The organism is Chitinophaga sp. sic0106 (genome assembly GCF_019219075.1).
In the GTDB taxonomy this organism is placed as follows: domain Bacteria; phylum Bacteroidota; class Bacteroidia; order Chitinophagales; family Chitinophagaceae; genus Chitinophaga.
On sequence record NZ_JAHUWJ010000004.1, the window covers coordinates 115,343 to 173,013 of the forward strand.

The 57,671-nt window shown below is 47.7% G+C and carries 54 protein-coding genes (1 of these 54 cut by a window edge); 31 read left to right on the top strand and 23 right to left on the bottom strand.

The annotated features are described in order from the left end of the window. Positions 1–256 precede the first annotated feature (256 nt). Entirely contained in the window at positions 257–673 is a 417-nt protein-coding gene (locus tag KW844_RS07630; RefSeq protein ID WP_073080495.1) for a nucleoside-diphosphate kinase, read from the bottom strand. 154 nt (positions 674–827) lie between these two features. Between KW844_RS07630 and KW844_RS07635 the strand changes: the two genes are divergently transcribed. Both KW844_RS07635 and KW844_RS07640 read left to right on the top strand, forming a co-directional pair. Next, the gene (locus KW844_RS07635) at positions 828–1,832 is read left to right on the top strand and encodes a bifunctional oligoribonuclease/PAP phosphatase NrnA (RefSeq protein ID WP_218376123.1); all 1,005 of its coding nucleotides are present in this window, start codon (positions 828–830) and stop codon (positions 1,830–1,832) included. Between the two features lie 35 nt (positions 1,833–1,867). After that, positions 1,868–2,749 (top strand): FKBP-type peptidyl-prolyl cis-trans isomerase, encoded by an 882-nt coding sequence (locus KW844_RS07640; RefSeq protein WP_218376124.1) that lies wholly within the window; start codon positions 1,868–1,870, stop codon positions 2,747–2,749. 76 nt (positions 2,750–2,825) lie between these two features. On the opposite strand, the gene KW844_RS07645 is transcribed toward KW844_RS07640, so the two are convergent. Genes KW844_RS07645 through folP form a run of 3 tightly spaced genes read right to left on the bottom strand, consistent with a single transcriptional unit; the run spans position 2,826 to position 4,957 of the window. Next, complete coding sequence (locus KW844_RS07645; RefSeq protein WP_218376125.1) at positions 2,826–3,224, bottom strand: thiol-disulfide oxidoreductase DCC family protein; 399 nt, start codon at positions 3,222–3,224, stop codon at positions 2,826–2,828. Positions 3,225–3,251: 27 nt separating this feature from the next. Beyond that, positions 3,252–4,064: a diadenylate cyclase gene (locus KW844_RS07650; RefSeq protein WP_218376126.1), complete on the bottom strand. Its 813-nt coding sequence runs from the start codon at positions 4,062–4,064 to the stop codon at positions 3,252–3,254. 32 nt (positions 4,065–4,096) lie between these two features. Further along, the gene (gene folP, locus KW844_RS07655) at positions 4,097–4,957 is read right to left on the bottom strand and encodes a dihydropteroate synthase (RefSeq protein WP_218376127.1); all 861 of its coding nucleotides are present in this window, start codon (positions 4,955–4,957) and stop codon (positions 4,097–4,099) included. Between the two features lie 125 nt (positions 4,958–5,082). On the opposite strand from folP, the gene KW844_RS07660 reads away from it, so the two are divergent. The 7 genes from KW844_RS07660 to KW844_RS07690 all read left to right on the top strand — a co-directional run bounded on the left by KW844_RS07660 (position 5,083) and on the right by KW844_RS07690 (position 9,982). After that, the gene (locus KW844_RS07660; RefSeq protein ID WP_218376128.1) at positions 5,083–5,628 is read left to right on the top strand and encodes a DUF1599 domain-containing protein; all 546 of its coding nucleotides are present in this window, start codon (positions 5,083–5,085) and stop codon (positions 5,626–5,628) included. 20 nt (positions 5,629–5,648) lie between these two features. Further along, on the top strand, positions 5,649–6,731 hold the full coding sequence (locus KW844_RS07665) for a BT_3928 family protein (protein ID WP_218376129.1): 1,083 nt from the start codon (positions 5,649–5,651) through the stop codon (positions 6,729–6,731). An 18-nt stretch (positions 6,732–6,749) separates the two neighbouring features. Continuing rightward, positions 6,750–7,805, top strand: coding sequence for an ABC transporter permease (locus tag KW844_RS07670; protein WP_218376130.1), 1,056 nt, complete (start codon positions 6,750–6,752; stop codon positions 7,803–7,805). An 80-nt stretch (positions 7,806–7,885) separates the two neighbouring features. Beyond that, positions 7,886–8,401 carry an RNA polymerase sigma factor gene (locus tag KW844_RS07675; RefSeq protein ID WP_218376131.1) on the top strand — a complete coding sequence of 172 codons (516 nt, stop codon included), beginning with the start codon at positions 7,886–7,888 and terminating at the stop codon, positions 8,399–8,401. Further along, on the top strand, positions 8,391–8,888 hold the full coding sequence (locus tag KW844_RS07680) for a hypothetical protein (protein WP_218376132.1): 498 nt from the start codon (positions 8,391–8,393) through the stop codon (positions 8,886–8,888). Before KW844_RS07675 ends, KW844_RS07680 begins: the two co-directional genes overlap by 11 nt. A gap of 32 nt (positions 8,889–8,920) precedes the next feature. Next, complete coding sequence (locus KW844_RS07685; RefSeq protein ID WP_218376133.1) at positions 8,921–9,448, top strand: DUF4252 domain-containing protein; 528 nt, start codon at positions 8,921–8,923, stop codon at positions 9,446–9,448. 24 nt (positions 9,449–9,472) lie between these two features. Then, the gene (locus tag KW844_RS07690; RefSeq protein WP_218376134.1) at positions 9,473–9,982 is read left to right on the top strand and encodes a DUF4252 domain-containing protein; all 510 of its coding nucleotides are present in this window, start codon (positions 9,473–9,475) and stop codon (positions 9,980–9,982) included. Here KW844_RS07690 and KW844_RS07695 read toward each other — a convergent pair. Continuing rightward, positions 9,979–10,266 (bottom strand): DUF721 domain-containing protein, encoded by a 288-nt coding sequence (locus KW844_RS07695; protein WP_073080293.1) that lies wholly within the window; start codon positions 10,264–10,266, stop codon positions 9,979–9,981. The genes KW844_RS07690 and KW844_RS07695 overlap by 4 nt on opposite strands. Positions 10,267–10,300: 34 nt before the next feature. Continuing rightward, the gene (locus KW844_RS07700; RefSeq protein ID WP_218376135.1) at positions 10,301–11,380 is read right to left on the bottom strand and encodes a DNA replication/repair protein RecF; all 1,080 of its coding nucleotides are present in this window, start codon (positions 11,378–11,380) and stop codon (positions 10,301–10,303) included. Positions 11,381–11,608: 228 nt separating this feature from the next. On the opposite strand from KW844_RS07700, the gene pdhA reads away from it, so the two are divergent. The 6 genes from pdhA to KW844_RS07730 all read left to right on the top strand — a co-directional run bounded on the left by pdhA (position 11,609) and on the right by KW844_RS07730 (position 15,924). Next, positions 11,609–12,601 carry a pyruvate dehydrogenase (acetyl-transferring) E1 component subunit alpha gene (gene pdhA / locus KW844_RS07705; RefSeq protein WP_218376136.1) on the top strand — a complete coding sequence of 331 codons (993 nt, stop codon included), beginning with the start codon at positions 11,609–11,611 and terminating at the stop codon, positions 12,599–12,601. A gap of 102 nt (positions 12,602–12,703) precedes the next feature. Next, the gene (locus KW844_RS07710) at positions 12,704–13,405 is read left to right on the top strand and encodes a tol-pal system YbgF family protein (RefSeq protein WP_218376137.1); all 702 of its coding nucleotides are present in this window, start codon (positions 12,704–12,706) and stop codon (positions 13,403–13,405) included. Between the two features lie 92 nt (positions 13,406–13,497). Then, positions 13,498–13,998, top strand: a complete 501-nt coding sequence (gene ribH, locus KW844_RS07715) for a 6,7-dimethyl-8-ribityllumazine synthase (protein ID WP_218376138.1) — start codon at positions 13,498–13,500, stop codon at positions 13,996–13,998. 9 nt (positions 13,999–14,007) lie between these two features. Then, on the top strand, positions 14,008–14,727 hold the full coding sequence (locus KW844_RS07720; protein WP_218376139.1) for a (Fe-S)-binding protein: 720 nt from the start codon (positions 14,008–14,010) through the stop codon (positions 14,725–14,727). Between the two features lie 31 nt (positions 14,728–14,758). Continuing rightward, positions 14,759–15,169, top strand: a complete 411-nt coding sequence (locus KW844_RS07725; protein WP_218376140.1) for an EVE domain-containing protein — start codon at positions 14,759–14,761, stop codon at positions 15,167–15,169. Positions 15,170–15,216: 47 nt separating this feature from the next. After that, positions 15,217–15,924 (top strand): Sir2 family NAD-dependent protein deacetylase, encoded by a 708-nt coding sequence (locus KW844_RS07730; protein ID WP_218376141.1) that lies wholly within the window; start codon positions 15,217–15,219, stop codon positions 15,922–15,924. 95 nt (positions 15,925–16,019) lie between these two features. Here KW844_RS07730 and KW844_RS07735 read toward each other — a convergent pair whose 3' ends face one another. Continuing rightward, complete coding sequence (locus tag KW844_RS07735; RefSeq protein WP_218376142.1) at positions 16,020–17,348, bottom strand: saccharopine dehydrogenase C-terminal domain-containing protein; 1,329 nt, start codon at positions 17,346–17,348, stop codon at positions 16,020–16,022. Positions 17,349–17,777: 429 nt separating this feature from the next. Between KW844_RS07735 and gyrA the strand changes: the two genes are divergently transcribed. Both gyrA and KW844_RS07745 read left to right on the top strand, forming a co-directional pair. Further along, on the top strand, positions 17,778–20,360 hold the full coding sequence (gyrA, locus tag KW844_RS07740; RefSeq protein WP_218376143.1) for a DNA gyrase subunit A: 2,583 nt from the start codon (positions 17,778–17,780) through the stop codon (positions 20,358–20,360). Positions 20,361–20,568: 208 nt separating this feature from the next. Further along, the gene (locus KW844_RS07745; protein ID WP_218376144.1) at positions 20,569–21,822 is read left to right on the top strand and encodes a lipopolysaccharide assembly protein LapB; all 1,254 of its coding nucleotides are present in this window, start codon (positions 20,569–20,571) and stop codon (positions 21,820–21,822) included. Positions 21,823–21,952: 130 nt separating this feature from the next. Here KW844_RS07745 and KW844_RS07750 read toward each other — a convergent pair whose 3' ends face one another. From KW844_RS07750 to KW844_RS07765, 4 genes are all read right to left on the bottom strand, one after another. Next, the gene (locus KW844_RS07750; RefSeq protein WP_218376145.1) at positions 21,953–22,153 is read right to left on the bottom strand and encodes a hypothetical protein; all 201 of its coding nucleotides are present in this window, start codon (positions 22,151–22,153) and stop codon (positions 21,953–21,955) included. A 157-nt stretch (positions 22,154–22,310) separates the two neighbouring features. Further along, a complete protein-coding gene (locus tag KW844_RS07755; RefSeq protein ID WP_218376146.1) occupies positions 22,311–24,509 on the bottom strand; it encodes a response regulator in 2,199 nt (732 codons plus the stop codon). Positions 24,510–24,639: 130 nt separating this feature from the next. Continuing rightward, complete coding sequence (locus tag KW844_RS07760) at positions 24,640–24,834, bottom strand: hypothetical protein (protein WP_218376147.1); 195 nt, start codon at positions 24,832–24,834, stop codon at positions 24,640–24,642. A 134-nt stretch (positions 24,835–24,968) separates the two neighbouring features. Continuing rightward, entirely contained in the window at positions 24,969–25,664 is a 696-nt protein-coding gene (locus tag KW844_RS07765) for a LytTR family DNA-binding domain-containing protein (protein ID WP_218376148.1), read from the bottom strand. Between the two features lie 90 nt (positions 25,665–25,754). Between KW844_RS07765 and KW844_RS07770 the strand changes: the two genes are divergently transcribed. From KW844_RS07770 to KW844_RS07795, 6 genes are all read left to right on the top strand, one after another. Further along, positions 25,755–26,075, top strand: a complete 321-nt coding sequence (locus tag KW844_RS07770; protein ID WP_218376149.1) for a DUF6660 family protein — start codon at positions 25,755–25,757, stop codon at positions 26,073–26,075. 75 nt (positions 26,076–26,150) lie between these two features. Then, positions 26,151–29,303: an efflux RND transporter permease subunit gene (locus KW844_RS07775; RefSeq protein ID WP_255578276.1), complete on the top strand. Its 3,153-nt coding sequence runs from the start codon at positions 26,151–26,153 to the stop codon at positions 29,301–29,303. Then, complete coding sequence (locus tag KW844_RS07780) at positions 29,287–30,525, top strand: TolC family protein (RefSeq protein ID WP_218376151.1); 1,239 nt, start codon at positions 29,287–29,289, stop codon at positions 30,523–30,525. The genes KW844_RS07775 and KW844_RS07780 overlap by 17 nt, the downstream gene beginning before the upstream one ends. 12 nt (positions 30,526–30,537) lie before the next feature. Next, complete coding sequence (locus KW844_RS07785; RefSeq protein WP_255578277.1) at positions 30,538–31,713, top strand: efflux RND transporter periplasmic adaptor subunit; 1,176 nt, start codon at positions 30,538–30,540, stop codon at positions 31,711–31,713. Positions 31,714–31,731: 18 nt separating this feature from the next. Beyond that, positions 31,732–33,675, top strand: a complete 1,944-nt coding sequence (locus KW844_RS07790) for a heavy metal translocating P-type ATPase (protein ID WP_218376152.1) — start codon at positions 31,732–31,734, stop codon at positions 33,673–33,675. 36 nt (positions 33,676–33,711) lie between these two features. Next, a complete protein-coding gene (locus KW844_RS07795) occupies positions 33,712–35,340 on the top strand; it encodes a hypothetical protein (protein ID WP_218376153.1) in 1,629 nt (542 codons plus the stop codon). A gap of 3 nt (positions 35,341–35,343) precedes the next feature. Here the strand turns inward: KW844_RS07795 and nfi are convergent, their stop codons facing one another. Genes nfi through KW844_RS07810 form a run of 3 tightly spaced genes read right to left on the bottom strand, consistent with a single transcriptional unit; the run spans position 35,344 to position 38,002 of the window. Next, positions 35,344–36,039 carry a deoxyribonuclease V gene (nfi, locus tag KW844_RS07800; RefSeq protein ID WP_218376154.1) on the bottom strand — a complete coding sequence of 232 codons (696 nt, stop codon included), beginning with the start codon at positions 36,037–36,039 and terminating at the stop codon, positions 35,344–35,346. A 15-nt stretch (positions 36,040–36,054) separates the two neighbouring features. Continuing rightward, positions 36,055–37,254, bottom strand: coding sequence for a DUF763 domain-containing protein (locus KW844_RS07805; RefSeq protein WP_218376155.1), 1,200 nt, complete (start codon positions 37,252–37,254; stop codon positions 36,055–36,057). A 1-nt stretch (position 37,255) separates the two neighbouring features. Then, positions 37,256–38,002 carry an MgtC/SapB family protein gene (locus KW844_RS07810; protein WP_218376156.1) on the bottom strand — a complete coding sequence of 249 codons (747 nt, stop codon included), beginning with the start codon at positions 38,000–38,002 and terminating at the stop codon, positions 37,256–37,258. Positions 38,003–38,325: 323 nt separating this feature from the next. Here KW844_RS07810 and KW844_RS07815 point away from each other — a divergent pair, with 323 nt between their 5' ends. After that, positions 38,326–40,104, top strand: a complete 1,779-nt coding sequence (locus KW844_RS07815; protein WP_218376157.1) for an ABC transporter ATP-binding protein — start codon at positions 38,326–38,328, stop codon at positions 40,102–40,104. A gap of 112 nt (positions 40,105–40,216) precedes the next feature. On the opposite strand, the gene KW844_RS07820 is transcribed toward KW844_RS07815, so the two are convergent. Both KW844_RS07820 and KW844_RS07825 read right to left on the bottom strand, forming a co-directional pair. Further along, complete coding sequence (locus tag KW844_RS07820) at positions 40,217–40,690, bottom strand: acyl-CoA thioesterase (RefSeq protein WP_255578278.1); 474 nt, start codon at positions 40,688–40,690, stop codon at positions 40,217–40,219. 30 nt (positions 40,691–40,720) lie between these two features. Continuing rightward, positions 40,721–43,207 carry an outer membrane beta-barrel family protein gene (locus KW844_RS07825; protein WP_218376158.1) on the bottom strand — a complete coding sequence of 829 codons (2,487 nt, stop codon included), beginning with the start codon at positions 43,205–43,207 and terminating at the stop codon, positions 40,721–40,723. A 416-nt stretch (positions 43,208–43,623) separates the two neighbouring features. Here KW844_RS07825 and KW844_RS07830 point away from each other — a divergent pair, with 416 nt between their 5' ends. After that, positions 43,624–44,385, top strand: coding sequence for a DUF695 domain-containing protein (locus KW844_RS07830; protein ID WP_218376159.1), 762 nt, complete (start codon positions 43,624–43,626; stop codon positions 44,383–44,385). Positions 44,386–44,435: 50 nt separating this feature from the next. Here the strand turns inward: KW844_RS07830 and KW844_RS07835 are convergent, their stop codons facing one another. Further along, positions 44,436–44,597, bottom strand: a complete 162-nt coding sequence (locus tag KW844_RS07835; RefSeq protein WP_073080264.1) for a DUF1328 domain-containing protein — start codon at positions 44,595–44,597, stop codon at positions 44,436–44,438. Between the two features lie 172 nt (positions 44,598–44,769). Between KW844_RS07835 and KW844_RS07840 the strand changes: the two genes are divergently transcribed. Both KW844_RS07840 and KW844_RS07845 read left to right on the top strand, forming a co-directional pair. Further along, entirely contained in the window at positions 44,770–46,704 is a 1,935-nt protein-coding gene (locus KW844_RS07840) for a hypothetical protein (RefSeq protein ID WP_218376160.1), read from the top strand. 29 nt (positions 46,705–46,733) lie between these two features. Then, positions 46,734–47,816, top strand: a complete 1,083-nt coding sequence (locus KW844_RS07845) for a nitronate monooxygenase family protein (RefSeq protein WP_218376161.1) — start codon at positions 46,734–46,736, stop codon at positions 47,814–47,816. A 53-nt stretch (positions 47,817–47,869) separates the two neighbouring features. Here KW844_RS07845 and KW844_RS07850 read toward each other — a convergent pair whose 3' ends face one another. The 4 genes from KW844_RS07850 to KW844_RS07865 are packed head-to-tail and all read right to left on the bottom strand — an operon-like array spanning position 47,870 to position 52,606. Continuing rightward, the gene (locus KW844_RS07850; RefSeq protein ID WP_218376162.1) at positions 47,870–48,418 is read right to left on the bottom strand and encodes a putative glycolipid-binding domain-containing protein; all 549 of its coding nucleotides are present in this window, start codon (positions 48,416–48,418) and stop codon (positions 47,870–47,872) included. 1 nt (position 48,419) lies between these two features. Beyond that, entirely contained in the window at positions 48,420–50,714 is a 2,295-nt protein-coding gene (locus tag KW844_RS07855; RefSeq protein WP_218376163.1) for an FdhF/YdeP family oxidoreductase, read from the bottom strand. A 21-nt stretch (positions 50,715–50,735) separates the two neighbouring features. Then, entirely contained in the window at positions 50,736–51,560 is an 825-nt protein-coding gene (gene fdhD / locus KW844_RS07860) for a formate dehydrogenase accessory sulfurtransferase FdhD (RefSeq protein WP_218376164.1), read from the bottom strand. 35 nt (positions 51,561–51,595) lie between these two features. Further along, the gene (locus KW844_RS07865) at positions 51,596–52,606 is read right to left on the bottom strand and encodes an NADP-dependent oxidoreductase (protein ID WP_218376165.1); all 1,011 of its coding nucleotides are present in this window, start codon (positions 52,604–52,606) and stop codon (positions 51,596–51,598) included. A 117-nt stretch (positions 52,607–52,723) separates the two neighbouring features. Here KW844_RS07865 and KW844_RS07870 point away from each other — a divergent pair, with 117 nt between their 5' ends. Further along, entirely contained in the window at positions 52,724–53,590 is an 867-nt protein-coding gene (locus KW844_RS07870) for a neutral zinc metallopeptidase (RefSeq protein ID WP_218376166.1), read from the top strand. Here the strand turns inward: KW844_RS07870 and pncB are convergent. Together pncB and KW844_RS07880 are read right to left on the bottom strand one after the other, a co-directional pair. Then, a complete protein-coding gene (pncB, locus tag KW844_RS07875; protein ID WP_218376167.1) occupies positions 53,587–54,765 on the bottom strand; it encodes a nicotinate phosphoribosyltransferase in 1,179 nt (392 codons plus the stop codon). The genes KW844_RS07870 and pncB overlap by 4 nt on opposite strands. A gap of 21 nt (positions 54,766–54,786) precedes the next feature. Further along, positions 54,787–55,620 (bottom strand): ion transporter, encoded by an 834-nt coding sequence (locus KW844_RS07880; RefSeq protein ID WP_218376168.1) that lies wholly within the window; start codon positions 55,618–55,620, stop codon positions 54,787–54,789. 128 nt (positions 55,621–55,748) lie between these two features. On the opposite strand from KW844_RS07880, the gene KW844_RS07885 reads away from it, so the two are divergent. The 3 genes in view from KW844_RS07885 to KW844_RS07895 are tightly spaced (at most 60 nt apart) and all read left to right on the top strand, a layout consistent with a single transcriptional unit that may run on beyond the window. Then, positions 55,749–56,204 (top strand): MarR family winged helix-turn-helix transcriptional regulator, encoded by a 456-nt coding sequence (locus KW844_RS07885; protein ID WP_218376169.1) that lies wholly within the window; start codon positions 55,749–55,751, stop codon positions 56,202–56,204. Between the two features lie 60 nt (positions 56,205–56,264). Then, positions 56,265–56,708 carry a DinB family protein gene (locus KW844_RS07890; RefSeq protein ID WP_218376170.1) on the top strand — a complete coding sequence of 148 codons (444 nt, stop codon included), beginning with the start codon at positions 56,265–56,267 and terminating at the stop codon, positions 56,706–56,708. A gap of 4 nt (positions 56,709–56,712) precedes the next feature. Continuing rightward, positions 56,713–57,671, top strand: partial view of an MBL fold metallo-hydrolase gene (locus KW844_RS07895; RefSeq protein ID WP_370626487.1) — the 5' portion only. Its footprint extends 31 nt past the window's final position; 959 of the gene's 990 nt are visible here — the first part of the coding sequence; the start codon lies at positions 56,713–56,715; its stop codon lies off the right edge, out of view.

A 57,671-nucleotide genomic window follows, 5' to 3' on the forward strand; every position in this document is an offset into this window, starting at 1 on the left:
ATTCAGCCGTATGCTTCACGCTCATCTGGCGGTCGCAGATCAGGGAGCTGATAATTTAACCTTTTCATTCCAGGCGGCTTAATCATGCATTGTGCAAATGAGCTACCAGCAGCGTTGCAAATATTGCAATGCCTTTAAATTGCATACAGTTGCAGTGTGCTAACAATGGTATCTTTGCAATCGATCGAATTCCCCCAAAACCAAAAAGCCGGTGCTCCAGGAGCACCGGCCTATATCTTTACCTGTAATTACAGATTTAGAATTTCTCCAGACCGCTGAAGAAGAAGTCACCTTCGATCTGCGCATTCTCATCGGAGTCAGAACCGTGAACTGCATTGCGACCGATAGATTCCGCATATTTCTTACGGATAGTACCTTCTTCTGCGTTAGCAGGGTTAGTAGCACCAATCAGTTTACGGAAGTCTTCCACTGCATTATCCTTTTCCAGGATAGCTGCAACGATGTGACCGCTGCTCATGAACTCAACCAGCTCACCGTAGAAAGGTCTTTCCTTGTGTACTGCGTAAAATTCACCGGCTTTAGCAGCAGACAGCTGCGTCATTTTCATAGCTACAATACGGAAACCTGCTTCATTAATCATGTTCAGGATGCCGCCAATATGCCCGTTTGCAACCGCATCAGGCTTAATCATTGTAAATGTTCTGTTACCCATAGTTTTTTTATTCCGGATTACTGATTTGAGCCGCAAAAGTAATTACATTTTCTTTAGCGGTAAAAAATTTTGAAATTCTGGCCCAAATAAAGAACTTCGCACTTCATTTTCTGTTAACAACAGTACCTTATAAATTAACATTATTACAGTTTGAATGAAGTCGATCGAGGAAATTAAGCCTTTGCTGGAAAGCCCGAAGAAAGTGGTTATCACCATGCATCAGAAGCCAGATGCAGACGCCATGGGCAGCTCCCTGGCAATGTACCACTACCTGATTCAGAAAGGCCATGCGGTTACTGTAATCTCTCCAACTAATTTCCCGGACTTCCTTAAATGGATGCCGGCAGCTGAGCTGGTACTGGATTTTGAGTCATCCAACGACAAGTCCATGGCAGCCCTGGAAGGAATCGATCTGCTCTTCTGCCTCGATTTCAACGCTTTATACCGCACCAAGAACATGGCGCCCTTCCTGGAGAAAATGGATTGTGTCAAAATTCTGATCGACCATCATCTGGAGCCGCAACCTAACTTCGACTACGGCGTAAGCGATACCTCCGCCAGTTCCACCGCACAGCTGGTATATGAAACCATTTACAAGCTGGGGGACGACAAGCTGATCAACCTCGATATCGCTGCCTGCATCTACGCCGGCACCGTTACCGATACCGGCTCCTTCCGGTTCGCTTCCACCAGCGCCAGGGTACACCGTATGGTGGCCGACCTGATGGACCGCGGCCTCAAACACGAAATTATTCACCAGAATATTTACGATAACTTCCTGGAAAACAGACTCCGCTTCCTCGGTCATAGTCTGCTCAACCGCATGGAAGTATTCTACGAATTCAATACCGCCATGCTCGCCATCCCGTATTCGGACCTCAAAAGGTTCGATCTCATGACCGGCGATACCGAAGGACTGGTTAATTTCCTACTTTCAATCCAGGGTATTAAATTAGCAGCGCTGATAATAGACCGGAATGTAGAAGTGAAGCTCTCTTTCCGCTCAAAAGGAGACTTTGATGTTAACACTTTCGCCCGCAAATATTTCGACGGCGGAGGCCACTTCAACGCCTCCGGCGGCAGAAGCTCCGATTCGCTGGAAAAAACTGTTGAGAGATTTTTAAAGGCGATTGAAGAAAATGAAGAACAATTACAATAACTTGCTATAGTACTAGAACCTACTAATACAGTCAAATGAAAAAAAACAATTATTTATTAGCTGCAGCAGCTTTAGGCCTTTTCCTGGCCAGCTGTGGCGGCGGTGTGAAGAAAACACCCAGCGGTATTGAATATATCGTGCACAAATCAGGTAACGGTGCTCAGCTGAAAATCGGCGATACCGCACTGATGAACGTTACCCAGAAAATCAACGACTCCCTGCTGGGTTCTTCCCGCCAGATCGTTGGTGCGCCGATTCCGGTGCTGGTGTCTAAACCAATGGATAAGTTCGACCTCATGGAAGGTATCGCACTCCTCCACGAAGGTGATAGTGCTACGTTCTTTATTCCTTGGGATTCTTTGCCTCCAATGCAACGCCCTCAGTTCGGTAAAAAAGGTGATAAACTGAAAATTACCTTCGTAGTGGACAGCAAATTCTCTGCTGCTGCTCAGAAAGAAAAAGATGAGAAGCTGATCAAAGAATACCTGGAGAAAAACAAAATCAACGCTACCAAAAATGCTGAAGGTATTTACGTGGCTGTGAAACAGGAAGGTACTGGTGCTACACCAAATCCTGGTGATACCGTGTACGTTCACTACACTGGTAAACTGACCAGCGGTAAAGTATTTGACTCCTCTCAGGATTCTACCCTGCGTCCAGGCATGCCGCTGGAACCAATTAAATTCCCTCTGGGTCGCGGTTTCGTGATCAAAGGTTGGGATGCTGGTCTGGCTGGCCTGAAAAAAGGTACTACAGCTACCCTGGTAATTCCTTCTACCCTGGCTTACGGTCTGCAAGGTTCACCTCCTGCAATTCCAGGTAACTCTATCCTGGTATTCGACGTACAACTGGTTGATGTTAAACCAGGTGCACCTGAGGCTCCTGCTGTTGCTCCGGCACCAGCTCCTGCTAAGTAATCACTATCTCAGGATAAAAGAGAACGCCCTCCTTGCATATGCAAAGGAGGGCGTTTTTATTGCTATTAATACAGTCCTAACTCATAAACCGGCCTCTCAACTCCGGCGTGGGAACCATACAGGCATCCTGACGGCCAAACCAACGGTAACGGTTACGCGCAATCAGGTTATACACGCCATCCCTGATAAACGCAGGGATGATCATAAAGCCATACAGTAACACGGCCGGAAAACCCAGGTGCCGGGCTACCCGTAAAGCAGCCGTACTTTTCGTATATACCTTCCCGTTTTCCAGGAGTATAAAAGACGACATACCCTCGGTGCTAAAACCATATTCACCCGCCAGCGTCGCCGCTACCTCTGATTGCAGGGAAGCAAAGCGGAAATAGCCCTGCCCGTCGTGGCGGATGACATAATTCACGCTCGCATTGCAAAAATTGCACACACCGTCAAATAAAATGATGCCGTGTTTCATCCCCACAAAGTTAAGTTATTTGATCACTCAGGCATAACCGTCGATCAATACTTCATATAATTTAACCTTCAGGTCCTCCAGGGATACATCCTGCGTTAAGTTACCATCCTGGGCATAGGAAACCGTACCACGCTCCTCGGAAACGATAATGGCCAGGTTATCACTATGTTCGGTAATACCCACCGCCGAACGATGCCGCAAACCCACCCGGGTAGGCAGATCCGGATTTTCCGATACCGGCAGTATCACCTTGGCGGCCAGCATCTTGCTGCCCACAATAATTAATGCCCCATCGTGAAGCGGACTATGCTTGTTGAAAATACTCTCTATCAGTTTGGCACTAACGTTAGCGTCTATAGGAATACTGGAAGCAGTATCGAATTTAAGACGATACGTAGTGGCTACCACTATCAGTGCTCCGGTATGGGTGCCCATCATACGGCCCACAGCCGTAATCACTTCATTGATAATATTCTCCTCGTCCTTATAACTCTTGAACTTATCAGGTAAAAACAGTTTGGTCAGAAAGCTGTCCTTGCTCAGCGGCGTTTTCTTGCCCAATACCAGCAAGAACTTTCGTATCTCCGGTTGGAAGATAATAATGATCGCAATCAACCCCACATTGATAAAGTTCTGCAGGATATTGGTCAGGATAGGCATGCGCAGCGCCCTTACCAGAAAGAAACCTGCATATATCATTAACAGGCCTACGAAAATATTGAATGCCAGGCTGCCTCGTAACAACCGGTATAACTGAATTACAAGAAAAACGACGATTAGCAGGTCTAATACTTCCAGCCAGCGAAACTCATAACCGTAAAATTTAAATACTTCCCTCATGTCTAATTTATATTGCCGTTGGATAACCAGGGTTATCCTTTCAGCTTGTCTAAGATCCTAATTGTTTCTACTGCTTCTTTTACATCATGTACCCTCAGAATATGTGTGCCCTGTTGCAAGGCTATCGTGTTAAGTACGGTAGTGCCATTGAGAGCCTCCACCGGGCTGGTGCCCAGTAACTTGTATATCATGGACTTGCGGCTGATGCCCGTCAGCACCGGCGTTTGCAGTATTTCTGCCACCAGGTGCAACTGACTCATCAGCTCATAGTTATGGTCCAGTGTTTTGCCAAAACCAAATCCCGGATCGGCAATGAAATCGCGGATGCCCGCCGCCCGGCATTCCGCCAGTTTGCGGATCAGGTAGTCCAGCACCTCCCGGGTAACATTTTCATACGCCGGGTTTGCCTGCATGGTAGCTGGCTTACCCAGCATATGCATAGCAATATATGGTACCTGTAATTTACCCGCTACAGGTATCATTGCAGGATCTAAATCTCCCGAACTAATATCATTGATAATAGCAGCACCTGCATGTACCGTTTTTTCAGCCACCGATGCATACCAGGTATCGATGGAAATAATGGCTTCCGGATAATGATGTATGATGGCATGAATGGCAGGTAATAATCTGTTCAGTTCTTCCTCGGCGCCAATTACCTCGGCACCCGGCCTGGTACTTTGCGCCCCCAGGTCCAGTATGGCAGCACCTTCTGCCAGATGCTTGCCCGCTTTCTCTACCACATGGTGCAGTTCACGCATCCGGTTGCCCTCATAAAAGGAGTCGTCCGTTACGTTGATAATGCCCATCACCACAGGTGTTGCAAGGGATAGCAGCCTGCCCCGGCAATTGATCGAAAGTGATGGAAGTGTATGGATATGGTTAGTTTTCATGGTAATAGTTCCGCCTGTTTATCTGAAATTCTTTATTTTGCCCTGCAATTTACGTAATGTAAGCAAGGTGAGCGGGATTTAATCCATTCGCCTGCCTGCAATTTATGATTTTAGCCTCTGAATTTATGGATACATTAGCACAATATCACGCCGCATTTGATGGTTGTAAGGATATTTTTTTAAAAAAAACAACAGACTATGGTACCTCGTGGAGAGTACTGCGGCCGATTTCTGTGACAGACCAGATTTTTATTAAAGCCCAGCGTATCCGTACCATCCAGGAAACCGGTGTACAGAAAGTAGCAGATAATATTGAAGGAGAATTCAAGGCAATTGTTAATTATGGTATCATCGGACTCATACAACTGCAACAAAACGGTAACCCCTATACGGACTTACCGGTGGCGGAAGTGGAGGCCTTATATAATAAGTACCGCGCAGAAGTAGAGGAGGTGATGCTCGCCAAAAACCATGATTATGGTGAAGCATGGAGAGATATGAGCCAGGAATCCTTTGCAGACCTCATCCTCACCAAATTGCTGCGCATCAAGCAAATTATTCGTAACCAGGGGAAGACGCTGATATCCGAAGGGATCGATGCCAATTACACAGATATCATCAACTATGCCCTGTTTGCATTGATTAAGATCAGTGAAACCCAGCAATCCTAAACTAAACCATTAAATAACTTATGAAAATTTTCCTAAACCTGTTTCGTATCCTGGTAGGGGTGTTGTTTATTTTTTCCGGGTTGATCAAAGCCAATGATCCACTGGGACTGAGCTACAAAATGGACGAGTTTTTTGAGGTGTTACACCTGACCTTCCTCTCGCCTTATTCACTGGCCTTTTCCGTGATCATGAACGCTTTCGAAATCATCGCCGGTGTAGCCGTGCTTGTGGGTTACCGCATGCGCACTTTTTCTGTGCTGTTGCTGTTGCTGATCGCGTTTTTTACCTTCCTCACCGGGTACGCCCTGTTTAGCGGCACCATCCGCGAATGTGGTTGCTTCGGGGATTGTATTAAACTCACCGCCTCACAAACTTTCTGGAAAGATGTGATCCTGTTTGTAATGATCCTGCTGATCTTTGTAAAACGTAACGATATCAACCCGCTTATTAAAGGAGCAGGCTTCATCGTATTTGTATCAGCCGTATTTTCATTTGGTATCCAGTGGTATACCCTGCGTCATCTGCCGGTGATTGATTGCCTGGCTTATAAGGTGGGAAATAATATTCCTGAAAAGATGAAATTGCCGCCGGGCGCTACTCCTGACGTATACCAGATGACCTTCATTTATGAAAAGGATGGCGTGAAGAAAGAATTTATGGAAGACAACTACCCTTGGTCCGATTCTACCTGGGTGTTTGTAGACCGTAAGGATAAACTGATCAAAAAAGGAAATGCAGAACCGGCCATTAAGGATTTCATCCTGATGGACCTGGACGGTGGCAACCAAACCCAGGGTGTGCTGGAAGAAGCCAAACCTGTATACCTGTTTATGGTGCTCAATACCAGCGCTGCCGGCACCGGATGGGAAGAAAAAATAAAAGCCCTCCAGGCCAAACAACAGGCAGGAGAAATTGAAATCTTTGGGGTGACCGCTTCCACTAAAGAAGAAATCGCGGCCTTCCAGCAGGAGAAAGGTTTAACCTTCCAGTTCCTGCAGATGGATGGTGTGGCTATCAAAACGGCTGTAAGAAGTAATCCTGGTCTGATCCTGCTCGACAAAGGCACGATTAAAGGTAAATGGGCTTACCACGATATTCCATAATATAATACCCGTAATCATATGCTGCGCTTCCTGCTGAGAAAAACCGGTTACGGACTGCTGGTGTTACTGGGCGTAGTAACGCTGGTGTTCTTCCTCTTCAATGTACTGCCAGGCGATCCGGCCCGGCTGACACTGGGACAGCGCGCTGATGTTTCCTCACTGGAAAATGTAAGAAAAGAACTGCATCTCGACCAACCGGTGGGGATGCAGTTCTTGTTATATCTCAATGATTTGTCGCCATTGGGCTTGCACGAAACCAATGAAGCCAACACAAACTTTAGTTATCTCCCCCTCATAAAATTTAACTCCGGCAAAACGCTGTTACTGAAAGCACCTTACCTCCGCAGGTCCTATCAGGGTAAAAAGCCCGTATGGGACATGCTGATGGAAGCCCTGCCCGGCACCTTGCTGCTGGCAGCGGCAGCTATGATCTTTGCCACCATTGTCGGCATAGGACTGGGTATACTGGCTGCCGTAAAGCAAAATACCTGGCTGGACACCGGTTCCGTATTCGCCAGTGTGCTGGGCATCAGTGCGCCGTCTTTTTTCGCGGGCATTGTACTGGCATATATCTTTGGTTTCTTACTAAGTGATTACACCGGACTGCACATGACCGGCAGTTTATACGATATCGATCCCTTTAAAGGGAGAGTGTTGAATGGCCGTAACCTGGTATTGCCCGCACTAACCCTGGGAATCAGGCCGTTGGCCATCATTGTGCAGCTTACCCGCAGTGCCATGCTGGATGTACTGCACCAGGACTATATCCGTACCGCCCGGGCTAAAGGCCTCGCCAGCAGGGCTATATTGCTCCGTCATGCACTTCCTAACGCCCTCAATCCAGTGCTGACCGCCGTAACCGGCTGGTTTGCAGAACTATTGGCAGGTGCCTTTTTTGTGGAATATATTTTCGGCTGGAAAGGCATTGGCAAAATCACCGTGGAAGCATTGGACAAATATGATTTTCCGGTGGTAATGGGCGCTATATTATTTACTGCCGGCATTTTTGTGCTGGTAAATATCCTCGCCGACCTCCTCTATGGCGCGATAGATCCTCGTATCAGACTGGATTAACATCTCCCGAAAAAAAATTTATAATTTTTTGTAACATCTCCATTTACCAGTCGTCTTCCTATCAAACAGTGGTATTCTACATGTCATTAGAACTATTTCTTTCCCAGGTTGTACCAGTCAGAACAAAGCTTTTCCGCTTTGCCTACCGGCTGCTGGGTGATGAGGAAGATGCAAAGGACATTACTCAGGATGCACTGATGAAGGTTTGGGCTATGCAGGGCAAGATGATGGAGCTGCAAAACCTGGAGGCCTGGTGTATGCGGATTACCCGCAACCTGGCACTGGATAAGATTAAATCCCGTAAATACCGGATAGCTGACACCCTCGACAAGGCCAGCGAGCTCCCGGCCCTTCATCAGAGAAATCCACATGCGGCCACTGAACGAAATGAAGTGATGAATAAGGTGCATGCAGCGATCAATGCCTTACCGGAAAAGTATCGCAACATCATGCAGCTACGTGATATGGATGGGCTTTCGTACCAGGAAATTGCCGAAGCGTTGGATATAGATGTGAATGAAGTAAAAGTGAATTTGCACCGTGCCAGAAAGAGTGTACGGGAAAAACTACAAAATCAACAGGTATATGGATTATAAAGCAATCAGCGCCCTGCTTGAAAAGTATTGGGAAGGAGAAACTTCCCTGGCAGAAGAGGCCGAACTGAAAGCTTTTTTCAGTGGAACACATGCCGATCTGCCGGAAGAATTGCAGGAAGCAGCACCGCTGTTTCAGTATTTCGGCGAGGAAACACAGTTTCCCGCAGAGCCGGAATGGGATATGTCCTTCCTGCAGGAAACGCCGCCTCAGCAGGCCCCTGCCAGGGTGGTGCGTATGCACCCGTTCCGTAACTGGATGAAATATGCCGCCGTAGTGCTAATGCTGGCAGGGATTGGCTATGCCTTCCGTCAGCACCATGAAACCAAGCTAATAGCGGCCCGCCAGGAAGCGGAAGATCGAAAGGCTTATATGGAAGCCAAAAAAGCATTGGCAATGCTCAGTCGCAACTTTAATAAAGGCACTGATAAAATGCAACAGTTGTCTTATTTCAATACCGCCGTAGAAAAGCTACAAGGAAGTAATTAAAACCAACCGATTTACTTTTAAATTTTAGAGAGATGAAACGATCACTATTATTAATCATCACTGTATTGCTCAGTTGCCAGCTGTTTGCGCAACAGGGGAGTAGCGTAATTGAACGCTTCTTTCAGCGATACGAGAATGACCGCAGTTTCACCGTGATTACCATTACTCCCAAAATGTTCAGCATGTTTGGAAAATTCGATGCCAACGATCCCGATGCCAAAACATTTATGCGGGTGGTGCAAAAGCTCAAAGGCCTGCGCATTCTCAGCAAAGAAACCACCAAAGACGGTCAGCGTTTGTACCGCGAAGCAGCAGCTTACCTCGGCAGCGATTTTGAGGAGCTGATGACCATTCGTGATAAAGAAAGCGACCTCAAATTTCTCGTGAAAGAAAACGCCAAGGGCAACATCAATGAGCTGGTAATGCTGGTAGGCGGTACTTCACAGTTCCTGGCTATGAGCCTGGTAGGGGATATTGACCTCAACGAAATCTCACAGATCGCGTCCAACATTGATATCCAGGGTATGGATAATCTCAAGAATGTACGCAAGAAAAAGTAACCTCACAATTAAAACCAACGACGTATGAAAACATTCTTAATTGGCTGTAGTATGTTATTGATGGCAGGCACTGTGGCTGCCCAGGAGAAAAGTATCCGGGAATTTAAGGACAGCTTTAAAGGTAAGGCGGATATGACCACCGTGCACCTCGGTTCCATGGCCATGAAGCTGGCAGGGATGGTGATGAAGATGGATAAGGATGATGATCCTGAAACAATAGCTGCCAAAAAACTAATTGACAAGGTAAAAAACCTGCGGATCTATTCCTTTGAAAACCTGGACAGTACTGCGATTGCAGCGAACGATGTGTTTAAGTTGAAACGCAACCTGGAAGTAAAAGACCATTACGAATTACTGATGGAAGTGCGGGAACAAAATAACCAGATTCATATCCTGAACAAGGGTAAAAATGACGAGCTGGGCGACCTGGTGATGTTGATTCAGGGCGACAGGGAGTTAACGGTAATCAACCTGCATACGACATTGAAAATAGAAGATGTGAACGGCCTCGTGAAACAGTTTGCCAGCAATTAACGGATCATTACTTCTTTGACCGCGTTTTCTCCCAGCATTTCATTGACCAATTTGATAATCTTGTCTTTAGAATAAGATAACTCCTGTTTAAGTGGCGCCACACTGGTAGTTATGATCAATTTCCCATCGATTAACTGAATCCCGGAAGTATACCTTGCAATCGTTTTCCCCATTATCTGTTCCCAGTTTTCCTGGATACGAACTTCTGTCAGGCGGGGTTTCATCCTGCTTTTGTTCATAAATTCCCTGAGGGCATCTCCTATACTGGTGGTTCCGTGACGCATGGTGCGAAATTATGAAATTTTACTGTTCCTTTCCTTAAATGTTTATCACCTGGATATTTTCTCCTGTAGCCTCAAATGCTTGCTGCAGGCGGGCTGCATGGGTATCGGTAATAAATACCTGTCCATAGTCCGGACTGGCCACCAGGGCGATGAGTCGCATCACTCTTTCCTGGTCCAGCTTTTCGAATACATCATCGAGCAGCAGGAGGGGCGGGAAGCGTTTATGTTGCTTCAGCACTTCGTATTGCGCCAGTTTGAGGGCAAATAGAAAGCTTTTGCGCTGCCCCTGGGAGGCACTGGATTTCATGGGGTAGTCGTTGAGCAGGAACACGAGGTCATCGCGGTGAATGCCGGTACTGGTGCGTTGGAGCTGCATATCTCTGAACCTGGCGGCGCTGAGTTGTTTTTCGAAGTCTTCTTCCAGCAGGGAGCATTGGTAGCGGATATTGACAACTTCGTGTGTGCCGGAGATGTAGTCGTACAGGCGTTGAACCTGTGGGATGAAGTCTGCCAGGAATTTCTTTCTGGTGAGATAGACGGGTGTCCCATGTTGTACCAGTTGGAGATCGAACACATCCAGCAGTTGGTTGGCGGCGGGGCCGGCCTGCTCCATATTTTTCAGGAGGGTGTTGCGCTGGAGGAGGATTTTCTGGTAGGTGATGAGGTGCTCGAGGTAGTCCGGATTGAGCTGGGATAGGAGGGTATCGAGCCATTTGCGGCGTTCCTCGCTGCCGCCGGTGATGATTTCGGCATCATCGGGAGCAATCATAACGGCCGGGAACTGACCGATATGGCGGCTGAATTTCTCGTATTTATCCTCGTTGAGAGAGATTTCCTTTTTGCCTTCCTTGAGGGTGCAAACCACTTTTTCTATGCTGCCGTTACGGTCGAGCATGCCTTCGAGCCGGAAGCCGTTGGTCTGGTACTGGGTATTGTGGCTTTCGTTGGCGTTAAAATAGCTTTTGGTGAAGCAGAGGTAGTAGATGGCGTCGAGGAGGTTGGTTTTACCGGAGCCGTTGCGGCCGGTAATGCCTACAATCCGCTGGTGGAACTGGAAGTTGCGCCCGGCGTAGTTTTTGAATTGTACGATTGATATGTTTCTTATATGCAGCAAAGAAAAAAAATATTCGATCTGATTAATATGCAAATTTACGATGATTTATAACTGATAAAAAGCCGTGTCGGGTGGACGTCTGCGGCTGCTTTTCAGTTCCTAACTGCAAAACTCACTGAATTTGATGAAATTGCATAATTTATCAGGAATTGGAATTGATATTTAAATTTTAGGATTTTCCTGTTATATTTGCGAACAAATTTAGAAAGAGTGCAAACTAAAACAGACGTGAAGACGAAATTCACCAAAGAGACGTATCTGTACTGGTATGAATTGATGCTTTTGCTGCGCCGTTTTGAAGAAAAGGCGGGCCAATTGTATGGTATGCAGAAGATCCGTGGTTTTTGCCATTTGTACATAGGACAGGAAGCAATTGCTGCTGGTGCAATGACAGCTACAAAGCCGGACGATAAATTCATTACCGCGTACCGTGATCACGGATTGGCTTTAGCGAAAGGTATTTCTGCTAATGCTTGTATGGCGGAATTGTATGGTAAGGCGACAGGTTGTTCCAAAGGTAAGGGAGGAAGTATGCACTTTTTCTCTGTGGAGCACAGCTTCTACGGCGGTCACGGTATCGTGGGTGCACAGATAGGAACAGGCGCTGGTCTTGCTTTCGCAGAGCAGTACAAAGGAACTGATAATGTGGCGGTATGCTTCTTCGGTGACGGTGCTGCACGCCAGGGTATCCTGCATGAAACCTTTAACATGGCCATGCTGTGGAAACTCCCGGTAATATTTGTTTGTGAGAACAACATGTACGCGATGGGTACTTCAGTAGAACGTACTTCTAACGTACTGGACATTTATAAGCTGTCTAACGCTTATGAAATGCCTTCCGATACCATCGATGGTATGAGCTGCGAAGCGGTACACGAGGGTTTTGAAAGAGCAGTTAAACGCGCTCGCGCCGGTGAAGGTCCTACCTTGCTGGAAGTAAAAACTTACCGCTACCGTGGTCACTCTATGAGTGATCCTGCGAAATACCGTACTAAAGAAGAGGTAGAAGATTATAAAGAGCAGGATCCGATCAACCAGGTTCTGAAAGTAATCCAGAAGAACAAATGGGCTACTGAAGCTGAGATCGAAGCCATAAACGATAAAGTGAAGAAAGAGGTGGAAGATTGCGTGCAATTTGCGGAAGAATCTCCTTGGCCTTCTGACGATGAACTGCTGAAGGATGTTTATATCCAGGAAGATTATCCGTTTATCGTTGACTAAAAGTCATTAACTTGCAATAACAGTCCCTTCGGATCAGCTCCGGAGGGACTGTTATTCACTTGCAGCTATTCATAAACCAAGCAACTACAATTACACATTAAAATGGCAGAAACTAAAAATAAAGCCACTGAACCGCAAACTGCATCTCAGGATTTCGACCTGCAGGGGTCAATGCACCGCGCGGAGGATTTCTATACCAAGAATAAAAATATTATCAATATTGGCCTCCTCGCAGTGGTAGTAGTTGTCGGAGGTTTCTTCGCATACAACCGTTTCATTAAACAACCTAATGAAACCAAAGCCCAGGAAATGATTTTCCAGGCGCAGAACAGCTTTGCGGTAGATTCTTTCAAAGTTGCCCTGAATGGTAATGGTAACAACTACGGTTTCCTGCAGGTGATCGATAAATACGGCAGCACCAAAGCGGGTAATGTTGCTAAATACAGCGCCGGCGTATGCTACATCCGCCTGGGCGAATACCAGAAAGGTATCGACATGCTGAAAAATTTCTCTTCTGATGACCTGATGCTGCAACCTGCTGCATTTGGCCTCATCGGCGACGCTTACATGGAACTGAACCAGGTAAACGACGGTATCGAGTTTTACAAAAAAGCCGGTCATTATAACGACAACGAACTGACTGCGCCTGTATACCTGTTCCGCGCCGGAATGGCACTGCGTAAAGCTGGTAAAGACCAGGACGCCGTAGCGATCTTCAAAGAGATCAAAGAAAAATATCCAATGAGTGCTGAAGGCAGAGAGATCGATAAATATCTCGCTGTTCTCGGTGATGTAAGAAACTAATATCGGTGCAGTGGCTGGCTTTTAGCAGCCGGAATGAAAAGATATTCGGATGCTAAAAGCTGCTACACATCAGCAAATGAAAGCAACAGAATATGTCTGATAATAACAAGAGCTTATTAAATGATGCTGGCATTCTCAACCTGGAGGATGCCAGTGTTGTTATGGTCTATACCGAATGGAACGACCATATCATCAACGAACTGGTAGCCGGTTGCGAAAAATCACTGGCACAGTACAAAGTGGCTAAAACCAACAAGATTGTTGTTCCCGGCGCATTTGAACTGCCATACGCCTGTAAGCAATACTGGGAGGCTACCCAGGGTACCGGTAATCAACCTGGCGCTATTATTGCATTTGGTTGCGTAATCCGTGGTGAAACACCACACTTTGACTATGTATGTAAAGCCGTTACGGAAGGAATACTGCAACTGAACCTTCAGTTACCCGTTCCCGTTATATTTGGAATTCTTACAGTAGACAACGAACAACAGGCACTCGACCGCCTGGGTGGGGCACACGGTCATAAAGGAGAAGAAGCTGCTATCACCGCACTGAAAATGATAGCACTGCAAAGGTCATTGGCAAAGAGCTAAAACTATAAGATGAACGTACAGTTATTCATACCATGCTTTGTAGACCAAATGTTCCCGGAAACCGCTTTCAATATGGTGAAAGTATTGGAGAAACTGGGATGCAACGTGGCCTATAACCCCGAGCAAACCTGCTGCGGCCAGCCCGCATTCAACGCAGGGTATCACGACGAATGCCGCTCGGTAGCCACCAAATTCCTGAAAGACTTCCATACTTTTGATTATATTGTAGCACCAAGCGGTTCCTGTACCGGATTTGTCCGCAACTACTACGGAAAACTGTTTGATAACTCCGCCGCACACAATGAAGTGAAACTCCTGAAGAAAAACCTTTTCGAGTTTACCGAATTCCTGGTGGATGTTTTGCACGTGACAGATTTAGGCGCCAGCCTCAACGGAATTGGCACCTATCACGACGCCTGCGGCGCATTGAGAGAATGCGGTATCAAACAAGGACCCAGAAAATTGCTGGAAAATGTGAAGGGACTGGAACTGAAGGAAATGAATGACTGTGAAACATGCTGCGGCTTCGGAGGTACATTCTCCGTTAAATTTGAGCCTATATCCATGGGTATGGGCGAACAAAAAGTCAATAACGCGGTAGCCAGCGGAGCAGACTACCTGATCTCCACTGACCTGTCATGCCTCATGCACCTCGACGGCTATATTCGCAAACACGGAACCAATATTAAACTCATGCACATCGCGGATGTCCTGGCCAGCGGCTGGTAATCCCCTGCATCATCATCAAAACACAGCAACAATGAACTACTGGCTGGTGAAGTCTGAGCCATTTAAATATTCCTGGGAGCAGTTTGTAAAAGACAAAGTGACCTTCTGGGATGGCGTACGTAATTATCAGGCGCGGAATAATCTCAAAGCCATGCAAAAGGGTGACCAGGTCCTCTTTTATCATAGCAATGAAGGATTGGAAATTGTAGGACTGGCCACTGTAGCCAAAGAATCTTATCAGGACCCCACCACACCTGATCCTAACTGGGTAGTAGTGGACCTGAAGCCCCTGAAGCCTTTCAAAAAACCTGTTACCCTGGCCGCAATGAAGGCCGAAAAAAGCCTGGCCAACCTGTCGCTTATCCGTCAGGGACGCCTCTCCGTTTGTAACGTTACACCGGAAGAATTCAAGGTGATCATGGAGATGGGTGGAATGAAGTAAGGGACCATGCATAAAACGGCATAACCTTAATCCCAAATAATATTCTCATGAAAAAGAGACTGGTAGTGCTAACCGGAGCAGGTATCAGCGCAGAAAGCGGCCTTAAAACATTCCGTGATTCAGACGGACTGTGGGAAGGATACGACGTGTATGCGGTGGCATCTCCTGATGGTTGGCGTAAAGATCCGGCACTGGTGCTGGACTTCTACAATGTGCGCCGCAAAGATGTAGGCAGCGCTCAACCTAATGCCGCCCATATCGGCCTTGCAAAACTGGAAGAACATTTTGAAGTACGCATTATCACACAAAACATCGATGACCTCCATGAAAGAGCAGGATCTACCAACGTGATGCACCTGCATGGAGAAATCTTTAAAATGCGCAGTGTACATGATGAGGACGAGCAAAATATCATGGACATCAAAGGTGATATCAGCATCGGTGATGTAGGTCCTGACGGCGGACAACTGCGCCCGCACATCGTATGGTTTGGTGAGGAAGTATCTATGATCGCACCTGCTCAGCGGGAAGTGCGGATGGCAGATATATTCGTAGTCGTTGGTACGTCGCTGAATGTTTACCCGGCCGCCGGTTTGCTCAATTACGCACCGGTGCACGCTCATAAGTTTATCATCGACAAAAAAATACCTCCGGTGGATGGTTATTACAACAACCTGCATCAGATTGAAAGTCCGGCCACCACTGGTGTGGAGGAGCTGACAAGGGTGTTGCTGGAAAAATATCTTGCAGATTAAAAGCAAAGAAGGAGAGCCGCAGGGCTCTCCTTCTTTGCTTTGGGAGGTATTCCGCGCCCGGCGCGGAATACCTCCCGGTAATAACGAATGTATTGTTATTCAAAACTCTCTTCAAACCTGATATCAAAATCTTCCAGCTCCTTCAGCACCGGATTATAGACTTCCGGCATCACCGGAATATGCAATCCCGTCAGGGAAATCTTATCCTGGAGGATCAGCTTCGCCATAATACCTAATGGGAGTCCAACGGTTTTTGCCATAGCAGTACGCACATTATCTTCTCCCTGTACAATCATATAAGAATGCATACGGGTAGCCATACTGCGGCGTTCAAACTCAATTTCATGCAGCATCACAATCATGTCTTTGTCCTGTGGCTCCATTTTCAATTTATCCAGTACCACATGTTCCAGTACACCCGCATTCGTTTGTTCACCGAGCTTGATCTGATCACCATTGAGAAGGCCCAGGTATTTCAGTTGCCGTATTACTTTTGATTTGCTGGAAACACCGAGGTGCTGCGCTACAAATTCATCATGTGCTTCGCTGGTTTTGTTGCCTTCCAGGTTTTGGGTGGCCCAGTCAAAATAGGAGAGTTGATCTGTTTGTTTTTTATGGACATCATCTGTGAGGCCCAGTTTTATCAGGGCATTCCAGCCTTCACAAAAATCGGGAAAGCGCAGGGTGGCGCGCATGAAGGTGGCAATTTCCTGTAGCTTGTAAATATTCATGTAGGCGAGGGAGTCACGGTTAGGGTAGTACGCCATTTTACCGAGGCCTGGTACATGAATCGTTTTATTATGGTCAAAAAGTTGCTCGTAGGTGAGCTCCCTGATTTTTCCTTTTTCCTTGTAAGTGGCGCCGGTACTGCCGGAGAGCACAATGTTCCTGGCATTCCATGATACCTTGTACTGCCAGGGGTTGTCAATACTTTCGGGAGATATTAAGCCACCGCAGTAGGACTTAAATGAAAATATCTGACCGCCTTTCTTTTCAATGGAGTGGATCAGCTTCATGGCCGACATATGGTCGATACCGGGATCGAGGCCCATTTCATACATGAACAGCAGGCCTGCTGCTTCAATATCTTTTTCCAGCTTGCGGACTTCATCATCGATGTAGGAGGCAGTGAGCAGGTTTTTGCGATACTGTAGGCAGTCTTTAGCTACGAGAATGTGTAGGGAAGGGGGGAGCAGGGAAATAACAAGGTCGGTTTCCTGGATGAGCTGATGTCGTGCAGCCTGGTTCTTAATATCTAGTTCTACGGGGGTTGCATAATAAGATTTGCCAGTCTTGGACTTGATCAGCATCAGGTCTTGATCAGCGACCGTCACATGCCATTTTAACCGGGGGGCATTGGTGATAAGGAAGTCGATCAGGCTTGTTGCAGATTTTCCTGCGCCAAACAACAATATGTTCTTCATAGTACGCTTTTCTATTGGAAAAAGTGATTAAGAATCAGGGGAATAACAGAAGTTTTATTATATATGTTCGAAATGAAAATGAATTTCGGATTCAGCTATATAAAATAAATATTATTCCTCATAAATATGAACTGGATTTCAATGGGTTAGGAACAAAAAGGTACTAAATATGACATTTCTTACATATCAGGGATTTGGGACATATAATAGATAAAGTAAAATTACATAATTTACCATTATAACGAAAACGGGGGGATATTGATATCCTGGCATTTGGCATTTAAACCATATAATCAACTTCAAATATCAGGTTTTATCCCTATGGCTAATTTTATTCACATTTTGCTTTTTTTAGGCCGGATTTCGGCCTGAAATGGTTATATTTGCCTCTATTATTTTTCAGCAGAAAAATCTGTAAATCAATACTAAATGACAGAGCATACGGAAAATCAGCAGGAAGGGAAAATTGTCCAGATTAATATCGAGGAACAAATGAAGACTGCCTACATTGACTACTCCATGTCAGTGATTGTGGGCCGCGCTTTACCCGATGTAAGGGATGGTCTGAAACCTGTACACCGCCGCGTTCTCTTCGGGATGAACGAAGCCGGTAACCACAGTAATAAGCCATACAAAAAGTCTGCGCGTATTGTAGGGGATGTAATGGGTAAGTATCACCCGCACGGGGATGCTTCTATCTATGACACTATTGTTCGTATGGCGCAGCCATGGAGCCTTCGCTACATGCTGGTAGATGGTCAGGGTAACTTTGGTTCCGTGGATGGTGACATGCCGGCGGCCATGCGTTATACCGAGGTACGTCTGCAGAAGCTGGCAGAGGCAATGCTCGAAGACATTGAAAAAGAAACGGTGGATTTCACCCTCAACTTCGACGATACGCTCGAAGAACCAACGGTACTGCCTACACGTATTCCCAACCTCCTCATCAACGGAGCTTCCGGTATCGCCGTAGGTATGGCCACCAACATCATGCCCCACAACCTCTCTGAAGTAGTGGATGGTTTGATTGCGTACGTGGATAACCGCGATATCACCATTGAAGAACTGATCAAGCACGTAAAAGCGCCTGACTTCCCAACCGGTGGTATCATCTATGGTTTCGACGGCGTTAAACAAGGTTTCGAAACTGGTCGCGGCCGCGTAGTAGTACGTGGTAAGATCATGGCAGAAACTTCCAAAACAGGACGCGAGCGCCTGGTGATCTATGAACTGCCTTACCAGATTAACAAGGCGGTACTGCACCAGAAAATCGCCCAGCTGGTAAACGATAAAATTATTGAAGGCATTTCCGATGTTCGCGATGAGAGCGATCGTGAAGGTATGCGCCTGGTAATTGATCTGAAACGTGAGGCTATCCCTAACGTGATCATTAACCAGTTATATAAATATTCCGAACTCCAGACTTCTTACGGTATCAACAACGTGGCACTGGTAAAAGGCCGTCCGCGTATCCTGAACCTGAAAGATATCCTGGCAGAGTTCATCGAATTCCGTCATGAAGTAGTAGTGAGAAGAACGCGTTTTGATCTCCGCAAGGCAGAAGAAAAGGCGCATATCCTCCAGGGGTACCTCATCGCACTGGATCACCTGGATGCCGTGATCGCCCTGATCCGCGCTGCCGCTACACCGGAAATCGCGAAAGAAGGTTTGATGAGCGAATTCAATCTCTCTGAAATACAATCCAAAGCCATCCTCGAACTGCGTCTGCAACGTTTGACCGGTATGGAGCGTGACAAAATCAGAGAAGAATATGACGAGATCATGAAGCTCATCGCTCACCTCAACGAAATCCTCAACGACGAAGGCCTGCGCTTTAAGATCATCAAAGATGAACTGGAAGACGTGAAAAAACGCTTCGGCGACGAGCGCAAAACTGAAATCCAGTACCTGGCCAGCGAAATGCGTATTGAAGATATTATCGCAGAAGAAGATGTGGTAATCACCATCTCTCACCTGGGTTATATCAAACGTACTTCTGCCTACGACTACCGCCAGCAGAAACGCGGTGGCCGCGGTGCCATCGGTGGCCGTACCCGCGATGAGGACTTTATCGAGCACCTCTTTGTGGCCTCCACCCACCATACCATGCTGTTCTTTACCGAAAAAGGACGCTGTTACTGGCTGAAAGTTTACGAAATTCCGGAAGGTGAGAAAAACGGTAAAGGCCGTGCTATTCAGAACCTTATACAACTGCCGCAGGATGATAAGATCCGTGCGATCATAGATATCAAGGACCTGGGTGATAAAGATTTCATCAATAACAATTATATTGTACTCTGTACCAAAAATGGTATCATCAAGAAGACGCTGGTGGAAGAGTTTAGCCGCCCGCGTCAGAACGGTGTAAACGCTATTACCATCAATGATGGCGACCAGCTGCTGGAAGCTAAACTGACCAACGGCCAGAGCCAGATCATGATGGCCATTAAGAGCGGCCGCGCGATCCGCTTCCCTGAAAATACCGTACGCGACACCGGTCGTGGCGCCATCGGGGTAAGAGGTATCGAGGTAGATAATGAGAACGATGAAGTGGTTGGTATGATTTGTGTTGCTAAGGAAGACGAATCAAGAACAGTACTCGTTGTTTCTGAGAAAGGATACGGTAAACGTACCAACATCGAAGAGTACCGTATTACCAACAGAGGCGGTAAAGGTGTTAAAACCATTAACGTCACTGAAAAAACCGGTAAGCTGATTGCAATACTGGATGTAACCGAGAACCATGATCTGATGATCACTTGTAAATCAGGTATTACCATCCGTATGGCAGTAGCAGATATCCGCGAAGCCGGCCGTGCCACACAGGGTGTACGCTTAATCCGCCTGGATGACAGCGACGAAATCGCAGCTGTAGCACGCCTGGATGAACAGGAAGAAGAAACCGATTTAGTAGTGCCAACAGATGAAGCTTCAGAAGCAGGTGAAACCAGCGAAAACGCTGCACCTGAAGAAAATGGTGATGTAGCAGAAGCACCGTCTAACGAAGAATAATCATTGATAATTAATATTTTCCATCACGGCTTTTCCAATGGCCTTCAGCCGTTGGAAAAGCCGGAAAAGAGCTGAAACCGATGGTCTCAGCTCTTTTCCGGTAAAAAATTACGCAATGCTGTAGTGGTAACTGTATCTCTGATTGTATAGCATATATAATTTAGCACCATACTCTTACAAGATAATCAGCAACTAAAAAAAACAAGACATGAAAAAATTACTGGTTTCTGTTCTCCTCTGTTCCGCAACAGTGAGCGTGATGGCTCAAAAAGCCAAAGTGAGCAGCGCGGAGGAAAATCTGAAGAAACAAGACTTAGAGAAAGCTAAAGCAGATATCGACGCAGCATTACAGCACGACAAAACTAAGAACGATGCCAAAACCTGGCTGGTAGATGGTCAGGTATTGGAAGCAATGGGTACCAAAGCGAAAGATCCTGCCTTGGCGCTGCAAGCATATGATGCGTATAAAAAAGCACTGGAAATCCAGCCTAAGATGAAGGAAGCGGTATTGGTGATGAACCAGTCCATGTACAACATCTACGCGGTTGTAGCAAACGCCGGTTACGCTGCCCTGAACGAGCAGAAATGGGAACCAGCCCTGAACAACTTCTCCAAAGCGGAAGAAGTAGTTTCCTTCTACAACAAACAGGAACTCGGTGGCAACCTGCCTACAGATACTTCCCTGATTTTCTATACCGGTTATGCTGCGAGCCAGGCTAAACAAACCGATGCCGCACTGACTTACCTGCAGAAAGCTGCAGACCTGCAATTCAAAGGCGAACCAGCACTGTACGTAATCCTGGGCCAACTGTACGAAGAAAAAGGTGATAATGCCAACTGGCTGAAAGCGATCGAACAAGGTAAAGCGGTGTTCCCTAAAGACAAACGCTTCAACGATATGGAAATGCTGTACTATACCAAAACCGGTAAAACAGCTGAACTCCTCGGTATGCTGGAAAAGAAAATTGCAGAAAATCCAAGTGATGTACAACTGCAACTGGACTACGCCATCCGCCTCGATAACCTCGCCAACCCACGCGATCCAAACGGTAACGATGCACCTAAACCAGCTAACTACAATGAGCTGATCGGTAAAGCCGAAGAAGCTTACAAAAAAGTACTGGCTGCTAACCCGGCTGATGCTATCGCTAACTTCCAGCTCGGTGCACTCTACTTTAACCGCGCCGTTGTTTATAACAAACAACTGAATGAACTGGACAGCAAACAACAGACTTCCGCTAAAGCAAAAGAACTGCAAACCAGCATGGAAGGCCTGATGAACCAGTCTTTACCATATTTCGAAAAAGCGGATGAGTCTTTCACTGCAAAAGGTGCAAGCCTGGATGCAAGCGACAAACAATCCTACGAAAGCTGCCTGTATGCATTGCAGAAAATCTATGCTATCAAAAATCAGACAGCCAAAATGGACGAAGTGAAAAAGAAACTGGATGGGCTGAAATAAGCCACCGGTAACTAATATAACGAAGAAGGGTCTGCGGAAGCAGACCCTTTTTCATTTGGCTTACGACTGTAATGAAAATCCCGTTTCGGATAGAAACGGGATCAGTGAACTCAAACGCTGTATAACTGTATTAGCCTTTTTTAACCTCTGCTTTTGCTGCTTTTTTGGCAACGTGTGCTGCTTTCTTTGTAGAATCAGCAGCTGGCTTAGCTTCAGCTTTAGCCTCTGTTTTAGCTTTTTCTTTCTTTGCTGGTTTAGCAGCAGGAGCCTGTGCAAATGCTCCAACAGAAATGGTCATTACTGCTACAGCAGCGATCAGGAATTTTTTCATGATGTTTGTCTTTTAAAATGCTTTATAAATTGGTGTCTGTGTTTACAACACTAAATTACGGCGGGAAAGGGCGCAGCGTGGGCGGTTTCGGTGAACGGGGTGCGATCGTCGTTGAAAGGGGAATTGGTGTCGGTGAAGGTACGTATACCCTTGTACGTTACAGTAATAAATTCATGGCTTCCTGCACAGCCTGCATGGCCAGCTGACGCAGTGTGGCAAAGGATTCCATCGCCTCAATAGGTGCGAAATTTTCTTCGGTTACATGTTCCAGCGGCTCCAGGAATGGATATACATGCGCTTCCAGTCCTATGAAAGAAACAGTTGTTTTCAAATGATGGGCAGCCGCACGGATAGCCGGTAAATCCCCAGTCTCTATAGCTGTTTTCAGCTGACCCAGGTCCTCAGGAATCTGTGCAATAAACTGTTGCAGCATGGTTTGCTCAAACTGGCTGTTACCGTTCGACAGTTCCTGTAAATACTGCATGCTGATCAACTGGCCGTTATCAGACAGGATCGCGCCATTGTCATTTCCTGAGATGTCAGGCCCGAGGGTTTTTCCGGTATATACTTCAATCAGCTGGTATAGCTCTTCTGCACGTATTGGTTTGGGGATATATTCATTCATCCCCAGCTGCAAACATTTATCTTTTTCCCCTGCCATGGCATGGGCGGTCATCGCAATTACAGGGATATTGGAATGCTGTTCCTGCCGCAGGCGTTGAATAACCGTGTAGCCATCCACGTTAGGCATCTGGATATCCAGCAGCAGCAGGTCATAATTGTGCTTTTGCAGTGCCAGCAGCGCCTCTTCACCATTGGTGACAATCCGGTAGGAGAGCTGGCGGTTGCTCAGCAGGTGCCGCAGCAGCTGCTGGTTCATTTTATTATCTTCCGCTACCAGGATGCGTATGTCCTGTTGCAGACCGTTGAGCAGCACTGGTTGTTCCTCCACCGTGCCGGGATCAGCTGCCGGTTCGCCGAGGGTATACGGCAACTCCACTTTAAAAGCTGTGCCTTCTCCAGGAATGCTTTCCACGGCAATGAATCCGTTTTGCAGTTCTACCAGCTGCTTTACAATGGTTAACCCCAGCCCGGTGCCGCCATATTTCCTGGTGGTAGCCGCCTCGGCCTGGTTAAAGCGGTCAAATATGCTACCCTGCTTGGCGGGGTCAATACCAATACCGGTATCCTTTATCGTAAACAGCAGCCTTACGGCATTGCCGTCCTGCCATATTTTCCCAACGTGTATGCTCACCAGGCCTTCGTCGGTGAATTTGATCGCATTACTGGTGAGGTTCACCAATACCTGGGTAAGCCGGGTTACATCCCCGTACAAAATATCGGGCACCTGTTCGTCCGTGGTCACCTGTAAGGAGAGGTGTTTTTCATCTGCCTTAGGCTGAAAAAGCATATATACTGCGTGTAACACGCCCCGGAGACTAAAAGAGCTGGGCTCAATCCGCATCATCCCGGATTCTATTTTGGAGATATCGAGGATATCATTGATAATTTCCAGCAGATTTTGCCCGGCGCTGTCGATCGCAGTCACATATTCCCTGGATTTGCTATTTAGAGGCTGATTTTTGAGCAGATGAGCAAATCCGAGTACTGAGTTCATGGGGGTACGTATTTCATGGCTCATATTGGCCAGAAACTGGTCTTTTACCACGGTGAGTTTCCGTTCCTGCTCCCGTGACTCATCCAGCTCATCGATCAGCTGCTCCTGGCGGTGAATGCGACTGGTGATATATAAAAAGGCGAGCAAACTGGTCAGGCAGGCAAAAAACACGAGGATAGCGCCCCAGCTGAGGGCTTTCTGACCACTGGTGTCGATCAGGTGGGTGGTGCGGTTTACTTCCGATTGCCGGGTACTGTCCAGCTGATGCAGGATACCGGTTATAGCCTCCCCAAGGCGTTTACCCTTCTGGTTGTTAATGAGCTTTTCAGCCGCCCACTTGCCCTGCGTATAAAAAGTATCCAGCACCTGTACATTAAAAGAATTTTTTTCATCTACGAGGTAGTTCAGTTGGGTAAGCAGCTTTTCGGTACTATCGTTACGTACTATCTTGTTGATTTCTTTGAGGTCGGCCTTTATAACGGCAATATCTGCCTCTATACCGGTAATATGCAGGCTATCCTGGGCAATAACGGTACCACGTACCTTACTGTCGGTACGTGCCATGCTGGTCTGGAGCTTCTGTATTTCGTTTTTTACATTGAGTTCCTGCAACAGCTGTTCATTACCTGAAATCAGCTGGCGTATGTTTTTGGCAGAGTTTACATGCAGCACAATAAACAACGCCATGCCTATGAGGAAGAGTCCGAGCAGATAATATTTTATTTTCTTAGGCTGCATGTCTGTTTGATGAAATAACGTTGCGAAGGGAAAGCCGGTTCAAAATACGTAAAATAAAAATAGCTCAAATATTTAACCAGCAAGCTTTACAACAGCAGGTTAAATATTTGAGCTATTAACAGGGGCGAACTTATTTACTGGATTCAGCCGGTTTCTGTGCTTTTTTGCCTGCGTGATGCTTGTGCGTGCCTTTGTGTGCTTTCTTTTCAGGAGCTGTTTTTTCAGTTTTGGCAGCTTTCTGGGCAGGAGCAGGAGACTGTGCATAAGTGGCAGTACCTACAAATACCATAGCAGCAACGGCGAGCATGATTCCTAACTTTTTCATGATTATTGAGTTTTGATGTGATGTATTGTTTTTGATTACGACCTAAAGGTACATCGCCATCTGACTGCAGTTAAGGGTATTTGGTTCAATGGGCAGGGGGTGTCGGTCAAAGAGGAAAAACTGTCGGTGAGGGTTCACAATAACTTTAACCTGCTGTTCAACGCGGCCCTGTAAGCGTCTGCCACAGGAATAGCATTCTTTTCAATGATAATACTACCATCCTCAATAGAACTGATTTTATCCAATGCCACTATATATGACCGGTGTACCCGCATGAATTTAGCCTGCGGCAGTTTTTCTTCCAGCGCTTTGAGGGTGGTATGAATTGCATGGAATTTCTGGGCAGTAAATAACTTTACATAATCACCCATTGCCTCCAGGTACAAAATCTCATCCATGCGTATCCGTTTTAGTATCCCGTTATCGCGTATAAATACGAATTCCTGATCGGATACCTGGAGCTCGCGCCCGGCGCTGTCAGCTATCTCCCTAACCCGGTCAATAGCCTGGATAAACCTGGCCGGACTCACGGGCTTGATAAGATAATCCGCCACCTGTAATTCAAATGCTTCTACTGCATATTCTTTTTTTGCTGTAGTGAAGATAATTACCGGTCCTTTTTTACCGAGGTTTCGGGTAAGTTCAATACCGCTCATACCGGGCATCTCAATATCCAGTAACAGAATATCTACTTTTTCCTGCTGCAGGATATTATAGGCCTCAATGGCGCTGCTGCATTCGCCCACCACCTTCAGCTGGGACACATGGCTTACCAGCTGCCTCATAGCAGTGCGGGCCAATTTGTTATCATCAACAATTAAACAGTTCATAGGTCTAATTTAACAACAAAACCTAATTGCGCAACAGGGATGCAGTTTTTTATAAGGTGATTTTAATCGCTAGTCTGTATTTTTGTAGAGATGAAATTACTCGTGTACATATTCAGCCTTTACCTCCTGGTGTTGTCCTGCATTCCATGCAACGACGCCCTGGCTGCTGTACCCGGTATTTCTCTGACCACTATAACAGCCAGCCCGGCGGATCAGCATACGGATCATGTGGACTTTTGTTCTCCCTTATGCGTTTGCAGCTGCTGCAATGTGCAGCTATTGACCAACAGCCACTGGCAATATATTGTGATTCATCCGCAACAACATTATATCTATCCTGTTTATACTGCCTCCATTTCCACCGCAGGCAGCAAAGCTATCTGGCAGCCCCCCAGACTGGTAGCAGCTTAATTCTCCTTACTAATTTATTTAACTGATATGCCGGCAGTGAACTGCTGCACTATCACCTATAACCCATTTTCTTTAATGGACAAGATTATTCTGTTTTCCGTCAGGAACAAACTTGCTATTGCCTTATTTACCATTGCCCTCATAGTCTGGGGCATATGGTCCCTTACCCGGCTGCCGGTAGATGCGGTGCCGGATATCACCAACAACCAGGTGCAGGTAATTACTTTATCGCCCTCCCTGGCAGCCCAGGAGGTGGAGCGACTCATTACCTTCCCTGTAGAACAAACCATGGCGGTGATTCCTGAACTCCAGGAAATCCGCTCCATCAGCCGCTTTGGACTATCGGTAGTTACCATCGTTTTTCACGACGACGTGGATATTTACTGGGCACGGCAACAGGTAAACGAAAAGTTATCCGAAGCAAAAAGCATTATACCAGCTGGTATCGGCAATCCTGAAATGTCGCCAATCTCCAGTGGCCTCGGTGAGATTTACCAATATGTGGTGCATCCGCAAAAGGGCTATGAATCAAAATACGATGCGCGTGAACTGCGTACCATCCAGGATTGGTATGTACGCCGCCAGCTGTTGGGAACCCCTGGCGTGGCGGAAGTCAACAGTTTTGGCGGTAAGCTGAAACAATATGTAGTGGCCATCAATCCGGATCGTTTGCGCAGTTACAACATCAGTATTGCAGATGTATTCACCGCCACCCAACGTAATAACCAGAACACCGGCGGGGCTTACATCGACAAAAAACCCAATGCTTATTTTATCCGCAGCGAAGGGATGATTGGCTCCCTCTCGGATATAGAAAATATAGTGGTCAAAAACACCACCAATGGAACACCGGTGCTGGTGCGGGATGTGGCCAGTGTACAACTGGGCGATGCCATCAGGTATGGTGCCCTTACCCGCAATGAAACGGGGGAGGCCGTTGGTGGTATCGTGATGATGCTGAAAGGAAAGAACTCCAATGAAGTGGTAAAAGCGGTGAAAGCGCGGGTGGCCGCCATCCAAAAGACCTTGCCGGAAGGAGTGGTAATTGAACCATTCCTCGACCGGAGCGACTTTGTAGGCCGCGCCGTAGGTACGGTGAAAAAGAACCTGGTAGAAGGTGCCCTCATTGTGATTTTCGTACTGGTAATATTCCTCGGTAACCTGCGTGCAGGGCTGATTGTAGCCTCCGTGATTCCTTTGGCGATGCTTTTTGCCGTGTCTATGATGAAATTGTTTGGCGTGTCGGGTAATCTCATGAGTCTTGGTGCTATTGATTTTGGGCTGATTGTGGATGGCGCCGTGATCATCGTGGAAGCCACCTTGCATCATTTGCTCATGCGCTTAAACGGGCGCTCCTCCATGCAGCTGTCGCAGGACGAAATGGATGCCGAAGTGTATGATAGTGCCCGTAAAATCAGGGCTGCCGCCTCTTTCGGGGAAATCATCATCCTCATTGTTTACCTGCCGATCCTGGCATTGGTAGGTATTGAAGGGAAGATGTTTAAGCCCATGGCACAAACGGTTTCCTTCGCCATCGCCGGCGCGTTTATATTATCGCTTACTTATGTGCCGATGATGTCGGCCCTGTTCCTGAACAAGAAAATAACCAATAAAACCACCATCTCCGACAAGCTGATGGCCTTTTTCCATAAGCTGTACGACCCGGCTATCAGAGCGGCACTGCGCTTTAAATACTGGGTGGTGGGCATTGCCTTTTCGCTTTTCGTACTATCGTTGGCGTTATTTACCAATATGGGGGGAGAATTCATTCCCACCCTTGAGGAGGGCGACTTTGCCGTTGAAACGCGGCTGCTCACCGGTAGCTCCCTAACGGAAACGGTAGATAAGATTACGTTAGCTGCCGGGATTTTGCGGAAGCAGTTCCCTGAGGTAAAGGAAGTGATCGGGAAAATAGGCGCTGCCGAAATTCCTACTGATCCCATGCCCATGGAGGCCTGCGACCTTACCATCCTCCTGAAGCCGCAGCATGAATGGACCAGCGCGAGGACCAGGGAAGAGCTGGCCAACAAAATGCAGGAAGCCCTGGAAGCTATACCAGGTGTGAGCTTCGGCTTTTCACAACCGATCCAGTTACGGTTTAATGAACTGATATCAGGTGTACGCCAGGATGTAGGGATCAAGATCTTTGGTGAAGACCTCAACACCCTTAGCTCCCTGGCTGCGCAGGTAAACAGGATTGTTGGCAAAACGGAAGGCGCCAAGGATATATACCTGGAACAAATGGATGGCCTGCCGCAGATAGTTGTAAAGATAGACCGTGCCCGTGTGGCGCAATATGGGCTGGATATAGAAACCATTAACCAAACGGTGAACACGGCTTTTGCCGGGCAGTCCGCCGGATTAGTATACGAAGGCGAAAAACGTTTTGACCTGGTGTTACGGTTGGATCATCAGTCGCGCACAAGCCTTACCGATGTGAGCCAGCTGTACGTAACCGCGCCTAACGGCCAGCAGATACCACTGGAGCAATTGGCCACTGTAACCATGCAAACCGGCCCTAACCAGATCCAGCGGGAAGATGCCAAACGCCGCATCATCGTTGGTTTTAACGTTCGCGGGCGCGACATCGCCAGCGTTGTACAGGAGATAGAAGCGAAAATAAATGCGAATGTAAAAATGCCACCTGGCTACTTTATCCGCTATGGCGGACAGTTTGAGAATCTGCAGGAAGCCAATCAGCGGCTCGCCATTGCTGTGCCGGTGGCGCTGTTGCTCATCTTCGGCTTACTGTACTTTACTTTTCATTCCGTAAGCCAGTCGCTGCTGATATTCACCGCTATTCCGATGGCGGCTATCGGTGGTGTATTCGCACTGCTGCTGCGCGACATGCCATTTAGTATTTCAGCGGGGGTAGGATTTATCGCACTGTTTGGGGTGGCGGTTTTGAATGGTATTGTGCTGATAGGGGAGTTTAACAACCTGAAAAAAGAAGGTATGACCAATGCGTACGACCGTATCCTAAAGGGAACGGCTATACGATTACGCCCGGTGTTGATGACGGCGAGTGTGGCGTCGCTGGGCTTTTTGCCCATGGCGCTGGCCACCAGTGCAGGCGCGGAAGTGCAGCGGCCACTGGCTACCGTAGTAATAGGAGGTCTGGTGACTTCCACCTTGCTGACGCTCCTGGTGCTGCCATGCCTGTACCTGTTCTTCGAAAATGGTTTCTCCGGAAAAAATAAAAAGATGAATCATGAAAAAAATAATTAGTCTGTTGCTCCTGCCACTGGCTGCTTTCAGCCAGCAACCAGCCTGGAACATGGAAGGGGCGGTGCAGTACGCATTACAACATAATAAAAACCTGCAGGCGGCAGATGCGCGTGTGGAGTATTTCCGCAAACTGCTGCCAACAGCGGGCGATATCGGTAAAACGGAAGTGGCCATGCAGTATGGCCAGTACAACAGTTACGTAAAAAACGATAATAACTTCAGCATTACCCAGGCTATTCCGTTTCCTACCAACCTCGGTGCAAAAAAGCAGCTGGGTGAGTCGCAGGTGAAAGAAGCTACCTTCCTGAAAGCTAATACCGGCAACGAGTTGGCTTACCAGGTGAAAGAGGCTTATTTACAACTCCTGTTTCTGAAGGAGCAGCGGGAATTATTACTGCACCAGGACAGCCTGTTTATCGCCTTTGCTAAAAAGGCGGACCTGCGTTACCGCACCGGTGAAGGGAAGATGCTGGAAAAAACGGCCTCGGATACACGAAAACAAGAGGTGGAAAACCTGCTGCGGCAAAATGAAGCGGACCTGAACATATTTGCTGCGAGGTTGAAAGCCCTGACGGGTATGAGTGAGGGTGAGGCATTGCCGGCATTGCAGGAGGGCAGTTTGAAGGATTTAACGATTACACCGGTGTTCGACAGCACCCGCATCTCCCAACACCCATTATTACAATACCTGCAACAGCAGGCAGTTACGGCAGACAAGCAACAGAAAGTATATGCCAATGCAATACTGCCGGATATTACGGTTGGGTATTTTAATCAGTCGCTCATCGGTACCCCGGTGAATGCTACCGGCACACCATTAGCTACTGGCAGCAACCGTTTCCAGGGATTTCAGGTAGGACTGGCGCTGCCCATCTGGGCCAGGCCCATGCGTGCCCGGGTGAAGGCGGAAGCACAGCAGGAGCAGGCGGCTACGCTTACGTTTGAGCAAAACAGCATTCAGTTGCAAAGCCAATATACACAAGCATTGCAGCAATATATTAAGCAAACCGGTAACCTGCGCTACTATGAGCAATCTGCATTGCCGAATGCCTCGCTGATATTAAAGCAATCGCAACTGGCCTATGGCGCTGGTGAAATCGGTTATGCCGAACATTTTCTGAACCTGGAGCAGGTACTCAGCATCCGGCAGGGCTACCTGAAATCATTACTGGACAATAAAATCGCGGTCAGCTATATCAACTACCTGGCCGGCAATCAATAATCAAGCAATACTATGAAGATGCATTCATCCTATAAATATATTCTCAGCGGCACCCTGGCACTCACCATGCTGATTTCCTGTAAAGGCAAGCCGGTGGCCGAAGCCGGTGAAGAGGCGCATGATGACCATGAAGATCATGTGGAGCTGACGGCAGAACAGGTGCGTACCGTTGGTATCACCCTGGGTGCTCCGGAGATGAGAGCAATCAGCAGCACCATAAAAGTGGCCGGGCTGCTGGATGTACCGCCGCAACAACAGGTCAGCATTGCCGTGCCGATGGGCGGCTTTATCAAACAAACATCGCTGCTGCAAGGTATGGCGGTGAAGAAAGGGCAGGTAATCGCTGTTCTGGAAAATCTTGATTATATTCAGTTACAGCAGGACTACCTGGAAACGGTGAGTCAGCTCGAATACGCAAAGGTAGAATATGAGCGTCAGCAGGAGCTGGCAAAAGAAAATGTGAATGCCCTCAAAACCCTGCAGCAAACAAAGGCAAGCTGGCAAACGCTTTCCGTAAAGGCCAGCGGTCTGAAGGAAAAGTTACGCATGGTCAACATCAATACAGCAGGGCTCAGCCAGGGGAATATCAAATCTACCATTAATATTTACGCGCCCATCAGCGGCTTTGTGACACAGGTAAATGTGAACCTGGGGCAGTTTGTAACGCCAACGGATGTATTATTCCGGATTGTGGATACCGAGCATTTACATGCGGAGCTGACAGTATTCGAGAAGGACATTCCTAAGCTGAAGATCGGGCAGCATGTGTTATTTACCCTGGCCAACGAATCGCAGACCCGCAAAGCCACTGTGCATCTGATTGGCCGGGAAATCAGCGAGGACAGGACCATCCGCGTGCATTGCCACCTGGACCAGGAAGATACAGAGTTGTTGCCCGGCACTTACCTGCAGGCACTGATTGAAACAGGAGCAGGAAAGGTGAAGGCAGTGCCGGAATCAGCAATAGTGAACTTTGATAACAAGGATTATGTTTTTGTGCAAACCGGTGTGGAGGGGAAAGACAGTTTACAGGTATTTACCATGGTGCCTGTAGAGAAAGGAGATACAGAGCTGGGGTATACGGCGGTGACGCTACCGGCGGGCACTCCGGAAAATTCTCTGGTGATCAGAGGGGCGTATGACCTGCTGGCGAAAATGAAAAACAGCGGTGAGCACGAAGGACATTAACCGTTAAATACGAAAGATATGGGACAACAATGTTGCGCAACAGATGCAGGCAAAGAAAAGGACACACATGCCGGGCATGATCATGGCGGCGGTGGTGCTTCATGGTGGAAAACCGGGGAATTCATTGCCTGTGTGGTGAGCCTGGTGCTGCTGCTGACGGGCATAATGCTGGACAACCGCTGGGCGGGCTTTACCGGTTATGTGCGACTGGGATTTTATCTGCTGGCATACGTGCCGGTAGCATTGCCCGTGATCGTAAATGCCTGGAGAACGTTGGTGAAAGGGGATGTGTTCAGCGAATTTTTGCTGATGACGATTGCAACTGTCGGTGCATTTTATATAGGCCAATACCCGGAAGGAGTGGCGGTGATGTTGTTTTATGCAGTAGGGGAGGTATTCCAGGATGCCGCGGTGAGCAGGGCTAAATCCAACATCAAAGGCTTGCTGGATCAGCGTCCTGATGAGGTGTCTGTTTTGGCAGATGGGATATTGCGCCGTGAGCATGCAGCTACCGTAGGGGTTGGCAGTATTATTCAGCTGAAGCCCGGGGAAAAGCTGGCGCTGGATGGAGAGCTGGTGTCGGCCACGGCTTCGTTTAATACCGCGGCGCTCACCGGTGAGAGCAAGCCGGATACGAAGATAAAGGGGGAACCGGTGCTGGCTGGGATGATCAACCTCAATACTGTAGCGGATGTGAAAGTAACCACCCCTTATGCCGACAGTAAGTTGTCGCGTATTTTGGAGCTCGTGCAAAATGCTACTTCACAGAAGGCGCCTACCGAATTGTTTATCCGCAAGTTTGCCCGCATTTATACGCCGGCAGTGGTTTTCCTGGCGCTTGGCATTTGTTTGCTTCCCTATTTTTTTGTAGATAATTATGTATTCAACGATTGGTTGTACCGGGCATTGATTTTCCTGGTGATATCCTGTCCATGTGCGCTGGTGATCTCTATACCGCTGGGTTACTTCGGTGGTATAGGGGCTGCCAGTCGCAACGGTATACTGTTCAAGGGCAGCAACTACCTGGATGTAATGGCTGCCATACAAAACGTGGTGATGGACAAAACCGGTACGCTTACCAAGGGCGTGTTTGCGGTTCAGGAGGTAGTTTTACAGCCAGGCTTTGATGATGCGGAGCTGCTGCCGATGGTAAATGCACTGGAAAGCAAATCTACGCATCCGGTGGCTACGGCTATCCGGGAGTACCTGGCTGCCAGGGCGGTACCATTGGAGGTTAGGGAGATGGAGGAGATCGCCGGGCACGGCCTTTCGGGCACGGTAACGGGTAAACGATTGTTAGTGGGTAATTTCCGGCTGCTGCGTAAATTCAATATCGCTTATGACCTTGCTGCAGAAGATATTCCGCTGACGGTGGTAGCTGTAGCAGTTGATGGTGTGTATGCCGGCATGATCACGATTGCAGATGAAGTGAAATCCGATGCCGCCGAAGCAGTACAGGCGCTGAAAAGCATGGGTATTAACACGGTGATGCTGTCTGGTGATAAGTCGAGTGTAGTAAAATATGTGGCGGAGCGGGTAGGAGTTTCCGAAGCCTATGGCGACTTGCTTCCGGAAGACAAGGTAGCGCGGGTAAAAGAAATCCGTGCGCAGCGCGGCACCGTTGCCTTTGTGGGCGATGGTGTAAATGATGCGCCGGTGATTGCCCTCAGTGATGCCGGCATAGCCATGGGGGGCCTGGGCAGCGATGCCGCTATTGAAACGGCGGATATTGTGATTCAGAATGATCAGCCTTCCCGTATAGCCATGGCTGTTAGGATTGGCCGCGCTACAAAAAAGATCGTTTGGCAGAATATTACGCTGGCGTTTGTGGTGAAAGGAGTCGTGCTGTTGCTGGGTGCCGGCGGTTTGGCGACGATGTGGGAAGCGGTGTTTGCGGATGTGGGCGTGGCGCTGCTGGCGATATTGAATGCGGTAAGGATACAGCGGCAGAGGTTTGATTAATATTTCATATATTTGAAATTATTAATTGATAATAAGATGAAATATATCAGCAAACTGCTGCTACTATTCCCTATCCTGTGCTATGCCTTCACCTCCTCTGCCCAAAATCCGGTGGTAAACCTCAGCACTGAATTTGAAGTGCCCGGCGACGGCTGGGATAAATTGCTGCAGCTCAAAAACGGTAACACATGTTACCTCCACTTTGGCAGAAACGCCGGGCTGGAAGTACGCATGTACAACAATAAAAGAGAACAGATCAGCGGTGACACCCTGCAAACAGCACTGTGGAACAGCCGCGACCTCGAAAATACCGAAATAGACGCCATCTACCAGATCAACGGACAGCCGGTTATTTTCTTGCAGCAGCTGGTAAATGATACACCGCGGGTATTCCGGCTCGTACTGAACGAAAACAATGGGAAACTGGTGCAGGAGCTACAGCTGGGAGAACTGCCATCTGTAAAGCTGAAAACGGCATATGCGCAGAATAACGTAGCCTCTCACGATTGCTTCATCGAAAAAGATCAGCGCTCCGACTACTACGCAGTAGCGTTTTTCTCCGGCCATGAAATTCTGCCGGGCGAAAATGTAAAACGGCGCATTATCGTTCAGCACTATTCGCCGAAGCATGAACTGGTCAATACCGGCTATTTCTATATGCAGGATTCCACCTTTGCCTATTTCAGTTATATCCATATGGCCGTTGAGGACAGCCGGGACGTATACATCGCCAGTACCGGCTTTAACACGAAAAGGAAAGGCGGGGAGTCATGGTCTAAAGTGCTACTGAGCCGGCTAACCCCGGATTCCACTGCCTTCTCCCATAACGTAATCGCCTATACGCACAATTATTGCGATGTTAGCGGATTGGTGAAAACGGTGCCAGCCTATAAAGAAGTAAGACTGTTATTGTTTGTGCCATCCGAGCGTAAAGGCGGTAATAGCGGAACCCTCATGAACATATTCACAGAAGAAGGTAAACTGCGCAAACACCCGGTACTGAGCTATCCGGAGCTGAGCCGCAACGTAGAAAATAACCTGAACTATAAAGACAGATATGAAGGTGTGCCGCAAAACTGGACCATGAACAACGATGGCACCAGTACCATCATGCTGGAAAACCTCAGTTACTTTAAGCAGGGTAACAACCAGCTCGCCAATATGCACTCCAACATGGGCGACGCCGGCGTGGCCGACCTGGATACACTCGGCAAGGAAGATGCGACCTGGTCGCTTTCCAAATACCAGGTCATCACCGGTACCTGTCAGCCTTTTTTTCAGCAACGCCGCAGTAAAAGCGAATGGAGCTTCCGCAATAAAATTGCAGCACTGAACCTTAATACTTATGTATCCTACGACTTCCTTAACTTCCCGGATGTAACATTCATGCTGTTTAATGACTACCTGCAATACCTGGATACAGGCGGTAGCGACAAAGTGAAAAAACCGCTGAAGTTCGCTGAAGACGCCAATTTCGTATGTTACCGCTATTACAATAAAAAGATTGAACGTATGTACCTGTTCGGTATGCCGGAGGTAACGAAACGTTACGCCTGTATGCTGGGGGCATCAGACTATAATGCAGGCAGCCGCACTTATGCCACCATCCTGCTGAAGCGGGAAGGTACAGTAAAGAAAGCGGCCATTGCCTGGATCGGGTTTTGATCCTTATAACCGGTGGAATCCTGCATGCAATGCGCCAAGCCTGAACTGGTTCACGAAATTATGGGTAAGTCTTGTAGGCTCCGGCAGCCGGTATTTCGTGACACATTGTTCCACGATTTGCCGGCTGTCGTGGATATCCGTTAGATGCCCGGGGGACACAAATACCGGTTTCACGTTCTTTTTAGTACGTAACACACTGCCTATCGGCTGCGATTGTTTATCATATAAAACACTCCAGGAACCTGCCTCCACAGCTGGCTCTTCAAATATTCCATATAGCTTTTTCTTGGCACAACCCAGCGTAGGCCGGTTGATCAGCACGCCAAAGTGCGATGCTATGCCCATCCTCCGGGGATGCGCAATGCCATGGCCATCCAGTATCACCACATCCGGCTTTAGCTCCAGCTGCTCCCAGGCATCCAGCAGGGCAGGTACCTCGCGGAAAGCCAGGTAGCCAGGCACATATGGAAAATGCACTTCCTTACGGATAAGGCTATACGCTACCGGTTGCAGGTCCGGGAAACTAAGCACGGTAATGCCTGCATACACATGAGTACTAAATTTATCAAAGGAGATGTCAGTGCCAGCCACATAATTAATTTTCCCGGTAAAAGGGGAGAGGACAATCTTGTCCTTCATGTCCTTTTGCAGCTGTGTGGCCTGTGGGACGGTGAGTGTATTGTAATCGATCGTAATCAAGGTGGTTTAACAGGATTAAAACAATGACAACTGATCACCTTCCTGCGGTGGCCTGGCATTGCCAAATACGGTGCGGCCGCCATGGCGCCAGGAGTTGCTTCGCTCTTCTTCGATCAGCTTATCAAAGTTAGTGTTTGGAATAAAGTCTTTTTCAATAGATGCCGCCATTTGGGACAGCTTATTAATCGCATCCTTTTTTTCAGAGGCGCCAATCTTTGCTTTGTACAGCGCATCCTTTAAAGTGGAAATGGTTTCATCGTAAATTTTAAGGGGTACGGGAAAAGGATGTCCGTCCTTACCGCCATGGGCAAACGAAAAGCGCGCGGGATCTTCGAAGCGCGACGGAGTGCCGTGGATCACCTCACTCACGAGGGTGAGCGACTGTAACGTTCTCGGACCTACGCCTTCCAGCATCAGTAATGATTCAAAGTCGGCCGGTTTGGTATCGTAAGCCAATGCCAGCACGCTACCCAGCCGTTTCAGGTTTACATTTTCTGCACGCAGTTCATGGTGATTCGGCATTACCAGGTTGCGGATTTCAGGCAGCAGGTGCACGGGCTTTTCTTTCACCAGCTCCAAAATGCCTGATTTAGTATCAGCAGCAGCTATATCGGTAAGATTTAAAATTAAACCTTGGTTCTGGCCATAGATGTAGGTATGCGGCGCTTCGGTGAACGATTGAAAAGCGCTGGAATGCCAGTGATAGCGCCGCGCCATTCCGGAAGCATCGTTCATACCTTGTTGCACTACAGTCCAGTCGCCATCGGTCGACAGCAGGAAAGAATGTAAGTATAGCTGAAACCCATCCTGGATAGCAGTGTTATCAACTTTCGCCGTTAGCTTGCTGCTATAAATCAGCTGATCCCCGGGCAGCCCCGTTTTGTCCGCAATCAGCGCCAGTTCATTCGGTGTTTGCTTGCTGTGTTTTCCTTTGCCGCCACAAATGTAAATGCCCAGTTCGGCAGCACGTGGGTTCAGTGCTTTTTTCAATGCTCCCATTACGCTGGTAGTAATGCCGGACGAATGCCAGTCCATACCCAGCACGCAACCAAGTGCCTGGAACCAGCAGGGATCACTCATGCGGCGCAGGAATTCGGCCCGGCCATAATCCATAATAATGGCCTCTGTGATAGCACCTCCCAACAGGCTCATTCGCTGCGCGAGCCATGGTGGCACGTGTCCGTAATGAAGTGGTAAATCTGCATAAGAAGGCATATCAGAATGGATTGGTTTGTATTTGATATTCGTGTATATCGCGGCTCTCATGCAGGTACATATCCAGTGCCTCCATTTTCTCACGTCTGCCGTGAATGGCATAGTTCACTTCTGTTTTACTTTCTTTTCTAACAATCATCATGCGCTTATACTTAAGTTTCATGGAGTCAAGTAACTGCTCCAGCTGTACGTAGGAAAACTCCTGTTCATTTAGCTGGATGCAATATACCCGCTTGTCGTTGATACGGGCAATGTACATTTCCATATATTCCAGTGCGATCAAAACCAGCATCGCACCTGCCAGGGAAAAGATGGCGAGCCAGTACTGGCTCATACCTATAGCCATCCCGATGGCGGCCGCTATCCATATACTGGCGGCAGTGGTGATACCGTCGATGGCAAATTCTCCCTTAAAAATAACACCGGCACCAATAAACCCGACACCCGTCAGAATGTTGGAGGCCACACGATCGGCGCTGTTGGGGTATCCCAGTTCGGCCGACAAAATGGTAAATACCGCACTGCTCATGCAAATGAGCGTCATGGTGCGCATGCCGGCAGCTTTACGTTTGAATTCCCGCTCCAGGCCAATGGCTGCGCCCATCAGGAGCGATATTACAATCTTCAGGAGATAGTCTTCTCTTATAGTTTCAATAATTCCTTCCATCGAGAGATTCATGGTTACAAATTTAAGGCTAAATCTTGCGCCAAGTCCTGAATAGTGAAAGGCGCCAACGTCGCCTTTCACTATTCAGGTTTTATCACTTGCCGCGGGCAAGTGATAAAACCTGAATAAATGTTTAATAAAAATTATGATTTTATTAAACATTTTACGGCAGAATGCGTTAATAATGGAATACTATTTGAATATATTTTATCCATAAAACCCGTAATATGAAATTATTCCTGTATAAATTATTCATGGCGGCAAGTCTGGCTGCAATATTCAGCCTGATTGCATATTCCTGCACAATCGGAAATTAAGCCCGGATACCATGCTTTTGTGAACCCGAATGCAATATCTTTGTTAGGCAATCGTCTATAATTAGAACGAAACAATAGCACTGATACATGCAAAATGACACGAATACCCCGGCGCAAGCTAAGCCAGCGCTGAAAATGGCATCCCTCAAGAAATCTTTCCGCCTGTTCCGTTATGTAAAGCCTTATTGGCCACAGTTTGGACTTGGTCTGATTTTCCTCCTTATTTCCAGTCTCGCAGGACTGGCCTTTCCTAAATTGTTAGGGCAACTGGTATCGCCCGACAGTAAAGACACCATGTTTCATGGTTTTAATCAGGCTGCGCTCGTTTTAGTGGCGGTACTGATAGGTCAATCCGTATTTTCCTTCTTCCGCATTGTACTGTTTGTGAATGTGACCGAGAAAACGCTCGCCACATTGAGGCAAACCGTCTACAGTCACCTCATCAAGCTGCCCATGAAATTTTTCCTGGAGCGCAGGGTTGGCGAGCTTAGCAGCAGAATTTCTGCGGATATTTCTTCGCTGCAGGAAACTTTTACGACCACGCTGGCCGAATTTATCCGGCAGGTTATTATTATTGTTGGTGGTGTAATCATCCTGGTGGTAACCGCGCCCAAGTTAACAGTATTTATGCTGGCTATATTGCCGCTGATGATGCTGTTGGCGGTGTTCTTCGGGAAATTTATCCGTAAGTTTTCCAAGCAGGTACAGGAGCAGGTAGCTGCCTCTAATACGGTGGTGGAAGAAACGCTGGCAGGAGTCCTGAACGTAAAAGCATTTGCCAACGAATTTTTTGAAATAGAGCGATATAAAACACGCACCAATGAAGCCGCGCGTATCGGTATCAAAGGCGGTAAATACAGGGGGGCGTTTTCCTCCTTTATTATCCTCGGTATATTCGGTGCGCTGGTGGCTGTCATCTGGCGGGGTGTATCCCTTGGGATGCCGCCGGCAGAATTACTCACGTTTGTGCTGTATTCTGTATTCATAGGTGGTTCTGTAGCAGGTTTGGCAGAAGTATATACCAACCTCCAGAAAAGTATCGGGGCCACTGAGCATCTCCTCGAAATCCTCGATGAGCCAACGGAGGAACTGACGCCAGTGGCGGCCATCCTGCCGGAAAACCAGCTGGACGGTGCTATCAGCTTCCGGAATGTATCTTTTCATTACCCATCACGGCCCGACCTTAAAATCATGGATGACGTCAGCTTTGATGTATCGCCGGATCAGAAGGTGGCATTGGTAGGCCCGAGTGGCGCCGGTAAAAGCACTATAGTATCGCTGCTGTTACGTTTATACGATCCTGTGAGTGGAGAAATCGATTTCGATGGCCGCCCGGGGAAAAGCATTCCGTTATCAGAATTGCGCTCCCAAATGGCGGTAGTGCCACAGGATGTATTCCTGTTTGGCGGCACCATCCGGGAAAATATTGCTTATGGCAGGCCAGGTGCTACAGACGCTGAACTGGAAGAAGCAGCACGCAAAGCAAATGCATGGGAATTTATTCAGCGTTTCCCACAGGGTATGGATACCATTGTAGGGGAGCGAGGCATTCAGCTCTCCGGCGGGCAGCGCCAGCGTATCGCCATCGCCAGGGCGGTGCTGAAGAATCCGCGTATCCTCATCCTGGACGAGGCCACCTCAGCGTTGGACTCCGAATCTGAAAAGCTGGTGCAGGATGCCCTGGATAAACTGATGGAAGGACGTACGTCTATTGTGATTGCGCACCGTCTCGCCACTGTTCGTGAATCTGATAAAATTATTGTGCTGGATAAAGGACGTATCGTAGAAGCGGGTACACACTGGGAGCTCATAGAAGTGGAAGGTGGGTTGTACAAATCGCTTAGCGATATGCAGTTTAGCAGCTAACTTATATTTCATTTCCCATAAACAGCAAAAGCGCCATTGGCGCTTTTGCTGTTTATGGGATTGTCCTCTGCCGAAGGCGTAGGGGCAATCCTCGTTAAAAACTAAAATATAATTACATATACGGTTTCATTTCCGCATCAATATCCTTTCTCAGATCCATCAGTTTCTTTGCGTAGCTCTCCATACTGATTTCTCCCGCGGTCCTCGGAATCCATTTAGGCACCTTCACCGTTTTACCTTCATCATCCACTGCGGCAAACACCATTACACAGTGCGTGGTTTTGGCTTTCGTTTGCTGGCGCGGATTTCCGGCAAATACGTCGATGGAAATATGCATACTGGTATTGCCGGTATAAATAATATTGGCCGTGATTTCTACCAGGTCGCCGATCTGGATCGGCTTAAAAAAACGAATGCCGCCCACGTAAACGGTGACAGCATATTGTCCGCTCCAGTTAGCGGCACAGGTATAACCCGCCTGGTCTATCCATTTCATAACGGAGCCCCCGTGTACCTTTCCACCGAAATTTACATCTGAGGGCTCTGCTAAGAATCTAAGGGTAATAGTGTGATAAATGGAATCCATAATGATCAATTATGGCGCCCAAATTACGAATTAAAAGTTATCTCCTCCACCCATTTCTCCGCCATTGTTTTCCTGTTTGTTGTTTTTGCGTTTAAACAGGTGGGCGTCCATTTTACCGAATCTCCAGGTGGCATTGAGGCGCAGCTCACGCGCCAGGCGTTTACGGTAGTTCTCCTGCTCAGAGAAAGAAGTGGTAGTATAGCTCAGATTCCTGTTGGAATTGAAGATATCGTTGATGCCAAGAGAAATCGACAGCGCCTTATTTTTCAGCAGGTCTTTCTTCACAGCCGCGTCGATGGACCAGTTAGGCATGCGCTCACCCTGTGGCAGGATTTGTTTGGATTCGTATTCACCATTTACCTGGAAAGTCAGGTTCCATGGCAGTTTGGTGTTACTGTTGATTTTACCGAACCAGGTAAAGCCCTGATTGGAGATGGTTGCATTATCCTGGCTCGCGTTGATTTTTGTTTGTGCGAGGTTGGCATTGGCGGTGATATCCCAGGTTTTTGTTACCTGTGTTCTCAGAGTAAACTCAGCACCGTAGGAGTTGCGGGAGCTGGCATTGATCGGGTACGACAACAGCACACGCTGATCCTGTCCATTCAGGGTGAGTACGGTGTCTTTATAGAAATCGGTGATTGCATTCTCCGTGTTACGGTAATAAACTGACACGAGCACGTTCACTTTGCGATCAAAGTCTTTCAGATAAGATAATTCAAATGAATTGGTGAACTCAGGACTCAGGCCTGGGTTACCTGTGCTGGCGCTCTGGCCATTGTAATCAATGGTAGGCAGCAGGTCGCGGAACCATGGACGGCGAATACGACGGCTATAGTTCAGCTGCAGTTCATGATCGCCTTTCAGTTTCTGGGAAAGGAACAAGCTCGGAAACAGGCTGATAGGGTAGTCTACATTGTAAGAGCGGTATTCACCAAAAAAAGATTCTCCTTTGTAGAAAGATTGTTCCGCCCTTAAGCCCAGCTGGTAGCCGAAGTTATCGAAACCGCCCGTGTAGGTAGCATAGGCAGCATTGATCTGCTCGGAATATTTATAGTCGCTGGACAGGGAAGAATCCACCAGGTAATCCGTATTTGGATAATCCAATCCCATTACCGTAGTGTAGTTGCTAAACTTACGGGTATTGGAACGGATACCAGCTTCGATTTTTGATTTTTCTGAGAGTGGATTTACATAATCCACCTGACCAGTGATATAGGTAGTTTTACCACCACCGCTGCCATAGCGCTTTTGCGGGATAGGATCGTAGATGTTTTCTCCTTTAAGGTCAAAATATTGGAGAGAAAAATCGGAAGAGTTATCGCCGGTGTTGGTGCTATAGGTGACATCAGCGGTCAGCTCGTGGCCTTCCTTTGCGAAGGTGTGCTTGTAGCCGAGTTGGGTATTATAGCTCTTAAAGCCATTTTTAGTATTGTTGATACCGGTGCCGTAGCGTACCAGTTGCTGTTTTTCATCGAATTCGTTCACCGTTTGGTCATTGTAGTTATTGAAATTACCGGTGGTGATGTTTTCAGAAATGCTGAGGGTGTTTCTGTTGTCGATAAACCAATCGAACCCGATACGGCCGGTTTGGAAGCGGCGATAGAAGTCGCCATCCTGTAATTGTTCCGTAAAAGTGGTGGTATCCTGTCCGATATTTTTTCTATACAAACGGCTGTTGAAAGGGGATACCCTGTTACGGAAATTATAGTTTACAAAGAAGTTGAATTTCTCCTGGCGCATGTTGAAGTCCACGCCACCATTGGTACTGCCGAGTGTGGAACCACCGGCAGAGAGTTGTCCGTTGATGCCGGCTTTTTTATTTTTCTTTAATACGATGTTGAGGATGCCGCTCATACCTTCCGCATCATATTTGGCGGAGGGGTTGGTCACCACTTCAATTTTTTCGATGGCATCTGCCGGGATCTGGTCCAGTGTGAGGGTAGAGGGGCGGCCATCGATGAAGATGGTAGGAGCGCCGTTACGCACGGTCACGTTACCGTCGATGTCCACGTTTACAGAGGGTACCTGCTTGAGCACATCGGTGGCGGTTCCGCCTATGCTGGATAAGTTTTTATCGACATTAAACACGCGTTTATCAATCGCCATGGAGAAGGCAGGTTTTTCACCAACCACATTCACAACGTTGAGTGTTTTTGAATTGGAGGCAAGTTTGATATTGCCGATATCCACGGTGGATGTTTTAGCCGTTAGTGTAGCGGGCTTATATACCGTTTCATATCCGATAAAATTGATTCTGAGAATATATTTTCCTAATGGTAAAGTTTCGAAGTTGAAATCACCGTTTGGCTTGGATAACATGCCGGTGAGTACGGCAGAATCAGGCTTGAGAACGGCTACCGAAGCGTATTCTACAGGTTTTCCTGATTGTGCATCAATTAATTTTCCATACAACGATCCGGTTTGGTCGCCACCGGCCTTTCCTCCCGCATGCTGGGCAAATAACGTGTTCTGAAACAGTAAGATCCAACCTGTTACCAGCAATAAAGTTTTTCTCATAATATCAAATACTAGCGTACAACAATTAACAGTGGCTAAATTAATTGTAAACTCTGTAGAAAATCGGTTTTTTAGGATGAGTGGTGCACGCAAGCCGCTGCAAGCAAGGTTCTGGAAGGTTGTATTGGCTGTAATTCTTTGTGGTAGCACTTTTTCGGCATGTTTGCTGATGAGGTCGGAAGTGTTAATTAGTGTTAAGTCGCTCCAGCACACGTTTTACATCTCTACAAATAAATAAAAAAAACAATATAAATTCCTGGATTTCGTGCTGCCACTACCGTTGGTATGACCTGTAAAAAAAACGAAAAAAAATTATGTGGATAAAAAAGCGTGCAGAAAAGGGTTTTAACTTTTCTGTGGTAACGGCAAGCTCCGTATCTTTACAGCCAGCTGTTGCGTTATTTTAATTTTTTTATATGCATAAGGATTACCGACCGGACTGGGATATTTACACGTGCCATATTGAAGAAAGTCCAGCAGTAATAGGCCTTGACCTTGATCTGAGACGATTTGCGCCATTGAAGGATAAGCCGAATGCCATATATATAACAGTTTATCTGAACCACCCACGCGAAGATGGATTTCCGCACAATGATGAATTTGCTGTCATGGGCGAAATAGAGGATAGATTGGTAGAGGAGCTGCAATCCAAACTGGACGCACACTTTGTTGGACGTACTTTTTCCAACGGTGTCAGGGATTTTTACTTTTATACGGGCAGTACACTGCTGCACGATAAATATATAGCGGATGCAATGATCAGCTTCCCGCAGTACCGTTATGACTACGGTATCAAGGAAGACAATAACTGGGAACTGTATTTCGATTACCTTTTTCCGGACGTTTATGAATTCCAGCGTATACAAAACCGGAAAGTTTTACGCATGCTCCGCAAACATGGGGATGTGTCAGAAAAAGAACGTCCGATTGAACATTGGATACACTTTAAGTCTGAAGAAGATAAAAATCTTTACTGGCAACACATCCAGGAAATAGGGTTTACACTCTTACATGATATTAAGGTAGACGAAAACCCGGAGTATCCATACCGCCTCTGTATTATGAGGCCCGACAAAGCCACCGAACCGGTGATAGACCGGGTGGTAATGACCCTTTGGGAAGTAGCCCAACAAGTCAATGCAGAATACGACGGCTGGGAAACCAGCATCATGAAATAACCAGAGATTGCTTCAGCGCCGCAAGGTACTGAAGCAATCTTTTTTCAGGCCTATTTTCTAAATACTCCCGCCAGCAACGACACAACAAACATTATCAGGAATATAAAGAACAGGATCTTAGCGATGCCTGTGGCGCTTGCCGCAATCCCACCAAACCCGAAGATCGCCGCAATAATCGCAATTATCAGAAAAATTACAGCCCAACGTAGCATATACTTTTAGTTTAAAAGGTGATCAATAAAATATATTACTGCATTTATACTTCTGGTCTGAAACTTTCAATTATCATTCCCGTTAAAGTAAAATAGCAGGTGCTGTTCCTAAACCGCTTTTTTTTGTTATAATTGTTTACAGGGAGATATATTGAGGTTTTTATTAAAAATATTGTACTTAATAACTGTTACCTGCCTGCTGTTGGTACAGCCGGCAACTTCCCGTACCCATGCTATGGCCGACCAGCTGCCGGTTTTGGGTGATACAGTAGTACCACACCTGATGCGCCCCCCAGTTGGCGACACCACCTCCCGCACACATAACGGGATATTTAAAAAATTGTTTGAGTACCGCGATTCAATGCGCAATAAGGCCTTCCGCGACTCCTTTATCCGCCGCATTACCCGGCAGAATGAGCCGGAACCCCTGCCGCAAAACGATAGCGTGATCGTGAAAAGTGAGGCATATTTTACACCCTTTGCAGGCAAAGTGATCCGAAATATCCACTACCGCAGGGTAAAGGTATTTGGTCCCAGCAACATCAACGATACTACCTTCACCACTTCCATGAAGCTACTCAAAATTGCCAACCGTCTCCATTACGATTCCAAGCAATGGATGATACGGCAAAACCTTTTCTTCCGGGAAGATGACCGGCTGGAACCTTTTGAGATGGCAGATAATGAACGTTACCTGCGTAACCGCCCGTTTATCCAGGATGCCCGTATTTACGTGATTCCGGGTGAACCTATGTCTGACTCCATCGATATAGAAGTGGTGACCAAAGATGTATTTGAATACGGCGCCGACGTATCACAGGTCAGCGCCAACAACGTGGCCGCAAAAGTCTACAACAATAACCTGCTGGGTGCCGGCCAGGGCCTGCAGGTGGGCTTTAGCTGGCGCAATGACTATAACCCCACCTGGAATTCGGAAGTGCGCTACACCAAATCCAATATAGGCGGGAGCTTTATCGATATGGCCGTGGGCTACAGCACCCTCAATAATACCAATCAACTGGATTCTAACGTATACGAGGGTACGTATTATGTTACCTTCAACCGGCCCCTGTACCGCAACTCCGCCAAGTTCGTAGGCGGGCTTACCCTGGCCAGCAACTACTCCATCAATATCTGGAACCGCGATGATACGCTGTACCGCGATTATCGATATACCGTTATCGATGGCTGGGTAGGATATAACTTTATCAATAACTATGATCATAATGGCCGCAGCGGCAACGGAAAGCCCAATGTGGCCATACTGGCAAGGCACTATAATCTCAACTTTCAGCGAAAGCCGGACCAACTGCAGTATAAAGAAGACCCGGTGTACAACAACCACCGCTATTACCTCCTGGAGTTGCAGGCCTACCGCCTGGATTACTTCAAAGCCCATCACTTTTTCGGCTTCGGACGTACGGAGGATATCCCGCTGGGCTTTAATGTAAATGTATCCGGAGGCTGGGAAACCTGGCGCGACAGGCGACGGCTTTACACTGGCACCTCCTGGCAAAAGTTCTGGCTTACCCGCCACCAGGGACTCTTTAATACCACCGTGGAATTAGGCACCTTCTGGTCCAGGAGCGCAACAGAAGATGCGGTGATTCATGGAAGAATAGAATATTACAGCCGGTTGGTGACCCTTGGTAAATTCAGATTCCGTCAGTTTATTACCACCGACTACCTCAATAGTCCGAATCCATATTTCTATAAACCGCTTAACATTAACATGGAATACGGTATATGGGGGTATCGGAGTACTACGCTCAACGGCTACCAGCGCCTGAACTTTAGTTCCGAAACCGTGTATTACAGTCCGCTGAAAATACTGGGTTTCAAATTTAACTTCTTCAGCTCTTTGCAAACAACAATGCTGTCATACAAGAGCAAAGACCTGTTTAATAACCCCCTGTTCTGGGGCATAGGTGGTGGTATGCGCATCAGGAATGAAAACCTTTCACTTAATACCCTCAAGCTGGCGGCCTACTATTTCCCGAATGCGCCGGAGCCGGTAAAATCGTTCCGGATTGAGGTTACCACTGTGGTTGATTTCCGCTTTGATATTTCTGCGTTAAGGGCACCTTCTTTCATTAGTTTCCATTAATTTTAAGCATACAAACTAATACGGAAACGATGCATTGGAAAAATAACCTCACCGCGCTATTAGGCATACAATACCCGATTATTCAGGCACCCATGTTAGGGATTACTACTCCGGAAATGGTGGCAGCCGTGAGTAATGCGGGAGGACTGGGATCTCTGCCCATTGGCAATATGGACGCTGCTGCTGCCCGGGCAGCCATTCAGCAAACGAAATCACTCACGGCCCAACCGTTTGCCGTAAATATTTTTGCTTACGATATTCCTATTTCCCCGGAGCAAACCGCCTTTGATGCCATGCAATCGCTGTTGCAATCCACCTACAGCCGCAGTGGGCTGGGAGTACCGGAAGTAGATCTTAAAACACTGCAACTTAATTCTTATAAAGACCTCCTGCCCGTACTCGCGGAAGAAAATGTTGGTATTGTCAGCTTTACCTTCGGTATTCCTGATGATGCAGGACTAGCAATTATTCAGCAGAGCGGCGCTAAAATGATGGGTACGGCTACTTCCATCGAAGAAGCAGTGTACCTGGAGCAGAAAGGTATGCATGTAATTGTGGCGCAGAGCGCAGAAGCGGGTGGTCACCGCGGTACCTTCCTAAACAATGGTTTACCGCAGATAGGCGCAATGGCGCTCATTCCGCAGATAGCTGATCGTGTAGGGGTGCCCGTTATAGCTGCCGGCGCAGTCATGGATGGACGTAGCCTGGTGGCCTCACTGATGCTGGGCGCCTCCGGCGTGCAGCCAGGCAGTGCATTTTTATTGACGAACGAAAGTCTGGCCTCCGGGGCGCATAAAGCAGCTATAGCAGCTTCCACCGATACCAGTACCCGGCTCACCCGGGCATTTACCGGCCGCTGGGCGCGTGGTCTTTATAATACGCTGATCTCTGCTGTAGAAGAAGGGGAAACGCCCGTATTGCCGTATCCCTACCAGGATGCATTGACCCAGCCGGCGCGTAAGGCCTCCAAAGCGCAGGATAATCCTTCCTTTGTGGCGATGTGGGCAGGGCAGGCAGCAGGACTGGCAAAAGGAAAAATTGGTTCGGCAGAGGTGGTAAAGGCATTGATAGCAGGAGCAGAGGAGTTGCTGCCGTCACTGAAAGCGGATTAACTTTATCGAATTCCAAAAAGTAATGGGACCTATCGGGTCCCATTACTTTTATATCAATATCTTCTTTGCAAATACCCCGGATAATCATTCATGATCCCATACTCATCAAACGACAACTTCGCACTAAATCCAGAATCCAGGTTTTCGTATAACCAGTAATTATCCCGTATCATGGTATACCGCTGCCTTACTTTTTGCAATTCAAATTCTGGTAGGAGAATGTAAATCACATTTATATCCGCATGCTGGCCCGGCTGCAGATGCAGCCTTTTTATTGGTAAACTGTTGGTAAACGGCGTTAAGGAAATATCAATATCGTGGCAGTCGTCGAATGCGGTGATCTGATTTCCTTCCCGGTCGTACCATTGGCCAAGCAGGTTGCTGGTCACTTTCAGCTCCCTGGCATCCGGCCCGTAGGAGCGCAGGTAAAAAGAATCCGTTTTCCAGTCATTAGTAAGTTCCACTTCATAATGAATAGAAAAAGGTAACTCTCGGATAACACCGGTAATGCTGCCTTGTGCCAGCTGATACAGGCCTTTATCCTCAAGTGTGAAATATTCAGTGGAAGTCCAGCGGACGCCCTGCCACACAACAGGTTTCATACTATCGTTTAATCGTTGACGGTTTAATACTGATAACGACAAGTTTTGACGTTGGCGTATTACTTTTATCGGCTACACTGTTCACTGGAACGAGCACATTTGTTTCCGGAAAGTACGTGGCCGTACACGATTCCGGTATATCATAAGCAATAACAATAAATCCCTGCGCTACGCGTTCGATGCCTTCAAAAGTATTAAACAAATCTACAACATCTCCTGCTTTTATACCAATGGAATTAATATCTTTTTCATTCATAAGTATCACCCTCCGCTCGTGGTAGATGCCCCGGTAGCGGTCGTCCAGCCCGTAGATAGTAGTGTTGAACTGGTCATGACTACGAATGGTCATCATCATCACCTCGCCCGGTTGCAGGGGAGTAGTAACGGTATCGGCTACGTTGAAATTAGCTTTGCCGTTATCCGTATTAAACTGTCCTATCCTGGAGCCATTGGGCAGGTAGAAGCCGCCGGGATGGCGTACCCGCTCATTATACTTGTTAAATCCGGGAATGACCTTTTCGATATCATTTCGGATATAATCATAGTGGGAGGCGTAGTGCTGCCATGGGGTATTGGATTTACCGCCAAACAACGCCTGCGCCAGTTCACAAATGATCACGGGCTCACTTCTCAGGTCATCAGATACCGGGTGCAAATTGCCTTTGGACATCTGGATCACGCCCATGGAGTTTTCACAGGTCACAAACTGATGCTCGCCGTTAATAATATCCCTGTCGCTACGACCGAGGGTAGGGAGTATAATTGCTTCCTGGCCATGTACAATATGACTTCTGTTTAGTTTGGTAGATACATGAACCGTCAGTTCGCAATTGCGAAGGGCACGGGCAGTGTATTCGGTATCCGGAGTGGCAGAAAGGAAATTCCCTCCCATGGCTATAAAGACTTTCGCGGCTTTGCGGTGCATCGCATGGATGGCGTGTACCACATCGTATCCATGTTTTTCCGGCGGCTGAAAGCCGTATACTTCCCTGATGTTTTTCAAGAGGATGGCGGGTGGTTGTTCGAAGATGCCCATGGTTCTGTCGCCCTGCACATTACTGTGGCCGCGTACAGGGCAGGTGCCGGCGCCAGGCTTGCCTATACTGCCTTTGAGCAATAACAGGTTCACCACTTCGCGGATAGTGTCAACAGCATTTTTATGCTGGGTGAGTCCCATCGCCCAGCAGGCAATAATTTTGTTTTTATGTAGCAAGGCCTGTGCTGCCTCGCGGATTTTTTCCGCAGCTACGCCAGATTCGGCAACCAGCTGATCAAAGTTTTGTGTACGCAGGTGCGTGAGATATTCGTTTACGCCGGCAGTTTTTTCAGCAATGAATGACTGATCAAACACGCTGCCGGGTTGTTTATCTTCTTCTTCCAGCAGCAACAGGGTGATGGCTTTTAGCAATGCCATGTCGCCATTGATTTTTACTTGCAGGAAGATGTCGGTCAGGTGTGTTTCAATATTTACAATGCCCTTGAACGTTTGCGGATTGTTGAATCCCAGCAGTCCGGTTTCTGGCAGAGGATTTACCGCAATGATTTTAGCCCCGTTTATTTTAGCCTTTTGCAGGGCAGTAAGCATGCGGGGATGGTTGGTGCCTGGGTTTTGACCAAGGATAATGATCACTTCTGCTTCATAAAAATCTTCCAGTTTAACGGAGCCTTTGCCAATGCCTACCGCTTCTCCCAGGGCTACACCGCTGGACTCATGGCACATGTTGGAGCAGTCGGGCAGGTTGTTGGTGCCATATTCTCTTACCAGCAACTGGTAGAGAAAAGCGGCTTCGTTGCTGGTACGGCCGCTGGTGTAAAACACCGCTTCGTCCGGAGAGGCCAGGCTGCGTAGTTTTCCGGCAATCCGCTCATAGGCATTTGCCCATGATATAGGTCGATAATGGGTGTCGCCGGGAGCGAGGTACATGGGTTGGGCCACTCTTCCTTTTTTCCCGATTTCATAATCGGTCAGGTTACCCAGATCGGCTATGCTGTTAGCGGCAAAGAATTCGGCGGTCAGTTTTTTGGTGGTCGCTTCTTCTGCCACGGCTTTGGCGCCGTTTTCGCAGTATTCAGCAATAGGGGAGCGTTCGTCGTCCGGGTCGGGCCAGGCGCAGCCCGGGCAGTCGAAGCCTTTTTTCTGGTTTAATTTCAACAGTGCCTGTATGCCTCTGAAAGCATTCATTTCTTCCAGGATATGCTTCATGCTGGATAGTACAGCGGGGATACCTGCTGCTACTGTTTTGGGTTTGCTGAGTTTTAACCCGGTGAAAATAACCGGGTTCTGATCTCCCTGCATGCTCGAAAAATTATGTTATGACTAAATCTCCACCCGGTGTGCACCGGAATAAATATTAAAACGTTGTTCTCTTAAAAATCCGATCAGTGTGATATTCCACTGTTCTGCCATTCGTACTGCCATGCTGGATGGAGCACCTACGGCGGCCACCACCGGAATACCGGCCATGGCTGCTTTCTGAATCAATTCAAATCCTGCGCGGCCACTGAGGAGTAGGAGGTGCTGGTCCAGGGGAAACATGGCTTCCCGCATGGCTGTTCCTATTACTTTGTCTACCGCATTGTGGCGGCCAATATCTTCCTGTAATATGATCAGCTCTCCATCGTTATCAAACAGCGCTGCTGCATGAATTCCACCGGTGCTTTCAAACAGCGACTGCTGTACCCGCAGGGTTTCCGGCAGCCGGAAAATAGTTTCCGCGGTAGTAGCTAATTGTGCATTACTAACGCCGGCGCCTGTATGAATATTGGAAATGTCTGTTTTTCCGCACATGCCACATGCCGCGGTGGCCGTGAAGTTTCGCTGGCTATTGCCCAACTGCGGCGTTACATTCTCCCGAAGGGTAACAGTGATAATACTTCCCTCTTTGGTAGTAACCATTTTGGTATGCGCTATGGCATCGTAAGCGTTGATTACTCCTTCAGAAAACAGGAAGCCTGCAGCCAGGTCTTCATCGTTGCCAGGTGTGCGCATGGTAACGGAAACCTGCTGCTGGCGGCGGTTATGGGTGGGGCCTGAAATAATACGTATCTCCAGCGGTTCTTCCGTTGCAAGCACATCATCGGAGTCCAGCATGCCGCTGTTGAGCACTTTTTTAACGCGGGTATGTACTACTGGTTTTGTCATGCTTAAAAATAGGGAATCCCACTGCAATTTCCGGTCTAAACTTTTACAATCAGCTTACCCTGGTTTTTACCTGCAAACAGGGCCAGGAAAGCTTCTGGTAATTTATCAAATCCCTCCATGGTGGTTTCCGTGTATTTTAATTTGCCTTGCTTTACCCATTCTACCAATGCTTTAAAGCCCTCCCCAAAACGGGAGGAAAAATTTCCGATGGTAAAGCCTTGCATTAATAAACTTCGTGTAATCATGATGGGCTGCACACGAGGGCCTACAGGCACTTCTGTGCTGTTGTACAAGGCGATCTGCCCGCAGAGCGGTATACGGCCAAAAGTATTCATGTTGGCCATTACGCCATCTGATATCTCCCCACCTACATTATCAAAATAGATATCCACCCCATTAGGGCAGGCGGCAGCAACGCTGGCCTTCATGTCCTGGTTACCTTTGTAGTCGATGGCGGCATCAAAGTTGAAAACATCCGTAAGTAGTTTTACTTTTTCAGCACCGCCGGCAATGCCCACTACACGGCATCCATGGATTTTCCCGATCTGGCCCACCACGATACCCACTGCACCTGCTGCTCCTGAAATCACGAGCGTTTCACCAGCTTTGGGTTTGCCAATATCCAGCAAGCCAAAATAGGCGGTGAGTCCGGGCATACCTAAGATACCCAGGTAATAGCTCGGCGGCACACTGTTATCTATTTTCTTTAGATGTGAAGCGCTGTAAATACTCGCTGTAGCCCATGGCAGCAGCGGGCGGGAAGAGGTAAGCATGACCAGATCGCCGGGTTGAAAATTTGGGTCCCTGCTTTCCGCTACGGTGGCTACACCGCCGCTTTCTATTGGCTGGCCTACTTCAAACGGAGGGATGTAAGATTTGGTGTCATTCATCCTCCCGCGCATATAGGGATCTACGGAATAGTAGACGGGCTTTATCAGCACTTCTCCCTGCTGTAGTTCCGGTAAGTCAACAGTAACGGTTTTAAAGGTTTTACTATCGGGTAGTCCCTTTGGCCTGGCTGCAAATATGATCTGTTCAGCTTTCATGCGATTGGTTTTAGATGCCATGTTTTGGTGTACTTCTAATTTACTACTTTTTGTATGTTTATAGCCATACAAATTGTAATTTCGGGTTACAGAAACTTCTAAAACCCTACTACAACTATGCGTTTAGACGATGAACAAATGAGCGACAATGTCGAGAAACAAACCGGCGGCGGCATGCGTAAAGGCGTGATTGGCGGCGGTGTTGGCGCTATATTCATTCTTATTGTAGCATTATTCCTGAAACAGGACCCACAAACGGTGATGCAGGCCGTGCAACAGGTACAAGGCCCTGCTGAGGAAGGCACCACTGAACAGCTGACAACCGCCAACAGTAGTGCGATAGAACAGTTTTCATCTAAGGTGCTGCACAGCACGGAGTCGGTTTGGACTGACCAGTTTGCGAAGCTGGGTATGACGTATGAAGAACCTAAAATGCGCCTGTTCACCGATGCCACCGTATCTGCCTGCGGAGCGGCTGAATCAGCCATGGGCCCCTTTTACTGCCCGGCAGATAAAAAGGTATACCTGGATGTTACTTTCTTTAATGAGCTTGAACAGCGTTTCCGTGTACAGGGCGATTTTGCCAAGGCTTATGTCATTGCACACGAAGTGGGGCACCACGTACAAAACCTGCTGGGGATTAGCCGTAAGGTACAATCCATGCGTAGTCAGCTGAGCGAAAAAGAATACAATAAGCTATCCGTGATGCTGGAGTTACAGGCTGATTTCCTCGCCGGCCTCTGGGCTAACCATGCCGATAAAATGAGGAGCATCCTCGAAGCGGGAGATATAGAATCAGGCTTGTCTGCCGCCAGCGCAGTGGGAGATGATAAATTACAACAGGCCGGCACCGGTCATGTGGTACCGGATGCATTTACACACGGTACCTCTGCACAGCGTATGGCCTGGTTTAAAAAAGGTTATGAAACCGGTGACCTCAGCCAGGGTGATACCGGTATCGGCCTGGGACGCGCCTCCAACTAATTAATACCGAGTATGGTTTTGGCCAGGGCAATGGTTTGTTCATCCCCGGTGTACTTACCACTCACATCCGATAATTTAACTACCGGCGCCCATCTCGGAGCATCTTCGGGATGGGCTTCGTACATTTTAATCACGATGTTCAGGGCTTTCAGGCCTACATCATTGGTGAAATCAGTTCCGATCCCAAACGACATACCTATCCTGTTTCTGCAATAGTCGGCTATCACTGCTACTTTCTCATAGTCCAGCCCGTCGGAAAATATAATGGTTTTGCTGAGCGGGTCTACATTCTTACTAATATAATGTGCAATGGTTTTATCCGCAAACACTAGCGGATCACCGCTATCATGGCGGACCCCATCAAACAATTTTGCAAATTTTTTATCGAACTGCTCAAAGAAAACATCGGTGGTATAGGTGTCTGATAAGGCGATGCCGAGGTCGCCCCGGTATACCTGCACCCATTGTTCCAGGCCCAGCATATTGGCCATTTTAAATCCATATTTGGCTGCGTGAAACATAAACCATTCATGTGCGTGTGTGCCTACAGGTTTCACACCATTGCGCATAGCCAGGTGTACGTTGCTGGTGCCAATGAAAGTGCCTTCGCCATATTTGCGAAGTGTTTGCACTACCAGCTTATGTACGGCCAGTGAATGCCGGCGGCGGGTACCAAATTCTGCAATGGTGATGTGAAGTTTTTTATAGTTTTCGATCTTCTCTTTCGTAATACGGATGACTTCATCATCCGGAAGGCGTTGCTGCCCGGTTTGTTCATAATAAAGCTCGCAGATGAGCGACATCAGCGGCACTTCCCAGAGGATGGTACGGTACCAGTAGCCATCCACGATGACCTCCAGGTCTTCTCCATGCTGTGAAATATGCACTTCATCCGGATTGTAGCGGTAGCCCTGGAGAAAATCGAGGTAGGTAGGGTCCAGGTAAGGACAGGTGACGGCGAGGTAACCTTTTTCTTCTTTGGTCAGGTGCAGGTCCTGCATGGCGTCCACGGCTTGTCGCAGTACTTTGTCAAAGCCTGGCGGAAAGGCGTGATGGCCGCGATTAATAAACTTATACCTGGCGCGTGCCTTTGGAAATAGTTTGACCACGCAATGCTGCATGGTGAACTTATAAAAGTCATTGTCCAGTATAGACGTCAGTTTCCCTGTATTCATGCATCAATTTTATAGTTATTATCAGAGGTGTGTGCCACAGTATTTGCAAAACAGGGCATCTTCATCATCAATTTTCATATGGCAGCCGGGGCATTCCCGTGCATTCAGGTCGTCTGCGGCACGGCGCATGCGGGTCATTTCAGCTGTTACAATGCCTGTCGGAACGGCAATGATGGCGTATCCCATAATCATGATCACCGCTGAAAAGGCCTGGCCAACGGGCGTTATGGGGGCAATGTCTCCATAACCAACAGTAGTTAAAGTAACTACTGCCCAGTATATACTGACCGGGATGCTGGTGAAACCGGAGTTGTGGCTGGATTCAATAACATACATGATGGAGCCCAGCACGACGGTGAGCAGCATGATGAAGAAAAAGAAGACCGCTATTTTGCGGCGACTCCGTTGCAATGCCAGCATAAGTTGCCGGCCTTCATGCAGGAAGGGTACCAGCTTGAAAATCCGGAAAATCCGCAGTAGTCGCAGTATCCGGATGGTGATCAGGAAGTGCCCGCCACCCAGCAAAAACTCCACATAGCTGGGGATGACGCATAGCAAATCGATGATGCCGTAGAAACTGGTGATATACCTTTTCGGTTTGGGTGTACACCATACACGTAACAGGTATTCCACTGTAAAGAGAATAGTAAACAACCATTCCAGGCAATTAAAGAGGCTGCTATATGCTACCTGGATCGGTTGAACACTTTCCATCATCACAACAGCTACGCTGGCAAGAATGAGGATCAGCAGGCATATGTCAAATATTTTTCCTGCAGGCGTATCCGATAAAAAGATAGTCCTGTATAGCTGCTTTCGTAGTGCCGATCTGTGTTTATGCGTTTCGTTAGTCATCCTCCTGAATTCTGTTTTGTCAAACAATTAGGTACTCGTATATGTTTAAATTGTGTTGTTATCAGATTTAGCAGTGATTCTTTTAGTAATTTAGTTAACCGAAATACTTGATTAAACCCAATGAACCAATGAGTGAACCTGAAATAGCGGATATACTGCGCTCTGCAGTCAGCCGTAATATTACACGCGCGCATACTGCTTACCGACTCAGACTACTGGCTGTATTTATGGAGAAAGGCGTGGACCTTACCCCGGATATGTATTTTATCCTGCGTCACCTGTGGGGAGAGCAGGATGGTTGCCGGCAGCAGGAGCTGGCCGACAAAACCGACAAAGATAAGGCCAGTTTGACCAAGCTGGTGGATAACCTCGAAAAACGGGGCCTGGTGCGCCGTTCCATGGATGGTAAGGACAGGCGCAGCAAACGTGTATGGCTTACCCCTGATGGTAAAAACCTCAAAGAAATCGTATATCCGCTGGCGTTACAAGTAGTAGCCACCGCTGAAAATGGTGTAGAAAAAGAAGAAATTTTACGTGTAAAGGAAACCCTTGACGTGCTGGTGAAAAACCTTAAAAGAGGCTGACGGAATCGCTCCAATTAATAATTGGTAATATTCGTACTTTGCGGATAATTACTACAGATCATGCTTAATAATATCCTACCTGCTTTATTTGAAGCAGAAATAAATAAACTCGAAGAGGAAATCAGGTTATACAAATCCGATGAGGAAGTGTGGAAAGTGCTGCCTGGTACGTCCAACTCCGGTGGTACCTTATGTCTGCACCTTTGCGGTAACCTGCGTCATTTTATAGGGGTGGGTTTTGGTAACACCGGCTATGTGCGCGACCGGCCCTTTGAGTTCAGCGCCCGTGATCTGACGCGGGAAGTGCTGCTGGAGGCCATTGCCGACACCCGTACTATGCTTGCAAAGGTATTACCCACGCTGGACCCTGCGCAAATGGACACCGATTTCAAGGACAACCCGATGCAGGTACCTATGACCTATGGTGCTTTTGTAGTGCACCTCTATGGGCATATGCGTTATCATCTCGGACAAATCAATTATCACAGACGAATCAGCAGTTAATATCGTGGCACTCCAATCTCATATAGAAGGAAAGAAATACCAGAACCCGGTTCCCACGTCCATGGCTATTGCTAATATGCCGGCGCTCATGTGGAAGTACCTTACGTATAAGGGTAAGCGTAGTCCGCTGATGCCATTGGGGCCATTCCATGTAACGCCCGCTGCGTTGTTGCCGGCGGCTTCGCAGGAGCTGCAGTTGACATGGCTCGGGCATTCCAGCTACATCCTGGAGCTGGATGGCAAACGGTTGATTATTGACCCGGTATTTGCCAGCAGAGCGTCCCCGTTTTCATTTATGGGGCCTAAGCGATTTTTTGCGTCCCCGGTCCTGCCAGCTGAACTGCCGCCTATTGATGTGGTGTTGTTATCGCATGACCACTACGATCACCTGGACAGGCACATGATGCATTTCCTCAGCAAAAAAGTAAAGCAGTTCGTGTGTCCGAAAGGGGTAGAGCGACACTTACTCCGCTGGGGTATTCCGGCTGCCAATATAGCAGTGCTGGACTGGTCGGAAAGCTTCCAGATCAGTGATACGCTGCGTTTAACGGCCACGCCTGCACGCCATTTCTCCGGCCGCTGGTTCCAAAGAAATGAAACGCTGTGGTCGTCGTATGTATTAGAGGGGAGAGATAAGAAGGTATTCATTGGCGGGGATTCCGGTTATTTCGATGGTTTTGCCGAGATCGGCGCCACTTATGGGCCGTTCGACCTGACCATTTTGGAAATCGGGGCTTATGACGTCAACTGGCCGGATATTCATATGGGACCTGAGAAAGCCACCCAGGCGCATCTGGCGCTTAAAGGAAACGTAATGCTGCCGGTGCACTGGGGCACTTTCAACCTGGCATTTCACGACTGGGATGAGCCGGCAGAAAAGATTGTACAATTGGCGGAAGAGAAAAATATCACCCTTTGGATGCCGGCACCTGGCGAAACAGGGCTGTTGCCGGAACATAATAA

Coding starts and splice junctions, on each gene's coding strand:
- KW844_RS07630 (WP_073080495.1), bottom strand. CDS start 673: ATGGGTAACAGAACATTTACAATGATTAAGCCTGATGCGGTTGCAAAC.
- KW844_RS07635 (WP_218376123.1), top strand. CDS start 828: ATGAAGTCGATCGAGGAAATTAAGCCTTTGCTGGAAAGCCCGAAGAAA.
- KW844_RS07640 (WP_218376124.1), top strand. CDS start 1,868: ATGAAAAAAAACAATTATTTATTAGCTGCAGCAGCTTTAGGCCTTTTC.
- KW844_RS07645 (WP_218376125.1), bottom strand. CDS start 3,224: ATGAAACACGGCATCATTTTATTTGACGGTGTGTGCAATTTTTGCAAT.
- KW844_RS07650 (WP_218376126.1), bottom strand. CDS start 4,064: ATGAGGGAAGTATTTAAATTTTACGGTTATGAGTTTCGCTGGCTGGAA.
- folP (WP_218376127.1), bottom strand. CDS start 4,957: ATGAAAACTAACCATATCCATACACTTCCATCACTTTCGATCAATTGC.
- KW844_RS07660 (WP_218376128.1), top strand. CDS start 5,083: ATGGATACATTAGCACAATATCACGCCGCATTTGATGGTTGTAAGGAT.
- KW844_RS07665 (WP_218376129.1), top strand. CDS start 5,649: ATGAAAATTTTCCTAAACCTGTTTCGTATCCTGGTAGGGGTGTTGTTT.
- KW844_RS07670 (WP_218376130.1), top strand. CDS start 6,750: ATGCTGCGCTTCCTGCTGAGAAAAACCGGTTACGGACTGCTGGTGTTA.
- KW844_RS07675 (WP_218376131.1), top strand. CDS start 7,886: ATGTCATTAGAACTATTTCTTTCCCAGGTTGTACCAGTCAGAACAAAG.
- KW844_RS07680 (WP_218376132.1), top strand. CDS start 8,391: ATGGATTATAAAGCAATCAGCGCCCTGCTTGAAAAGTATTGGGAAGGA.
- KW844_RS07685 (WP_218376133.1), top strand. CDS start 8,921: ATGAAACGATCACTATTATTAATCATCACTGTATTGCTCAGTTGCCAG.
- KW844_RS07690 (WP_218376134.1), top strand. CDS start 9,473: ATGAAAACATTCTTAATTGGCTGTAGTATGTTATTGATGGCAGGCACT.
- KW844_RS07695 (WP_073080293.1), bottom strand. CDS start 10,266: ATGCGTCACGGAACCACCAGTATAGGAGATGCCCTCAGGGAATTTATG.
- KW844_RS07710 (WP_218376137.1), top strand. CDS start 12,704: ATGGCAGAAACTAAAAATAAAGCCACTGAACCGCAAACTGCATCTCAG.
- ribH (WP_218376138.1), top strand. CDS start 13,498: ATGTCTGATAATAACAAGAGCTTATTAAATGATGCTGGCATTCTCAAC.
- KW844_RS07720 (WP_218376139.1), top strand. CDS start 14,008: ATGAACGTACAGTTATTCATACCATGCTTTGTAGACCAAATGTTCCCG.
- KW844_RS07725 (WP_218376140.1), top strand. CDS start 14,759: ATGAACTACTGGCTGGTGAAGTCTGAGCCATTTAAATATTCCTGGGAG.
- KW844_RS07730 (WP_218376141.1), top strand. CDS start 15,217: ATGAAAAAGAGACTGGTAGTGCTAACCGGAGCAGGTATCAGCGCAGAA.
- KW844_RS07735 (WP_218376142.1), bottom strand. CDS start 17,348: ATGAAGAACATATTGTTGTTTGGCGCAGGAAAATCTGCAACAAGCCTG.
- gyrA (WP_218376143.1), top strand. CDS start 17,778: ATGACAGAGCATACGGAAAATCAGCAGGAAGGGAAAATTGTCCAGATT.
- KW844_RS07745 (WP_218376144.1), top strand. CDS start 20,569: ATGAAAAAATTACTGGTTTCTGTTCTCCTCTGTTCCGCAACAGTGAGC.
- KW844_RS07750 (WP_218376145.1), bottom strand. CDS start 22,153: ATGAAAAAATTCCTGATCGCTGCTGTAGCAGTAATGACCATTTCTGTT.
- KW844_RS07755 (WP_218376146.1), bottom strand. CDS start 24,509: ATGCAGCCTAAGAAAATAAAATATTATCTGCTCGGACTCTTCCTCATA.
- KW844_RS07760 (WP_218376147.1), bottom strand. CDS start 24,834: ATGAAAAAGTTAGGAATCATGCTCGCCGTTGCTGCTATGGTATTTGTA.
- KW844_RS07765 (WP_218376148.1), bottom strand. CDS start 25,664: ATGAACTGTTTAATTGTTGATGATAACAAATTGGCCCGCACTGCTATG.
- KW844_RS07770 (WP_218376149.1), top strand. CDS start 25,755: ATGAAATTACTCGTGTACATATTCAGCCTTTACCTCCTGGTGTTGTCC.
- KW844_RS07775 (WP_255578276.1), top strand. CDS start 26,151: ATGGACAAGATTATTCTGTTTTCCGTCAGGAACAAACTTGCTATTGCC.
- KW844_RS07780 (WP_218376151.1), top strand. CDS start 29,287: ATGAAAAAAATAATTAGTCTGTTGCTCCTGCCACTGGCTGCTTTCAGC.
- KW844_RS07785 (WP_255578277.1), top strand. CDS start 30,538: ATGAAGATGCATTCATCCTATAAATATATTCTCAGCGGCACCCTGGCA.
- KW844_RS07790 (WP_218376152.1), top strand. CDS start 31,732: ATGGGACAACAATGTTGCGCAACAGATGCAGGCAAAGAAAAGGACACA.
- KW844_RS07795 (WP_218376153.1), top strand. CDS start 33,712: ATGAAATATATCAGCAAACTGCTGCTACTATTCCCTATCCTGTGCTAT.
- KW844_RS07805 (WP_218376155.1), bottom strand. CDS start 37,254: ATGCCTTCTTATGCAGATTTACCACTTCATTACGGACACGTGCCACCA.
- KW844_RS07815 (WP_218376157.1), top strand. CDS start 38,326: ATGCAAAATGACACGAATACCCCGGCGCAAGCTAAGCCAGCGCTGAAA.
- KW844_RS07820 (WP_255578278.1), bottom strand. CDS start 40,690: ATGGATTCCATTTATCACACTATTACCCTTAGATTCTTAGCAGAGCCC.
- KW844_RS07825 (WP_218376158.1), bottom strand. CDS start 43,207: ATGAGAAAAACTTTATTGCTGGTAACAGGTTGGATCTTACTGTTTCAG.
- KW844_RS07830 (WP_218376159.1), top strand. CDS start 43,624: ATGCATAAGGATTACCGACCGGACTGGGATATTTACACGTGCCATATT.
- KW844_RS07835 (WP_073080264.1), bottom strand. CDS start 44,597: ATGCTACGTTGGGCTGTAATTTTTCTGATAATTGCGATTATTGCGGCG.
- KW844_RS07845 (WP_218376161.1), top strand. CDS start 46,734: ATGCATTGGAAAAATAACCTCACCGCGCTATTAGGCATACAATACCCG.
- KW844_RS07850 (WP_218376162.1), bottom strand. CDS start 48,418: ATGAAACCTGTTGTGTGGCAGGGCGTCCGCTGGACTTCCACTGAATAT.
- KW844_RS07855 (WP_218376163.1), bottom strand. CDS start 50,714: ATGCAGGGAGATCAGAACCCGGTTATTTTCACCGGGTTAAAACTCAGC.
- fdhD (WP_218376164.1), bottom strand. CDS start 51,560: ATGACAAAACCAGTAGTACATACCCGCGTTAAAAAAGTGCTCAACAGC.
- KW844_RS07865 (WP_218376165.1), bottom strand. CDS start 52,606: ATGAAAGCTGAACAGATCATATTTGCAGCCAGGCCAAAGGGACTACCC.
- KW844_RS07870 (WP_218376166.1), top strand. CDS start 52,724: ATGCGTTTAGACGATGAACAAATGAGCGACAATGTCGAGAAACAAACC.
- pncB (WP_218376167.1), bottom strand. CDS start 54,765: ATGAATACAGGGAAACTGACGTCTATACTGGACAATGACTTTTATAAG.
- KW844_RS07880 (WP_218376168.1), bottom strand. CDS start 55,620: ATGACTAACGAAACGCATAAACACAGATCGGCACTACGAAAGCAGCTA.
- KW844_RS07885 (WP_218376169.1), top strand. CDS start 55,749: ATGAGTGAACCTGAAATAGCGGATATACTGCGCTCTGCAGTCAGCCGT.
- KW844_RS07890 (WP_218376170.1), top strand. CDS start 56,265: ATGCTTAATAATATCCTACCTGCTTTATTTGAAGCAGAAATAAATAAA.